This is a genomic window from Chryseobacterium pyrolae, assembly GCF_025153485.1.
In the GTDB taxonomy this organism is placed as follows: Bacteria; Bacteroidota; Bacteroidia; order Flavobacteriales; family Weeksellaceae; genus Chryseobacterium; species Chryseobacterium antibioticum.
This window is the reverse complement of the sequence record NZ_JANZQH010000004.1, coordinates 173,015-230,331: the sequence shown is the minus strand read 5'-3', so window position 1 is coordinate 230,331 and position 57,317 is coordinate 173,015. Positions and strand designations below refer to the sequence as shown.

Annotated in this window: 65 protein-coding genes (2 of these 65 running past the window's edge); 13 read left to right on the top strand and 52 right to left on the bottom strand. The window is 36.9% G+C overall.

Features of this window, described 5'->3' with window-relative positions; all coding sequences use genetic code 11:
- Positions 1–143, top strand: partial view of a DUF3817 domain-containing protein gene (locus tag NZD88_RS10780; protein ID WP_259829144.1) — the final stretch only. The gene continues 196 nt to the left of window position 1, outside the view; 143 of the gene's 339 nt are visible here — the last part of the coding sequence; its start codon lies off the left edge, out of view; its stop codon occupies positions 141–143.
- 64 nt (positions 144–207) lie between these two features.
- Here NZD88_RS10780 and NZD88_RS10775 read toward each other — a convergent pair whose 3' ends face one another.
- On the bottom strand, positions 208–1,986 hold the full coding sequence (locus tag NZD88_RS10775) for a carboxypeptidase-like regulatory domain-containing protein (RefSeq protein ID WP_259829143.1): 1,779 nt from the start codon (positions 1,984–1,986) through the stop codon (positions 208–210).
- Between the two features lie 325 nt (positions 1,987–2,311).
- Between NZD88_RS10775 and NZD88_RS10770 the strand changes: the two genes are divergently transcribed.
- From NZD88_RS10770 to NZD88_RS10760, 3 genes are all read left to right on the top strand, one after another.
- Positions 2,312–4,543 carry an outer membrane beta-barrel family protein gene (locus NZD88_RS10770; RefSeq protein ID WP_259829142.1) on the top strand — a complete coding sequence of 744 codons (2,232 nt, stop codon included), beginning with the start codon at positions 2,312–2,314 and terminating at the stop codon, positions 4,541–4,543.
- Positions 4,544–4,608: 65 nt separating this feature from the next.
- On the top strand, positions 4,609–6,864 hold the full coding sequence (locus tag NZD88_RS10765) for a TonB-dependent receptor domain-containing protein (RefSeq protein WP_259829141.1): 2,256 nt from the start codon (positions 4,609–4,611) through the stop codon (positions 6,862–6,864).
- A gap of 82 nt (positions 6,865–6,946) precedes the next feature.
- On the top strand, positions 6,947–7,807 hold the full coding sequence (locus NZD88_RS10760) for an alpha/beta hydrolase (protein ID WP_259829140.1): 861 nt from the start codon (positions 6,947–6,949) through the stop codon (positions 7,805–7,807).
- 35 nt (positions 7,808–7,842) lie between these two features.
- Here NZD88_RS10760 and NZD88_RS10755 read toward each other — a convergent pair whose 3' ends face one another.
- The 13 genes from NZD88_RS10755 to NZD88_RS10695 all read right to left on the bottom strand — a co-directional run bounded on the left by NZD88_RS10755 (position 7,843) and on the right by NZD88_RS10695 (position 22,375).
- Entirely contained in the window at positions 7,843–9,597 is a 1,755-nt protein-coding gene (locus NZD88_RS10755) for a discoidin domain-containing protein (RefSeq protein ID WP_259829139.1), read from the bottom strand.
- Between the two features lie 28 nt (positions 9,598–9,625).
- Entirely contained in the window at positions 9,626–10,651 is a 1,026-nt protein-coding gene (locus NZD88_RS10750) for a hypothetical protein (RefSeq protein WP_259829138.1), read from the bottom strand.
- Entirely contained in the window at positions 10,648–12,237 is a 1,590-nt protein-coding gene (locus tag NZD88_RS10745; protein WP_259829137.1) for an NAD(P)/FAD-dependent oxidoreductase, read from the bottom strand. Before NZD88_RS10745 ends, NZD88_RS10750 begins: the two co-directional genes overlap by 4 nt.
- Positions 12,212–13,726 carry a polyamine aminopropyltransferase gene (locus NZD88_RS10740; protein ID WP_259829136.1) on the bottom strand — a complete coding sequence of 505 codons (1,515 nt, stop codon included), beginning with the start codon at positions 13,724–13,726 and terminating at the stop codon, positions 12,212–12,214. Before NZD88_RS10740 ends, NZD88_RS10745 begins: the two co-directional genes overlap by 26 nt.
- Positions 13,719–13,934, bottom strand: a complete 216-nt coding sequence (locus tag NZD88_RS10735; protein WP_111957131.1) for a DUF350 domain-containing protein — start codon at positions 13,932–13,934, stop codon at positions 13,719–13,721. Before NZD88_RS10735 ends, NZD88_RS10740 begins: the two co-directional genes overlap by 8 nt.
- A 12-nt stretch (positions 13,935–13,946) precedes the next feature.
- Positions 13,947–14,141 (bottom strand): hypothetical protein, encoded by a 195-nt coding sequence (locus NZD88_RS10730; protein WP_259829135.1) that lies wholly within the window; start codon positions 14,139–14,141, stop codon positions 13,947–13,949.
- A 3-nt stretch (positions 14,142–14,144) separates the two neighbouring features.
- A complete protein-coding gene (locus NZD88_RS10725; protein WP_259829134.1) occupies positions 14,145–15,608 on the bottom strand; it encodes a DUF4178 domain-containing protein in 1,464 nt (487 codons plus the stop codon).
- 3 nt (positions 15,609–15,611) lie between these two features.
- A complete protein-coding gene (locus NZD88_RS10720) occupies positions 15,612–15,971 on the bottom strand; it encodes an S-adenosylmethionine decarboxylase family protein (protein ID WP_259829133.1) in 360 nt (119 codons plus the stop codon).
- 21 nt (positions 15,972–15,992) lie between these two features.
- A complete protein-coding gene (gene ctlX / locus NZD88_RS10715) occupies positions 15,993–16,916 on the bottom strand; it encodes a citrulline utilization hydrolase CtlX (RefSeq protein WP_259829132.1) in 924 nt (307 codons plus the stop codon).
- A 43-nt stretch (positions 16,917–16,959) separates the two neighbouring features.
- Positions 16,960–17,367, bottom strand: coding sequence for a four helix bundle protein (locus tag NZD88_RS10710; RefSeq protein ID WP_259829131.1), 408 nt, complete (start codon positions 17,365–17,367; stop codon positions 16,960–16,962).
- Positions 17,368–17,440: 73 nt separating this feature from the next.
- Positions 17,441–18,355: a dimethylarginine dimethylaminohydrolase family protein gene (locus NZD88_RS10705; protein WP_169236355.1), complete on the bottom strand. Its 915-nt coding sequence runs from the start codon at positions 18,353–18,355 to the stop codon at positions 17,441–17,443.
- Positions 18,356–18,873: 518 nt separating this feature from the next.
- Positions 18,874–21,234, bottom strand: a complete 2,361-nt coding sequence (locus tag NZD88_RS10700; RefSeq protein WP_259829130.1) for a TonB-dependent receptor — start codon at positions 21,232–21,234, stop codon at positions 18,874–18,876.
- 79 nt (positions 21,235–21,313) lie between these two features.
- Positions 21,314–22,375, bottom strand: a complete 1,062-nt coding sequence (locus NZD88_RS10695) for a helix-turn-helix domain-containing protein (RefSeq protein ID WP_259829129.1) — start codon at positions 22,373–22,375, stop codon at positions 21,314–21,316.
- 163 nt (positions 22,376–22,538) lie between these two features.
- Here NZD88_RS10695 and NZD88_RS10690 point away from each other — a divergent pair, with 163 nt between their 5' ends.
- On the top strand, positions 22,539–22,976 hold the full coding sequence (locus NZD88_RS10690) for a hypothetical protein (RefSeq protein ID WP_259829128.1): 438 nt from the start codon (positions 22,539–22,541) through the stop codon (positions 22,974–22,976).
- A gap of 59 nt (positions 22,977–23,035) precedes the next feature.
- Here the strand turns inward: NZD88_RS10690 and NZD88_RS10685 are convergent, their stop codons facing one another.
- The 7 genes from NZD88_RS10685 to NZD88_RS10655 all read right to left on the bottom strand — a co-directional run bounded on the left by NZD88_RS10685 (position 23,036) and on the right by NZD88_RS10655 (position 30,639).
- Entirely contained in the window at positions 23,036–24,322 is a 1,287-nt protein-coding gene (locus NZD88_RS10685) for a citrate synthase (RefSeq protein WP_169236356.1), read from the bottom strand.
- Positions 24,323–24,404: 82 nt separating this feature from the next.
- Positions 24,405–25,697 carry a phosphopyruvate hydratase gene (gene eno, locus NZD88_RS10680; protein WP_259829127.1) on the bottom strand — a complete coding sequence of 431 codons (1,293 nt, stop codon included), beginning with the start codon at positions 25,695–25,697 and terminating at the stop codon, positions 24,405–24,407.
- A 189-nt stretch (positions 25,698–25,886) separates the two neighbouring features.
- Positions 25,887–27,095, bottom strand: a complete 1,209-nt coding sequence (locus tag NZD88_RS10675; RefSeq protein WP_259829126.1) for a hypothetical protein — start codon at positions 27,093–27,095, stop codon at positions 25,887–25,889.
- Positions 27,096–27,102: 7 nt separating this feature from the next.
- Entirely contained in the window at positions 27,103–27,516 is a 414-nt protein-coding gene (locus NZD88_RS10670) for a hypothetical protein (protein WP_259829125.1), read from the bottom strand.
- A gap of 202 nt (positions 27,517–27,718) precedes the next feature.
- A complete protein-coding gene (locus NZD88_RS10665) occupies positions 27,719–28,504 on the bottom strand; it encodes a sensor histidine kinase (protein WP_259829124.1) in 786 nt (261 codons plus the stop codon).
- A gap of 596 nt (positions 28,505–29,100) precedes the next feature.
- Positions 29,101–30,000: a hypothetical protein gene (locus NZD88_RS10660; protein WP_259829123.1), complete on the bottom strand. Its 900-nt coding sequence runs from the start codon at positions 29,998–30,000 to the stop codon at positions 29,101–29,103.
- Positions 30,001–30,006: 6 nt separating this feature from the next.
- On the bottom strand, positions 30,007–30,639 hold the full coding sequence (locus NZD88_RS10655) for a response regulator (RefSeq protein WP_259829122.1): 633 nt from the start codon (positions 30,637–30,639) through the stop codon (positions 30,007–30,009).
- A gap of 176 nt (positions 30,640–30,815) precedes the next feature.
- Between NZD88_RS10655 and NZD88_RS10650 the strand changes: the two genes are divergently transcribed.
- On the top strand, positions 30,816–31,250 hold the full coding sequence (locus NZD88_RS10650) for a hypothetical protein (RefSeq protein WP_259829121.1): 435 nt from the start codon (positions 30,816–30,818) through the stop codon (positions 31,248–31,250).
- Positions 31,251–31,305: 55 nt separating this feature from the next.
- On the opposite strand, the gene NZD88_RS10645 is transcribed toward NZD88_RS10650, so the two are convergent.
- The 30 genes from NZD88_RS10645 to NZD88_RS10500 form a co-directional block, all read right to left on the bottom strand.
- A complete protein-coding gene (locus NZD88_RS10645; protein ID WP_259829120.1) occupies positions 31,306–32,028 on the bottom strand; it encodes an ankyrin repeat domain-containing protein in 723 nt (240 codons plus the stop codon).
- 322 nt (positions 32,029–32,350) lie between these two features.
- Positions 32,351–32,875, bottom strand: a complete 525-nt coding sequence (gene rplQ / locus NZD88_RS10640) for a 50S ribosomal protein L17 (RefSeq protein ID WP_169236363.1) — start codon at positions 32,873–32,875, stop codon at positions 32,351–32,353.
- 6 nt (positions 32,876–32,881) lie between these two features.
- A complete protein-coding gene (locus NZD88_RS10635) occupies positions 32,882–33,877 on the bottom strand; it encodes a DNA-directed RNA polymerase subunit alpha (RefSeq protein WP_169236364.1) in 996 nt (331 codons plus the stop codon).
- Between the two features lie 33 nt (positions 33,878–33,910).
- Positions 33,911–34,519, bottom strand: a complete 609-nt coding sequence (gene rpsD / locus NZD88_RS10630) for a 30S ribosomal protein S4 (protein ID WP_034702881.1) — start codon at positions 34,517–34,519, stop codon at positions 33,911–33,913.
- Between the two features lie 19 nt (positions 34,520–34,538).
- Positions 34,539–34,928: a 30S ribosomal protein S11 gene (rpsK, locus tag NZD88_RS10625; RefSeq protein WP_034702879.1), complete on the bottom strand. Its 390-nt coding sequence runs from the start codon at positions 34,926–34,928 to the stop codon at positions 34,539–34,541.
- Between the two features lie 12 nt (positions 34,929–34,940).
- Positions 34,941–35,318 carry a 30S ribosomal protein S13 gene (gene rpsM, locus NZD88_RS10620; protein WP_002983260.1) on the bottom strand — a complete coding sequence of 126 codons (378 nt, stop codon included), beginning with the start codon at positions 35,316–35,318 and terminating at the stop codon, positions 34,941–34,943.
- Positions 35,319–35,327: 9 nt separating this feature from the next.
- Positions 35,328–35,444: a 50S ribosomal protein L36 gene (rpmJ, locus tag NZD88_RS10615; protein ID WP_007839480.1), complete on the bottom strand. Its 117-nt coding sequence runs from the start codon at positions 35,442–35,444 to the stop codon at positions 35,328–35,330.
- A 110-nt stretch (positions 35,445–35,554) separates the two neighbouring features.
- Positions 35,555–35,770: a translation initiation factor IF-1 gene (gene infA / locus NZD88_RS10610; protein ID WP_027381317.1), complete on the bottom strand. Its 216-nt coding sequence runs from the start codon at positions 35,768–35,770 to the stop codon at positions 35,555–35,557.
- 3 nt (positions 35,771–35,773) lie between these two features.
- Positions 35,774–37,153: a preprotein translocase subunit SecY gene (gene secY / locus NZD88_RS10605; protein ID WP_034725974.1), complete on the bottom strand. Its 1,380-nt coding sequence runs from the start codon at positions 37,151–37,153 to the stop codon at positions 35,774–35,776.
- A 9-nt stretch (positions 37,154–37,162) separates the two neighbouring features.
- On the bottom strand, positions 37,163–37,612 hold the full coding sequence (rplO, locus tag NZD88_RS10600; protein WP_169236366.1) for a 50S ribosomal protein L15: 450 nt from the start codon (positions 37,610–37,612) through the stop codon (positions 37,163–37,165).
- 19 nt (positions 37,613–37,631) lie between these two features.
- Positions 37,632–37,808, bottom strand: a complete 177-nt coding sequence (gene rpmD, locus NZD88_RS10595) for a 50S ribosomal protein L30 (protein WP_007839493.1) — start codon at positions 37,806–37,808, stop codon at positions 37,632–37,634.
- 10 nt (positions 37,809–37,818) lie between these two features.
- A complete protein-coding gene (gene rpsE, locus NZD88_RS10590) occupies positions 37,819–38,340 on the bottom strand; it encodes a 30S ribosomal protein S5 (protein WP_169236367.1) in 522 nt (173 codons plus the stop codon).
- Positions 38,341–38,359: 19 nt separating this feature from the next.
- The gene (gene rplR / locus NZD88_RS10585; RefSeq protein WP_259829117.1) at positions 38,360–38,713 is read right to left on the bottom strand and encodes a 50S ribosomal protein L18; all 354 of its coding nucleotides are present in this window, start codon (positions 38,711–38,713) and stop codon (positions 38,360–38,362) included.
- 15 nt (positions 38,714–38,728) lie between these two features.
- Positions 38,729–39,274 carry a 50S ribosomal protein L6 gene (rplF, locus tag NZD88_RS10580; protein ID WP_169236369.1) on the bottom strand — a complete coding sequence of 182 codons (546 nt, stop codon included), beginning with the start codon at positions 39,272–39,274 and terminating at the stop codon, positions 38,729–38,731.
- A 17-nt stretch (positions 39,275–39,291) separates the two neighbouring features.
- Positions 39,292–39,690, bottom strand: a complete 399-nt coding sequence (rpsH, locus tag NZD88_RS10575) for a 30S ribosomal protein S8 (RefSeq protein WP_259829116.1) — start codon at positions 39,688–39,690, stop codon at positions 39,292–39,294.
- 144 nt (positions 39,691–39,834) lie between these two features.
- On the bottom strand, positions 39,835–40,104 hold the full coding sequence (gene rpsN, locus NZD88_RS10570; protein ID WP_169236371.1) for a 30S ribosomal protein S14: 270 nt from the start codon (positions 40,102–40,104) through the stop codon (positions 39,835–39,837).
- A gap of 3 nt (positions 40,105–40,107) precedes the next feature.
- Positions 40,108–40,659 (bottom strand): 50S ribosomal protein L5, encoded by a 552-nt coding sequence (rplE, locus tag NZD88_RS10565; RefSeq protein ID WP_034738769.1) that lies wholly within the window; start codon positions 40,657–40,659, stop codon positions 40,108–40,110.
- A gap of 13 nt (positions 40,660–40,672) precedes the next feature.
- Positions 40,673–40,999, bottom strand: a complete 327-nt coding sequence (rplX, locus tag NZD88_RS10560) for a 50S ribosomal protein L24 (RefSeq protein ID WP_169236372.1) — start codon at positions 40,997–40,999, stop codon at positions 40,673–40,675.
- Between the two features lie 22 nt (positions 41,000–41,021).
- Positions 41,022–41,390 (bottom strand): 50S ribosomal protein L14, encoded by a 369-nt coding sequence (gene rplN, locus NZD88_RS10555; protein ID WP_007839504.1) that lies wholly within the window; start codon positions 41,388–41,390, stop codon positions 41,022–41,024.
- A 2-nt stretch (positions 41,391–41,392) separates the two neighbouring features.
- Positions 41,393–41,650: a 30S ribosomal protein S17 gene (gene rpsQ, locus NZD88_RS10550; protein ID WP_053073319.1), complete on the bottom strand. Its 258-nt coding sequence runs from the start codon at positions 41,648–41,650 to the stop codon at positions 41,393–41,395.
- Between the two features lie 11 nt (positions 41,651–41,661).
- The gene (gene rpmC / locus NZD88_RS10545; protein ID WP_034738775.1) at positions 41,662–41,850 is read right to left on the bottom strand and encodes a 50S ribosomal protein L29; all 189 of its coding nucleotides are present in this window, start codon (positions 41,848–41,850) and stop codon (positions 41,662–41,664) included.
- 11 nt (positions 41,851–41,861) lie between these two features.
- Positions 41,862–42,287, bottom strand: coding sequence for a 50S ribosomal protein L16 (gene rplP, locus NZD88_RS10540; protein WP_034738777.1), 426 nt, complete (start codon positions 42,285–42,287; stop codon positions 41,862–41,864).
- A gap of 98 nt (positions 42,288–42,385) precedes the next feature.
- Positions 42,386–43,138 (bottom strand): 30S ribosomal protein S3, encoded by a 753-nt coding sequence (gene rpsC, locus NZD88_RS10535; RefSeq protein WP_259829112.1) that lies wholly within the window; start codon positions 43,136–43,138, stop codon positions 42,386–42,388.
- 7 nt (positions 43,139–43,145) lie between these two features.
- A complete protein-coding gene (rplV, locus tag NZD88_RS10530) occupies positions 43,146–43,544 on the bottom strand; it encodes a 50S ribosomal protein L22 (protein ID WP_034702853.1) in 399 nt (132 codons plus the stop codon).
- Positions 43,545–43,546: 2 nt separating this feature from the next.
- Complete coding sequence (rpsS, locus tag NZD88_RS10525; protein WP_034702850.1) at positions 43,547–43,825, bottom strand: 30S ribosomal protein S19; 279 nt, start codon at positions 43,823–43,825, stop codon at positions 43,547–43,549.
- A gap of 2 nt (positions 43,826–43,827) precedes the next feature.
- Complete coding sequence (rplB, locus tag NZD88_RS10520) at positions 43,828–44,649, bottom strand: 50S ribosomal protein L2 (protein WP_034702846.1); 822 nt, start codon at positions 44,647–44,649, stop codon at positions 43,828–43,830.
- Between the two features lie 22 nt (positions 44,650–44,671).
- On the bottom strand, positions 44,672–44,962 hold the full coding sequence (rplW, locus tag NZD88_RS10515; protein WP_073330053.1) for a 50S ribosomal protein L23: 291 nt from the start codon (positions 44,960–44,962) through the stop codon (positions 44,672–44,674).
- Between the two features lie 3 nt (positions 44,963–44,965).
- A complete protein-coding gene (rplD, locus tag NZD88_RS10510; protein ID WP_111957081.1) occupies positions 44,966–45,595 on the bottom strand; it encodes a 50S ribosomal protein L4 in 630 nt (209 codons plus the stop codon).
- Positions 45,586–46,212, bottom strand: a complete 627-nt coding sequence (rplC, locus tag NZD88_RS10505; protein WP_034738787.1) for a 50S ribosomal protein L3 — start codon at positions 46,210–46,212, stop codon at positions 45,586–45,588. The genes rplD and rplC overlap by 10 nt, the downstream gene beginning before the upstream one ends.
- A 248-nt stretch (positions 46,213–46,460) precedes the next feature.
- Complete coding sequence (locus NZD88_RS10500) at positions 46,461–47,225, bottom strand: DeoR/GlpR family DNA-binding transcription regulator (protein ID WP_259829109.1); 765 nt, start codon at positions 47,223–47,225, stop codon at positions 46,461–46,463.
- Between the two features lie 117 nt (positions 47,226–47,342).
- Here NZD88_RS10500 and NZD88_RS10495 point away from each other — a divergent pair, with 117 nt between their 5' ends.
- The 7 genes from NZD88_RS10495 to NZD88_RS10465 all read left to right on the top strand — a co-directional run bounded on the left by NZD88_RS10495 (position 47,343) and on the right by NZD88_RS10465 (position 56,827).
- The gene (locus tag NZD88_RS10495; protein WP_259829108.1) at positions 47,343–48,941 is read left to right on the top strand and encodes a glycerol-3-phosphate dehydrogenase/oxidase; all 1,599 of its coding nucleotides are present in this window, start codon (positions 47,343–47,345) and stop codon (positions 48,939–48,941) included.
- Between the two features lie 11 nt (positions 48,942–48,952).
- Positions 48,953–50,449, top strand: a complete 1,497-nt coding sequence (glpK, locus tag NZD88_RS10490) for a glycerol kinase GlpK (RefSeq protein ID WP_169236375.1) — start codon at positions 48,953–48,955, stop codon at positions 50,447–50,449.
- 24 nt (positions 50,450–50,473) lie between these two features.
- Positions 50,474–51,205: an MIP/aquaporin family protein gene (locus NZD88_RS10485; protein ID WP_169236376.1), complete on the top strand. Its 732-nt coding sequence runs from the start codon at positions 50,474–50,476 to the stop codon at positions 51,203–51,205.
- Positions 51,206–51,215: 10 nt separating this feature from the next.
- Positions 51,216–52,016, top strand: coding sequence for a hypothetical protein (locus NZD88_RS10480; protein ID WP_259829106.1), 801 nt, complete (start codon positions 51,216–51,218; stop codon positions 52,014–52,016).
- 606 nt (positions 52,017–52,622) lie between these two features.
- Positions 52,623–53,042 carry a hypothetical protein gene (locus NZD88_RS10475; RefSeq protein ID WP_259829105.1) on the top strand — a complete coding sequence of 140 codons (420 nt, stop codon included), beginning with the start codon at positions 52,623–52,625 and terminating at the stop codon, positions 53,040–53,042.
- Positions 53,039–54,010: a hypothetical protein gene (locus NZD88_RS10470; protein ID WP_259829104.1), complete on the top strand. Its 972-nt coding sequence runs from the start codon at positions 53,039–53,041 to the stop codon at positions 54,008–54,010. Before NZD88_RS10475 ends, NZD88_RS10470 begins: the two co-directional genes overlap by 4 nt.
- 90 nt (positions 54,011–54,100) lie before the next feature.
- A complete protein-coding gene (locus NZD88_RS10465; RefSeq protein ID WP_259829103.1) occupies positions 54,101–56,827 on the top strand; it encodes a hypothetical protein in 2,727 nt (908 codons plus the stop codon).
- Between the two features lie 37 nt (positions 56,828–56,864).
- On the opposite strand, the gene NZD88_RS10460 is transcribed toward NZD88_RS10465, so the two are convergent.
- On the bottom strand, positions 56,865–57,317 hold the 3' portion of the coding sequence (locus NZD88_RS10460; RefSeq protein ID WP_259829102.1) for a low affinity iron permease family protein. The gene runs 45 nt beyond the window's last position; the window shows 453 of its 498 coding nt (coding positions 46–498); its start codon lies off the right edge, out of view — the gene reads right to left on this strand; its stop codon occupies positions 56,865–56,867.

Genomic DNA, 57,317 nt, shown 5'->3' with positions numbered 1-57,317 from the left:
CCCTTTACCTGCTATTTCTACCTTCCATAAGAAAAATATATGCATGGGATGATGAAGACAGTGTATTCGCTTTAATGGCCGCATTTTTCCCTTTTGCCACGATTTGGATTGACAAAAAACTAGCCCGCTTCGACAGAGAATAACAAAATGACATAAAAAAAGGACCGAAATGGTCCTTTTTTGTTGAAAGTTATAATTTATAAATAATTAAAGATCTCTGATTACATGTCCGGTTGATGTGAACGTATGACTTCCGCTCGAATCAGTATACGTTCCGTTTACTGTAAAATCAATATACGCTCCTGCTGCTCCAAAATTAGTTACCTGAACCACTACGTTTCCTGTAGTGGTGGTGAAAAATCCTCCGGAAAACTCAAAAGTATAATCCGTAGTAAAGCTTCCCGCAACTCCAAGCATATTATTTTGAGTCATGAAGAAGGAGTTTCCTGCAGGTGATGCAGAAGTTATTCTTAGCTGTTTTGCCGGCATATTCGGAGTTGTACTTGTAAGACCAGACCATTGAGCATTGATACTTCCCAAAACATACTTTATATTTTGATTATCAATTTTATAGCTGATAAATTCACTGATCGAATTACAAACCGAAACATTGTTAAAATTCATAACCGGTAAATTGGCTGTAAAAGGAATTTCTCCTGAAGTCTGCAAATTAGTAAGATCATATCCTTCTAAAATAAATTGTGGATTAGCTGTACACGAATACACATTAAACGAAAAATTACCTGTACTGCTTACCGGAACTGAAGTATATTGGAAATAATTGGTACCTGTCGCGGGTCTCAAAAGTACATAACCATCCGTAACATTGGTATTAGCGCAAGTCTTCAGATTCCCCTGAATGAGATATTGATTGCCTGTAGATGTTACTGTAATATCTGGCAACGTCATGGTCGTTCCCACCGTTACAGGGGCCACATTTGAAGTATAGACTACCGTATTACAAACATCATACACCTTAAGAATAAGCGTTTCATTGGCCGGAATAATTCCTGTAACTGTTCCCAGGTTATCTGTCATTCCGTAGGTTTCGTAGGCTTGGCTGCTTCTTTTCAAACTAACCTTTGAATTCACCATTGGTAATCCGGCAGGATTTTTCACCGTTACTTTTAAGATGGCCTGCGGAAACTGAGCATCGCAATTCCACCATGAGAAATGACTCACCATGCCTACATAAGTATTCCCAACCTTCGTTGCCGAACCTTCTTCGTTCCACATTCCTGTATTTTCGTTATATGACCATAGTGGAATGGTATTGGGAGAAGATGCAGTTTGTGAAGCATCAATAGGAACTGTCATTTCAGCGGTATGACCATTGGCAATCTGTAATTTTTGTCCTGAACTTCCCGTAAGCTGAACATGCACCATACCAAAGGTTTCCATGATTCTTGCATTGCCACCGGAGTTGGTGGCCAGAAGAGAACCTGGCATTAATTCGGTCAGATATTGATTGGATGATGTTAAATTATACAACGCAACGTTCACACTTCCGCTGTACGTATTTCCGCTTGCGTCTTTGAAACTTCCGTCGAATTTCACTTTTGTTCCATTTGGTAAAGAAACTGTAGAAGTGACTCCTGAATTAATACTTGCCGTTGTTATGGCAGGTATCATCATCACATTCACACGGTTCATTCCATTCGTTGGAACCATTACTCTTGAACCGTCTACAAATCCGGATTTTGTTACTTTCACAAGGGCAAAATTTTCCTTTACTTCTGCATTTTTAAAAGTAAAAAAACCTTTGAAGTTGGTTTGAACTGTATTCGATCCGATTGTTACTGTTGCTCCGCTTACAGGATTTCCACCCGTATCAAGTACTACTCCCTGAAAGTTTCTTTGTACTGTACTTCCAAAATTAAAATTAGATCCAGGGGTCGGATTGTTGTCATCAATTTCTAAATAAGTCTCATTTTTACATGAAAATATTAGCAATAATAACAAAAATAGTGGGTAAAATTTTCTCATATGCTATTAATTTTTAGTTTATACTAAAGTAATCATAAAATAGATAGGTCTTCATTTTTATTAAATTTTCATCATATATTTTTTAAATCCAATCAATTTTCAATCTGTAATGTAACAAAGTTTCATGTTCAATTGTCTAATTATGTAGAAAGTCAAAAGAGGTTGAAATTTTAATTCAAAATTTTAATAACTGAAAATCAGCAAGTTAAATTTATTTTTAAAATATTTTAAGTACTTTGTATTGCATGATACTATTTTTATTACATATCTTTGCAATGTTAAATAATCATCCATACAAGCTATTAACAACTAAAAAATAATCATCATGAAAACTCAGATTCTAATTGCCGCCCTATTTTTCAGCGGTCTTACAGCTGCCCAGCAGACAAAAGATTCTCTGAAAATAAAAAACATCGAAGCAATCAATATCAAGAAGCAGGTTTTCAAAAAACAAAGTGACCGTTTCATCTATGACGTAGCTTCTTCCCCTATTGCTAAGGGAACGAATACGTTCAATCTTTTGAAACAGACCCCGATGATTTCCAGTATAGACGGAAAATCTCTGAAGATCATGGGAAAATCTGATGTGGTGATCTACATCAACAATAAAAAAACGAATATGGATGCTGAAGCATTGATAGAAATGCTGAAAGGAACTCCATCTGAAGATATCCAGAAAATTGAAGTGATCACGACACCAGGAAGTGAATTCCAGGTAGAATCTAATGAAGGGGTCATCAATATTGTGATGAAAAAGAAGAAAAATGACGGCTACAACGGAACGCTTAAAATGAATAATGAGCAGGCTTACTATAATAACCCTTCGGCAGGAGCTTCCTTTAATTTCAGAAAAAACAAATGGTCCGTTAACTCCAATTTTAATACGGGAAGCTGGACAGACCGAGAAAGATATACTTTGTCCAACGGTGACTCTACTTTCAGAAATGAATCTTTCGGATATAATTCTGACCCTAATAAAAATGTGGGAGGAAGCGTTAATATCGATTATGAGCTTAATAAGAATCACAGCTTAGGGTTTACCTACAACATGAGATATAACAAAAGCTTCAACTCAATTCTTGATGTGACGAACTGGGAAAACGGTGCTCTCATCAACAGAACCGTAAATATTGAGAACGCACAGACCCGAAATCATTCTTTCAATTTAAATTATGAAATAAAAACGGATTCTATCGGAAGTAAGCTTACCTCCAATGTTTCTTATTTATGGTTCAACAGGGACAAAATGAGTACCAATGAAAGTTTTCCTTTAAATACTGATCCTAAAAATGAGTATAGCGCATTACAGCAGTCGGTTCCTCAGATCATTAATAATTATGCTGCGAATATCGACTATTTGAAGAAGACTGCTAAAGGTAATACATGGCTAATGGGAGTAAGCTACAACCATACGAATACGGATAATGATACCAGACAGGATAAAATTGAAAACGGTGCGATCATCAATGATGTCAATCAGACAAATCACTTCATTTATAAAGAAAGAATCCTGGGTGCCTATATTACGTATGAAAGAAAACTGAGTGAAAAGTTTTCAGGAAAAGTAGGAACCCGTTATGAGATCACAAGAAGCAGCGGTGAGATTCTTGGAAAGACAAGTTTCGACAGAAACTATAACAACCTCCTTCCCTATCTTAATTTAAACTATGCCATCAATTCAGATCATAATCTTACCTATAGTTTCTCCAGCAGGATCAGAAGACCAAGATTCTGGGAGCTGAATCCTTCAAGAACTTATTTTACACCGAATAATTACACACAGAACAATCCGTTCGTACTGGCTTCTAAGTTTTATAACCAGGAAATCAGTTATATGTACAAAAATGCATTTTTTGCTAATCTGAGCTTCAATTATGTAGAAGATGCTTCCAACCAAATACCTCTTCAGGGAAGTGTGACGGGTCCAAAAAAAGACGCCAACGGAAATATGGTTATCACTACCACAAAATTCTTAAGATATATCAGAACTAACTATGGTAACAACAAACAGCTTGGACTGACCTTAGGAATGAACAAATCATGGTTCAAAGAAATCTGGACAACCAACTATTCTGTGAATTTAGGATACAATATCTATAGCGGAACGGTATCGGAAGATCCTACATCAGTTCCGGTTCAGGGACAAACTGAAGTTGTTGAACCTTACGTAATCAATTTCAAAAACTTCAATGTGTCCGGTAATATCAATAACAACATCCGTCTTTCTTCAAATAAGGACTGGTTCTTAGGAGTCAATTATTATTATGGCAGCAAAGTGAAAATTGAAAGCGGAACCCTGGGTGTAAGACAGAGCTTTGATGTCAGCCTAAAGAAAATCATGGGCAACTGGACCTTTGTAGCAGAAGTGTACGATCTATTCAACCAGAACTACAACAGCATTCAGGGGATACAGCCTAATGGAACTTACAATAACGTTGTCAACTTCGAATATCCAAGAATTCTGAACATCGGAGTAACCTATAATTTCGGAAACCAAAAACTTAAAAAGGCCAGAGAAATAAAATCTGCCAACGATGCTATAAAATCAAGAACCTAAGTCTACCACAAAATAAAACAACCACAACCACTTCCGTTTACAACGGCACTTAAATAAGAATAATCATGAAAAAGATAATTATACTGGCAGCAGCTATCTCAGGAAGCGTAGTTTTTGCCCAGGAAAAAAAATCCGATACGGTAAAAGCAAAGGCTATCGAAGGAATCACGCTGACGAAGCAGGTCTTTAAAAAACAAAGCGATCGTTTTGTCTATGATGTTGCGGCATCTCCCGTGGCGAAAGGAAATACCACTTTTGACCTGTTGAAGCAGACTCCGCTTCTGTCTTCAACGGATGATAAAACATTAAAGATCGCCGGAAAAAACAATGCACTGATCTACATCAACGGAAGAAAAACCAATATGGATGCGGAATCTCTGGTACAGCTTTTAAAAAGTACGCCTGCAGAAAACATCCAGAAAATTGAGGTGATCACGGTTCCGGGCAGTGAATACCAGGTGGAATCTTCAGACGGAATCATCAATATCGTGATGAAGAAAAAGATGAGTGACGGACTGAACGGAAACATGAGAATGAGTAATATGCAGAACAAGTACAACGGTTCCAGCGCCTCACTTTCTCTGAACTACAGAAAGGATAAACTGGGGATCAGTGGTAATATTTTTACAGGAGAGAATATCCAGGCCCAGTCTTATGTTTTAAAAAACGGAACAAATCTCATTTCGAATGAATCAGTTGGGGATATCAATGATCCGAATAAAAATCTTGGAGGCTATTTAAATTTTGATTATCAATTAACGGATAACAGTAATTTAGCCCTTACCTGGAATTCATGGTACAATAAAAGTAATGATTCAACGGTAGACCTGCTGAATACATTAAGAAGTTACAATGCTGATGGAAGTTTAAAATCAACTGAATACAATAAATCTGAAAATAGAGAAGATGCACACTACTATAACAACTCAGTGAATCTGAATTATGAATTAAAAACAGATTCGCTTGGAAGCAAATTAAATGTAAATGCAGCCTATCTGAACTACAGAAGATTTCAGTTTTCCGATAACAGGACTTTACTTCCGGGAACACTCAATGATTTTTCACTGTTAAGACAAAAAATTACTCAGGACATTCCGCAGGTGATCAATAACTTTTCAGGAACTGTAGATTATATCCAGAAGTTTAAAAATGATTTTACCGTTTCTGTTGGGGGCAATTTCAATAAAACCAAAACAGACAATGACACGAAGAATTACAGTTATTTATATAATAAAAACGGAGATCTTGAAGGCGTAAAACCCGACTTTAATCACTTTATTTATGATGAAAGTATTTATGGGGTTTATTTAACTTTCGAAAAGAAATTTTCTGATAAACTTTCAGGAAAAGTAGGAGCAAGATATGAAATCACCAAGAGTTTAGGAACCTCTGACAATCCTCAAAATACGGAAGCTCCTTACCAGGAAATAGAAAGGAATTACAATAACTTTTTGCCTTATTTGAGCTTCAATTATGCGATTAATGACAAGAATAACATTTCATATGCTTTTTCAAGCAGAATGAGAAGACCAAGCTTCTGGGAATTAAATCCTGTAAAAAACATTCTTACCCAGGACAACTATACTCAGAACAATCCATTTGTAAAGTCATCTTCTACGTACAATCAGGAATTGACTTATATGCTTAAAAGCTCATACTTTTTAATTTTAAATCACTCTTATTTTAAAGATATCATTACTCAGGTTCCTTTACAGAGAGAAATTATAAGAGACGGGGTAGCTTACAGACAGTTAGCCTATATCAGAACCAACTTTGGTGACAAACAGGAAATGTCTGCCATGCTTGGGATGCAAAAAACATTTTTCAAGCAGTATCTGACGATGAACTTCAACATTGGGGTTCAGCACAATATCAACAACGGAACATTGAATACAGATCCAACCACGGGACAGGTTTTTGATACGTATATCAATAAGACCAAATCGACAAGTATGGTGATTCAAACGAACAACACCATCCGTTTAGACAAAAAGAAAACATGGTTCCTGGGCGTTAATTATTTCTATGTGGACAAACAGCAGATCGAGCTGGGAATGCTGAAAAATTTAATGAGTCTGGATCTGAGCATCAAAAAAAACTGGAACGACTGGACTTTTGCGCTTAACGTAAATGATGTATTGAAAACAAATATTGTAGAGATCGAAGATTATCAGTCATCAGGAAATTACAACTACGTTAGAAACGATCAGTACAGAAGAGGCATGACGTTCAGTATAACGTATAACTTCGGAAATCAGAAAGTGAAAAAAGTAAGAGATATCGAAGGGGCATCAGATGCCATCAAGAGCAGAACAAGATAAAAGAGACTATCTTTCTTCATATTCAACTATTTTTGTGGTGAACCCATCGGTATTTCCGGTGGGTTTTTCTATCTTTAGAATTATGAATAAAAGTCTTCCGATCATCATCTTCAGTCTTTCTTTATGCTTTCTTTGGACAGGGTGCAAAGAAAAGAAAGTGACGTTGGGTAAAGACATCAGTTTTGAAAAAGAAGAAAACATCCGGTACGGAAATGATTCCGAGCAGATACTGGATCTTTATATACCTCATCAGGAAGCTTCAAAAAAGAAAGACGCTTTCATCATCATTCATGGTGGAGGCTGGCGCGGTGGAGATAAATCACAGCTTACATTCTTTACGCTTTCAATGATGCAGAAGTTTCCGGATCATATTTTTGTGAATATCAATTACAGGCTGGCTACAGCAACAAGTCCCGGTATTCCCAACCAAACAGATGACATCCAAAAAGTCATTCAATATTTAGATAAAAAATTGAAATACAAACCTAGACTTATCCTTCTCGGCAACAGTGCCGGCGCTCATTTATCGATGTTGTATGCTTATCATTTTGATGTTAAAAAAAAGGTAAAAGCCGTTGTGAATATGGTAGGGCCATCCGATTTGGCTGATCCCGGCTTTGAAAAGTATGCAGATTATTCATTTGTCAAAAACTATCTGGTGAATCCTAAGGTTGTGGTTTCCGGTAGGTCTAAAACCTCATTTGCAAGTCCCATCAGTTGGGTAGATCCCACTTCCGCTCCTACGCTTTCCTACTATGGAAACAGAGACCAGGTCATTCCTTTATCACAAAAGAGAAGACTGGATTCCGTTTTCACTCAAAATAAGGTAAGCTATGAAAGTTATGAATTCAACGGCGGGCATCTGGATTGGGATAAAGCTCCGAATGATCAGTTTTTGATAAATAAAATTGCGCTCTTCCTGAAACAACATGACAAAAAATAAACGCTTTGAAATTCTCAAAGCGTTTTATCTATATTTTATTCAGATTTAACAATTTCCGTTCTCTCCGAAACTCCGTTGGCATTGAAGGCCTCGATCTGGAAATAGTAGGCATCGGCTCTGTCGGCTCCGGTAAAGAAATATTCATTCTTTCCGTACACCATAATGCTTCCATACAATTTATCCGGAGATTTTCCCCAATAAATTACATATCCGTCTGCATCCTGATTCTGCTGCCACTTCATCCATATACTCCTTCTTTCACCGAATTTCTTAGGTTCAGCTCTTAAAGGAACAAATCCTTCCACTTTCTTTGGCTTTTCTCCCGCTCCTTTTCCGAATACTCTGAAACCACTCAATGCAAATTTTCCGGTAGGCATTTTCAGATTCTCCATTTTAAGAAATCTTGCCCGTGCAGGTTTTTCGAGTTCTATATAATCATGGGGAACATCTTTGGTATTTTTGCTTTTATCTACCACAACGTTCCATTTTTTCCCGTCATTCGATCCGTAGATCTTATACTGATGCATTTTGCCTAATGTTTTACCCATAAATTCAGCGTCCTGATCGGCATAATTAATCTGGATGGCATTGATTGTGGAAACCTCTCCAAGATCAGTTTGAAACCATTCTCCTGAATTTCCTGTTTTTGCGCTCCAGTAGGTTTTAATATCTTCATCTACCGCTAAATTCGGCTGATAACCTCCTAAAGTAGAAGAAACCTGAACAGGTTTGTTGTAATTTAACAGCATCCAGCCTGCAAAAAGGCCTTTTGAAAAATCTTTCCCCTGTGCAAACTGTGGCAGAAAGGTCGGATAATCTCCATAAGCGGTATTGGTGTACATTACATCATCTTTATCAAATCCTGCCGGCCAGATTCCCAGTCTTCGTTCAAAATTATTTTTAGTGGAAATAAAGATGGTTGAAATATGCCACCAGTTTTTGTAATTATCTTCGAAAGTTGCTCCATGTCCTGCTCCTCTAGCAAAACCGCCGGGTTTATAGGAAAACGGATTGTGCTGCTGGTATTCGAAGCCCTCCAGAGGATTTTTGCTGACATATACTCCATCAGAATATCCGCTGAATTCAGTAGCCGGAGCTCCGTACTGCATATAATATTTCCCGTTATGTTTCGTCATCCAGGCTCCTTCTACAAAAGGCTGAAGGAAAACATTGTCATTATATTCTCCAAATCTTTCCCAACCATGGTCTTCCGGCTTTAATCTGATGATTGGTTTTGTAAAACCTTCTGACTGAAGTGTTTTAACCTTTACTTCGGTTCCCAGTAACGGCCATTCGTTGCTGGATCCCCAATACAGGTATAATTTGTTTTTATCTTCGTCATAATGGAATGCCGGATCCCATGCCCCGACTTTTAAAGTATCAACAGCAATTTTCCAGTCGTCTTTGGTAGGATTGGTGCTTTTCCAGATCGGGAAATCCTGTTCCCAGGTAGACCCGTAAACATAGAGTGTATCTTTCATGGCCCAAACTGCCGGAGCATTCAGGTCATGGATGTATTTATTGTCTCTCAGGAATTTTCTTTTGACAAATTTCCAGTCCAGCATATCATCACTGTACCAGTATCCTTCCTGATTGGTGGAGAAAAGAAATAATTTATTTTTAAAATTAACAATGACAGGATCGGCTGTTGCCCGGTGTTTCCCTTGTTTTGAGAAAACTTCAAACGGTGTATACCCATAATCGATGTTAATTGGGTTACAAAACGTTTTCTGCTGGGCGCCAACGAATATTCCCAACAGAACAGCGAATGATAAAAGGTACTGCTGCATTTTCATAATTTTTGCTTAAAAAACAAATTTAGTTAACTTTTTTTGGTTTCCTCCAAATAAAACCGTCAAGGAGATAATGAGACAACTGAGGAACAACCAGCAGGGGAATCAAAAACTGAAGGATATTTTCCGAAACATGGAGATCCAACGAAAAATGTTCATTCCAGACCAGTACTTCCCATAAAAATTCTTCGAAGAATGCAAATCCCAGGATCACTCCGATAAACAGAAATATTCCGAGGGCCGATTTAAAAACAGAAAGCCTGTCCAGCTGATGGTTTTCTTTCTGCCGGATTTCCCGGATGTAGACCAATGCAATATATGGAATCCCATGCGAAATGACGTTCAGAAAAGTAAAGACCAGATCATTGTTGAAATAGACGATTCCAAAGTACCATGAAAGATAGGTTCCCGCTATCAGAACGATTTTCGGAATATTGAAATTTCCAGTTTTAAAGACTTCAAAAACCGTTTTTAAAATCCAGGTCATCAATATGACAGCGTAAATTATAGTAATGGGTCCCGTATAATCCGGTAAATTTTTAAGCCAGTCAAATTCATTTTCTACAAACCATGTAAAAGCACGTGGGGTCTTAAACCAATACAACATAGGATAAACTGTAGCAGAATAAATGGCGACCTCATCTATTCTTTTGCTCCAGTTATTAGGTTCAAAACGGGCATAAATTCTCATAAAACCGTACTGTTGACGGATAAAATGAAAAACGGCTGCCAACGCAAGACCTGACCAAAACACCAAGCTGCCGAACTGAAACAGGGCGACCCCCAAAAGCCAGCTCAGGACAGGAATTCCCCAATACAGAAGTTTCCTCTTCTTCACTTCCCCCTTTACGAAATAGGTTTTGAATAAAGTGGAATAAACATGCGCTACATCTACAAAAACAATAAGAAAAAGCCATGTGTAAAAGGAATGATTGTTTTCAAGCCCCTGAATCTGTTTCTGAAAAAGAAAAATAACGAGCAGGATCAGGAAAGGCGGAGATAAAATAAACCACCAGTCTGTTTTTGCATTATGTATCCAAGGCTGTTTCATATCATCTGCTGTGCTATTCTTAGTCCCTGATAAAAAGCTTCTTCAAAAATAGAAATTCCTGAAAGATCTGTATGGGCAAAGAAAATTTTCCCGTCAATGGGTTCTTTTGCCTTTTGGGTTTCTTCACCAAAAATCTGGCCCGGAACCGGAGCTATCATAGCATGTCCTATTTTATGAAAATCCATTTCTAAAATAAAATCTTCTATCAGCGGATGTGCCTTCTTTAAATCATCTAAAACTAAAGTTTTAAGTTCACTTTCTTTCATGGAATACAGCTTGCGTCTTGCTTTTTTACAGTCGTTGCTGGAAAAACTCCTATAATAGGTGATCACTTTCTCTCCAATGATCTGCTCAACGTTCTGATGTTGGTCAAAAATATAGCCCAGTCCGGCAGAACCGTAGATGACATTATCCCAAGCCAGTTCCTCATCACCTCCAAACTCATTCTTTAACGTAATGGTGGTCAGGAGCCAGGGAACATAATTGAATGATGCTGCTTTTTTACTGCTAAAAATTCTCTCGGCAACAAACTGAGGACCTGTAAACAGAACTTTTTCAGCAGTAATTTTCACTGTCTTTTTGGTAAGGTTATCAAAACTTAAAACCTCAACTTTATCATTTATATTAACTTCAAAAACCAAATGACCGGACTTATGTTTTCCGTCCGTAAATTTTGAGAGATGTTGGGCCAACCTTGCATTTCCCTCCGGCCATGTAAAGACCTGATCTTTATACTTTCGGCTCCAGTTATTTTTTCTTCCTGCAAAATAATGGATTCCTGCCCATGCAGAAACAAAATCAATTCCCAATCCGTAATCGTCTCTGCAGGAGTAATCCAGCAGCCAAAGCAATTCTTCCGATGAATAATGATGTTCTTTCAGCCAGTCTTTAAAAATGATCTTTTCTAGCTTTACAGCATCATTTTCTGTGCTTGAGTCATGGACGGGAATAGCAAACCAGTATTTTCCATGAGCATCTTTTTTCTGGCGGAAATCATCCATTGCTTTAAAGAAACGGTCAAATTCTTTCAGTACTTCTGCATCAGTTCCTTTCTGCGGAACGATATCATTCTGCCATACATTTTTGTAAAACAGTCTTTCCTGCTGTGGAAAAGTCATCTGATATTCATCTAGAACAGGTTCTCCGTTTTCGTCATTCCTCTGGTAGATTCCACAGTCCCGTAAAAAATCAATGAGTTCAGTATTTTCTTTATTTGGAAGGGGCAGATAATGTGCACCCAAAGGGAATTTTGAAAATTGATTCTGTCCGTTTGAAGAATTTCCGCCTAACTTATTCTCCATTTCAAGCAGAAGATAATCATTTTGATTATTCTGACTTAAAAACCTGCATGCAGAAAGCCCGGAGATTCCACCTCCGACAATGAGATACTTTGTATGGATTTCTTCTGAAAATTTTGGAAAATCTTTTGCCCACAGTTTGTGTCCCAGGACATGATTGGTTCCGGTAATTTTAAGCATCAGAGACTTTCCTTTCTTTCCGCAGTATTGCAGAAAAGGAAGCATAAGGCTGCCCAGAAAAACCGTTGTAAGAAAATCTTTCCTACTGTACTTTCCCCCACTCTTCATCGAAATAACGGACTAATATCTGGTTATCCAGACGGTTAACTTCTACATCATTCACTTTCATATCTTTGCTGAAATAAGAAAGCTGGGGAAAATTATAATCGTAATATTTTAAATTGGGAATCTTTCTGTAGATCCTATTGTTTACAGGTTCAAATGAAGCCATTGAAAACCCCCATTCTCCGAATGACGGTACATAAGTATGGTATGCTGAAGTAAAAGGAAATATCTGACTGATTGTTTTTTCTATACACCAGAAAGATTTCGGAGCAAAATAGGGAGATGTGGTCTGGACAACAATTTTAGTATCGGAACCGGCCAGTCTTTCGAGTTCTTTGTAAAACTGCAATGAATAGAGTTTTCCCAAACTGTAATTGGAAGGATCAGGAAAATCGATAATGATCACATTGAACTTCTGTTTGTTATCTTTGACCCAGACGTACGCATCTTTGTTGATGATTTTGACCTTGGAATCAGATAAAGAACTATGATTTAAGGTACGCATGGTTTCATTGGTTTTGAAGAAATTGGTCATTTCTCCGTCCAGGTCAACAAGGGTAATATTTTTTACTTCTTTATATTTCAGTACTTCACGTGCAGCAAAGCCATCCCCACCACCTAAGATCAGGATATTCTCAATATTTTTTGCCATAGACATTGCCGGATGTACCAACGCTTCATGATAACGGTATTCATCTGTAGAGGAAAACTGAAGGTTATTATTCAGATACAGCCGGAATTCGTGGTTATTTCTCGTGAGAACAATTCTCTGGTAGGGCGAGCTTTTGGTATAGACCACATTTTCACCGTAGAGTTTTTCTTCTGAATACGACAAAATCTTATCTGAAAAGATAAAAAGGGTAAGAAGAAATGTAAAAGCCCCGATTGATTTTATCTTTAAAGAAAGCGGTTTTGAAAGTTCTTTTTTAATATAAAAACATAAGAATATAGCGATAGAAACATTAATCAATCCAAAAAACAAAGGTGTTTTTACAATTCCCAGATTCGGAATAAGCACGAGAGGAAACAGTATTGAGGCCAGTAATGCTCCAATATAATCAAAGGCAAAAACGTTTGAGACTAAATCTTTAAACCCGATTCTGTCTTTAAGGATATTCATCAAGAGCGGAATTTCTACCCCGACCAGACATCCGGTAAAGAAAACAAAAAGGTAAAGTACTGCCTCAAAATGGGCCAGCGTATTAAACAGGATAAATAAAACGACTGAACTTACCCCACCGACAATTCCCACAAGGATTTCAATCTCTACAAATTTATCGATGAGATTTCCTTTGATAAATTTGGCAAAATATGATCCTACCCCCATTGAAAACAGATAAACGCCAATGATGAAGGAAAACTGTTTGACAGAATCTCCCAAAAGATAGCTTGCCAATGCCCCTGCCACCAGCTCATAGATGAGCCCGCACGTTGCAATGACAAAAACCGAGAACATTAAAAGCAGCTCAAGAGGAATCCTCTTCTTATCCATGAATCGCGGCGCTTATGATCATTGAAATTCCTATGATAAATGCTCCGAAAACAATCGCTAACGCTATATTTTTATTTTGTGAGATCTCATGCCATGTTTTTTCAGGGGTCAGTTTTTCGATAATGAAATAGCAAACCAAAAGAATGGCTATTCCTAAAATTGAATACAATACAGAGTTGAATATCGGCAGTAGATTAATATTATCCATAGTTTATATTTTTTATTTGTGGTAGTATCTGTAAAATCCTCTTCCTGTGGAGTGATTTCTGGTGGTTCCGTCCCGGTAGATTTCTGTTTTGGCGCAGTCGCAGAACTTATTTCCTGTAAAAGTAAGATAAACAAACCAGCTCAGAAAAAAGCCTCCGATAAGTAACAGCATCCAATTGGTCCTGATGTAGTGGGTTATTTTGTCCATGGCTTAATGGGTAGGATAAGGTGAATTGGAACTGTTTTTCCATTTATTGAGTTCAAAAATGCGTCTTCCCACGAAGCTGACTGCTATGAAGGTTAGTGACAAAATGATTATAATAGCGAAATTCCAAAATGATACCGGTTGCCATGCTGCCTTGATCTTTACAGAGCTGTTTCTTTCATATTTTTCCGGGTAGCCGGTTTCCAGGCTCATATTGGTAAGGACAGAGTCCAGTTTTTTAATTTCCAGCGGTTTTTCTGCCAGATTAACCATCATGCTGATTTCATTTTTAAGTTTTTCCTGCTCGTAATAAACTGCGACATTTTCATCTTTGTTATTCCGCATATAGAAATTTCCCAGGTCATTTTTAATCACTGAAAAATCTCCATTCTGCAGCTGATAGCCTAATTTGAAAGGATCTGCCGCACCTCCTTCTTTTTCTGCAGAAATCAGGAAATGATAGTTTCCGGGCGCTACACCGCAAAAATTAAATTCTTCACTTTGGCTTCCTTCGCTCCAGCTTTCTCCGTCTTCATAGCCGGAATATCTTTCTATATCTTTAGAGGTATAAGCTATTTCATTGGTCTTTTCATTGACAAGGCTTATACCTACATTTGCCCAGGAGTTGTCTACATCAGAGTAGGCATTCACTTTTAACGGAGCAGAAGCTCCCGAAAGGCTGAAACTTTTGCTTACCAGCTCTTTTTCATTTAAATCAGCAAATTTGATTTCCTGTTCAAAAAGGGTCTGATTGGTTCTTGACATCACCACATACAGCTGGATCAGGCAGATCAGTAGGGCGGAAACTCCGATAATGTTGATCCCTTGCTTTACATCAAAGAAAAAAGGCTCCACAATTCCTATCCCTGAATAATCGGGAAGTTCTTTTAAGCCGAAAGCTTTTTTGATGGTGTATTTTGAGATATGATTTCCCTTAAAAAACTGTACAGAATTTCCACTTTCTTCCCTTGAGATCATCTCGGTGCCATTTACGTACTCTTTGTATTTGGCAAGTTTAAAATCTATTTTATCTTCAAAAAAACCAGCTGCGGAATGAATACTGCAGGGTGTGGTTTCGTACCATCTATACTTCCGACCGTCAGCAGTTTCTGCATAATGCTTGAAGTCTTTAAATGCAGAGTCCAGTAGGTGGAGAAGTACCCAATGTCCGTCACTTTCGCTTAAGTATACATTATTTCCGGACGGATCTTTCAGTGTATATTCCCTCCAGAAAATATTTTCGCCATATTTTTTAACAATAATATTAATCACACAGTATTCTGTCCCATAGATCATTCCCTTCTGTCCGACTTCCAGCACTACATTTTCTACAGGCTTTTTAATGATTTTCCGGGAAGCATTTTTTTCTATTCCGATAAGGGAAGAACATGAACTGCAGATGTATTCTTCAACAGAAAAATCTATTGCCAGCTCATTATTTTTTTCGCAAACAGGACAAACGTAATACATTTTTTAACGGTGAATTTTGTGTTTTTGAATGACATCAGCATTGAAATACTGAACAATTTCATCTGCGATCTGCTCTACTTTCTGGGTATTATCCTGGGTATAGTTGCACAGAAAAACATCAAATGTAAGCTGTTTAAACTCCGGCCAGGTATGGATACAGAGATGGGATTCTTTAAGGCACACAGCAGCGGTGAAACTCTGGTTGTCAAAGACATGCTCTGTAATTCCAACAATTTCCACTTCTTTGGTTTCTAAAATGGATTCTGTATATTTCAAAAAGCGGCTGCAGTCTAATAACAAATCTTCTGACTGTGTTTCCAAAGTCAGAAGAATATGCAGACCTTTGCTTGATAATGGTTTCAATTATTTTTTTTCGTAAATATATTATTTTTTAGGAAGGAAAACCTCAGCAAGCATGCATCTTGCGCTTCCTCCTCCATTCACTTCAATCGTATTTAGATCTGAGTAAATGATCTCACAATATTTTTCAATGGCTGATACCTGATCAGAGGTCAAAGACTGGTACGCAGTCTGGCTCATCACCAGGTACTTTTGTCCGTCTTTATTCTGAACCTGAAGCATATTCCCCGCAAACTGCTGCATCTGCTCTTCTGAAATTTCGATGATCTCTTTTCCGGAGTTTTTGATGGTTTCAATAACCTTCTCTCTTTCCAGTTCATCATCAATACAGTCTAAACAAATCACGACAAATTGGTCTGCCACACACATCATAACGTTGGTGTGGTAGATAGGAAGTCTTTCTGTTCCTACGGTCTGGTAAGAATGGAAAACGATGGGCGTAAAGCCATATTTTTCGCAGAATTCTCTGAATAAATTTTCGTCAAGTCTTAAAGAAACAGAACCATAAGCAATCTTGCTATCGTGGTCAAAGATCATACTTCCGGTGCCTTCCAGGAAATGGCCCTGAGTTTCAGAAAATGACCAATCATCAATTTCTGCAACTTCATATCCCTGATTTTCGATACTCTCAATAATATCCTCTCTTCTTTCCACTCTTCTGTTCGAAGCGAACATCGGGTATAATACGACCTTTCCGTCTTTATGGAAACTTACCCAGTTATTGGGGAAAATAGAATCCGGAGTATGAGGATCCAATGTATCTTTTATGGTGATCACATTCACGCCTTTGCTTCTCAGTTTCCCAACAAAACTATTGAATTCTGCCAAAGCTTTAGCTTGAATATCAGAACCTTTCTGTTCAACCTGAAAATAATTATTTTTCGCTGTTTCAGCGTTGTAGCCGAATGCGATCGGCTCTATCATTAATACTGTGTCTGTTGTTTGCATTTTGTCTGAGTTTTTGAGTTTGAGAGTCAGAGAGTTTTAGTGTTTATGGAGCTTTGTCAGGAGTATTTTCCGGAGAAAATGTACACCACATTTCCGACTGATTTATCATATTGACCAACATTCCTATTATTTGGTCATATTGATTATTTAGATTATTAAATTCCTCTTCATTAATATAATTACAAGCAAGAGCAAACTTGAGCCATGTCTGGGTTTCTCTTGCTTCACCTTCAGAATCAGTTAATTTGGCTATAAAAGATTTTTGGTATCTTCTTTTCCCCCAAGCTTCACTGATATTAGCTGATACTGATCTGGAGGATCTTCTGATTTGGTCTGTAAGAGAATAGAGTTCTTCTTTAGGAAAAGATTTTGAGAGCTCATAAATATGCATAGCAGTTTCAAAAGATTTTTGAAAAACTTTTAATTCCTGATGAAACTTGACTGTCGGCATATTTATAAATTTATTTTAATTAAATGTAAAACAAAACACTCCCACACTCCTACCCTAATACTCTACAACGCTCTTACTCTCTCACCAAAGGCATTGTAGAGCAACGTAAAAGACCACCCATTTTAGAGATTTCCCGGTAAGGAATTTCTTCTACGGTCATTCCCCACTCGTTTCTCAAATGGTTGTTCATTCTTGTGAATGTTTTGTCTGATACCACAACGTCCGGAGAAATAGAGAAAATATTCGGGAACATTTCAAACATTTCTTCATCATTGAGATGGAAACAGTTTTCTTCTCCAAAAATATCGATGATCAGGCGGTAATCGCTTTCATCTACAAATCCATTTTTATAAATAAGGCACTTATCTTTCCCTACCGGATTGAATGTACAATCCAAATGCAGAATCCCTTCGAACGGAATTTTATCATTTTTCTTTAATTCCAGATCGATGATTCTTTTCTTCGGAAAATATTCTTTTAGAATTTCAATCGCGTACTCGTTGGTTCTCGCTGTTTTATAGTTTCTGTAATCTTCGCTGAAGCACGTTCCTATAAAAAGGAAATCATCCCATACAATCACATCTCCACCTTCGATATGTGCTGTTTCCGGAAGATTGATAATTTTTCTCCAGGCTACTTTCTCAAAAACTTTTTTATAGGCTTCCTGTTCGTCGGCTCTGTCTGCGATCACGTTTGAGATGATCATTTTATCGTCGATCACAAAAGCCACATCTCTTGAAAAAACCTGATTGTAATCTTTGATAATACTTGGGCGAAGTACCTCTACATCATATTTCTTAAGGACTGCTTCAAAAGCATTCATTTCGTTGATGATATCCTCTTCTTTAGGATACATATTGTTTTCGATGGAGTAATATGACTTGGCGTCATAGCTCTCCTCTAGTGTGGGAACAGCTCCCATTGAATTAGGCTGGCCTAAAACTACGGATTTCAGCCTGCCCGTTTCGTTTTTAATGTTTAGTCTCATAAAGATTTATGCAATACTACAAATATAAGTAAAGGTCTCTATCTGGAAAACTTTTGATTTGTTTTATGCATCAAATTTGATTTTATTACTGCTTAAGTTTTCAAGCAATACAAATATATTTTGTGTTTAAATTTCATATTCTAATCCATATTCACATTATATTTTCACTACAAAACGTCTACAACTGACTATTTTTCATCTACATAAGAAGCATAAAATAGCAAATCATATTAAATAATTTCCTATCTTAGTGATATAATTTCAATGGAATTATATTTTTAAAACTTAACTATTAACACCAAAAAATCAAAGTCATGAACAAGAAAAATCCAGTGCTGAAAAATGCACAAAAATTAGGAAGAAACGAGCAAAAATTAATCACAGGAGGAGGTATAAACAGACCTAGATACTGCTGTGAATGGGATGAGAACGGAAAATGTACGATTTGGACGTGCGGCAACTGTGTTTGTCCATAATCAAATTAACAAACCTGCTTGTAACAAGCAGGTTTTCTTTTGTTATCTGGTCCTGTTTTCTTCTTCTGTCTTCTGAAGTTCTTTAGCCTGATATTTTGAACTTCCAAAACTGTACCCTACCGAAACAACAAGACGGCTGCTGTCCCACCAATGGGTTAAACGGTTATCCATGATCTGTTTATGCCTGAATTCCAGCTGCTGGTTGTAGGAATCAAAAATATTGTTGTAACCGATTTTTGTATTCAGGGTATTATTAAACCATGATTTCTGCACAGACAGATCCACTGTATATCTTGGCTTTATAATGTACAGACTGTTTCCGGTTTTGGATTCATAATTCGCAAAGAGATTAATGGTATATCCCTTTGGCAATGAAAAAACCTGATTGATCCTTATTTCATAATTATAGACTTTTAGTGCAAAGACCTCATCGAGATAGGGTCTGAATTCGTCGTTGTAATACCCTGTAATCTGACTGTTGATGTTCCACCATCTGGTCACTTTCATCGGAAAACTAGTTTCCAAAGAGGCAAATTTCCGGTAAGGAAGATTGGTTCCCAGATATTCCAGTACATTGGTTTTGGGATTGTACAGAGGATAGCGGGTCATTACATCTTTTTCTTTACCTGCGGTAAAGCTTGTCACCCAGTTTTTATAGCGATAGGTAAGTTTGATCTGACTCGTAAAAGAAGGCTGCAAATACGGATTTCCAATCCAGTAATTCAAAGGGCTGAAATAAACACGGAACGGATTGAGCTGCGAAAATACAGGTCTTGTCATCTTCCTACTGTATGACAGTGACAATTCATTAGATTTATTAAATGTATAGACTGTGCTGAAAGACGGCAACCATTCCAGATAATTTCTTGATACCACAGAATCCCTGGTAACAGCATCAGAAATACTTGCTGTATTTTCGAATCTGAGCCCTCCATTTATCTGAAGCTTTCCCAACTTCTGCCTGTACGATACGTAGCCTGCCCAAATTTTTTCCTGGTAAGAAAACATATTGCTTCGTTCAGGATCAAAGACAAAACGGTCATTGACAGACAGTGTATCATATCTGATATTATTATGAGTGATGGAATGGCTGTATTTTATTCCGGCTTCGATATCTGCATTACCTATCTTTTGCGAAACATCAATCTGAACGGTCTGGATATCGATTTTATTCAGCAGATCAGATTTCCAGTAAGACAATAGTTCAGTTGTTGGTTTATCTCTATTGATAAAATCATCTTTCTGCTTATTTTTAACGGAGAGATAATTTCCTAAAAAGTTGAGTTTAAAGCCTTTGTTTTGAAATGAATAATCAGTGTTCAGTCCATAATTTTTCTGGGAATAGTCTGTAGGATTTTCACTTTCGGTATTAAAAATCAGCAGCGATTCATCATTATTTGTTGTATAAAGGGAACCTGAGCGAATCCGGTCACTCGTTCTGAAATTTCCTCTTACGCTAATGCCTACTCTACTTTTATCGTTCAGTCTAAAATCTGCACCTGTCTGGATACTGTACACATTTCCTTCATCTTCCTGATAGGTATTGGTCCGCATAACGTTGGTATTCGCAAGCTTTTGCAACGCATTATAACGGTAGGTGGAAATCCCGTTATTATAACCTGACTGGAGACTGTAGGCTATTTTTTCCGTATTATAAGACAGGTTTAAAGAGTTTTCCCGGTAGCTGTACTTGTTGACGTATGTATTTCCGCTGTAATTTCCTTTCCAGCCGAGGTTTCCGTTTCTTTTTAGTCTGATATCGATAATTCCTTTAAATTCTGCATCATATTTTGAAGAGGGATTGGCATTTACTTCAATAGATTCAACCATTTCCGGCGGCAGCGAACGAAGATAGGACTGTAGTTCCTGACTGCTCATAGCGACAGGTTTTCCATCAATAAATATTGCCGGTGTAATTCTTCCCCCCATAAAAATACCGCCTTCCTGGTCTATGGAAACTCCTGGTGTCTTTCTCAGAACTTCCAGAAGATTGGCAGATGTTTTAAAGTCTTTATTTCCGGAAACACTCATCACGATATTTCCGTCATTGAGTTTTATACTTCTTGCTGTTGAACGGATCACTACTTCTGAAATATTTTCGGTAGCGGGTTCCAACTCAATCAAAGAAAAATCTTCTGTCTTATCCAATTCTCTGGTTCGATACCCATCTTTACGAATCAGAATATAAGTGTTTACCGAAATATTGGTAAGCTGAAAAAGCCCTGAAGAATCACTCAAAACTTTTTGAATCAGTTGCCGGTCAGATTTATTGAGCACTGAAACTTCAGCCTGAGAAATGACATTCTTTGTTTCGGAATCCTGTACTTTTCCTTTTACAGTTTCCTGAGCTTTTCCGAAATAGCCAAGAAATAAGAGCAGTAAAACCCATAATTTGATATTCATAAATTTAAATTTTATGAGACCAAAAGTAGCTGGCTATTCGAAAAACCGGGTTTTGAAGTTTAAATTCCGCAGTACGAAATTATAATTCTGAACTCTGGAACCTCACCTCAGAAGGGGTTTGAGACTGCTTGTATAAAAGAGGTGTTGTATTTTTAATTTTTTTGAAGGTAGAAAAGAAAGTAGACTTCGAATTAAACCCAACTTCGTAACCGATCTCTTCAATTTTCAGAAAGGAACCATTTTCTATTTTTTGACAAGCTTCACCAATTCTGTATTCATTGATATAAGTTGCAAAACTTTTCTCAAGATTATCATTCAGCAATTGGGAAAGCTGATGGGCAGACATATTCATTCTAGCGGAAAGATCTCCTAATTTAAGATTTGGATTTTTGTATAATTCTTCGGAATCCATAAGTCTTTCAAGTTTTGACACAAAACTTTCGGCGAGATCCCCCGAAATCTTTTTATTGGTGTATTTGGGAATGTCTTTTACAGCAGTATGTTCATTCTTTTTACTGAACAGAATTAAAAAATTAGCATACAATACAAATGAGAACACGAGACTTCCGCCAGCGCAGTAGATCTGTACCCATCCTGTAGAAATTAACTGATAGGCCAGGAAAATGATTGCATTGCTGATAAGTACCGGAAGAATAAATTGATTGGAATTTCTTACGGTATGCTTTGAAAAAATATAATACTGATATACGGAAAGCAAGACAAATATTGACCAAACTATGTAAATAAAGGTTCCGAAATATTGGTCCCAGGTAACCGGAAAGAATAAATACAGAAGCCCAACCACCCCGAGGACCAGTGTCAGAGCTCCAAAAGATGTTCTGCATTGTTTTAAATCAAATTTTTCCTGCAGGAAGGACGATCTGATATAGTAATACAAAGCAGGTCCGGTAAAAAATAGCGCAGACATTCCCAGATGGGGAATAATCCTCGGCAAGTCCGGATAGAAATACATAAAAACCGAAATTCCGACTCTGCTACTTAAAGTCAATAAAATCAGACCTAAAAAGAAATCCGGAATGTATTTTAGTTTTTTGACACACAGGAGATAGATTCCCAGCAGCAACCCATTAAAGGCTCCCACCGCACTGAAGAAAAATAACATCTGCTGTCCGAAAGTCATGATAATTGTTTTTTATTTTTTCGATATTTAGCTGTTAGCCAAAATCTATTGAGAGTGATCAACTTATGAAGGTAAATTTAATAAAATTATCGTGTTAGATTTGATATTATACAATAAAAAGATTCACCTTTACTTTTTGGGACTTTAGACTATTCTTAAATTAATGAAAAAATCAGATCAATCTCTTTACAATATCTGTATTGCTTCGATAAAAAGAAAGGCAATGAAACCTTATGATTTCAGGTGGACTCAATTTTATGATTCAGATTCCCATCCTAAATTACTATTCCAAAACTTCCCGATAGATTTTGCGGAAGAAGAATTGATTATTTGTTCAACCTTAATTGATCCTTACCATTACAGTATTTTAACAACGAGAAAGCTATTAACAAACAATAAAGGAAATATAGAATCTGGAAGCCTGATTAATGCTAAAAACAAATGGTATGGAGAATTCAAAAGTAAAACGGATCCATATTCTTTAGGTGAAGTTGAACTTGTTACTGGTGAAAGATTAGACTATTTTGTAGAAACGGGTAAAGCAGCGATGATTATGATTTATGGGGTGAAAACTTTAATAGATATCAGTAAAGAAATTTAAGCGTAAAATAAAAAATCCCAAAGCTTGCTTTGGGATTTTGATTATGATAAAAACAGGAATTATCTGTTTGTAATATCGATGTAATCTCTTTGTTGAGCACCTTGGTAAACCTGTCTTGGTCTTCCGATAGGATCTCCTTTCATTCTCATTTCTTTCCACTGAGAAATCCATCCCGGTAGTCTTCCTAATGCAAACATTACAGTGAACATTTCTGTAGGAATTCCTAACGCTCTGTAGATGATACCTGAATAGAAATCTACGTTTGGATATAGCTTTCTTTCTACGAAGTATTCGTCTTCAAGAGCTACTTTTTCCAACTGCATTGCAATATCAAGCGCTTTATCCTGAATACCTAATGCGCTAAGGATATCATCAGCTGCTTTTTTAATGATCTTCGCTCTTGGGTCAAAGTTTTTGTATACTCTGTGTCCAAAGCCCATTAGACGGAAGTTATCATTTTTATCTTTAGCTTTTGCTACCCATTTATTAACGTCTCCACCATCTTTTTCGATCAATTCCAGCATTTCGATCACAGCCTGGTTAGCACCTCCGTGAAGAGGGCCCCAAAGTGCAGAAACACCCGCAGAAATAGAAGCGAAAAGACCTGTATGAGCAGAACCTACCATTCTTACTGTAGAAGTAGAACAGTTTTGCTCGTGGTCAGCGTGAAGGATTAATAATTTATCAAGAGCATCTACAATTACCGGGTTTACTTCGAAATCCTCGTTTGGTAATCTGAATGCCATTTTGTAGAAGTTTTCTACATAGTTCAGGTTGTTGTCTCCGTGGTTAAGTGGAAGACCCTGCGTTTTTCTGTAGGTCCATGCGCAAAGGTGAGAGAATTTAGCAATCATCAATTCTGCAGCGTGGTCCATTTCTTCTTTAGAGTTTACGTTAACGGCTTTAGGATTAAAAGCTGTCAAAGCGGAAGTTAAAGAAGATAAAACTCCCATAGGGTGTGCAGAACGAGGGAAAGCATCGATGATTTTTTTCATCTCCTCTGCTATGAAGTTATATTTTTTAATATTGTTGTTGAAAGAACTGAACTGATCCTGATTAGGTAATTCACCATTTAATAAAAGGTACATTACTTCTGTAAAGTTAGATTTCTCAGCAATCTGCTCGATTGGATACCCTCTATAGAATAATTCTCCTTTATCTCCGTCTAAGTAAGTGATGTCGCTAAGAGTAGCTCCGGTATTTTTGTAACCTAAATCCAGAGTGATCAAACCTGTCTGGTCTCTTAATTTTGAAATATCAATTCCTCTGTCTCCGATAGTACTATCCACGATTGGATATTCATATGAATTACCGTCGTAATTCAATATTACTTTGTTGTCTGACATTTATTTATTTTTTTTTAAATATACTACTTTCCATAAAATACGGCAAACAAAAAATATCGCTTGCCGTCATTTATAAATTCAATTATCTTTTAATTTTAAATGCTTCTAATCCTGGGAAAATTGCAGTATCGCCTAATGCTTCTTCAATTCTCAACAACTGGTTGTACTTCGCCATTCTGTCTGATCTTGAAGCAGATCCTGTTTTGATCTGTCCGCAGTTCATAGCTACTGCTAAGTCAGCGATGGTAGAATCTTCAGTTTCTCCTGATCTGTGAGACATTACTGAAGTGAATTTGTTATTCTGAGCCATCTGTACGGCATCCATTGTTTCAGAAAGAGAACCGATCTGGTTTACTTTTACAAGGATAGAGTTGGCAATACCTTCTTTTACTCCTCTTGATAATCTTTCTACATTCGTTACGAATAAATCGTCACCCACAAGCTGCACTCTGTCTCCGATCTTATCGGTAAGCATTTTCCATCCTTCCCAGTCATTTTCCTGCATACCGTCTTCGATAGAGATGATTGGGTATTTAGCTGCTAATTCAGCAAGGTAAGAAACCTGCTCGCTGCTGGAGAACTGAGCGGCATCCGGAGTCTGGAATTTTCTGTAATCGTAAATTCCGTCTTTGTAGAATTCTGAAGCGGCACAGTCAAGCGCCAACATGACATCGTCACCTGGCTTATAACCCGCTTTTTCAATTGCCTGAAGCAATGTATCCAAAGCGTCTTCAGTTCCTTTGAAAGTAGGTGCAAAACCTCCTTCGTCTCCTACAGCTGTAGAAAGACCTCTTGAATGAAGAATAGACTTCAGGTGATGAAAAATCTCAGTTCCTTTTCTCAATGCATCAGAGAAAGATTCTGCTTTTACAGGCATTACCATAAATTCCTGGAATGCGATAGGCGCATCAGAGTGAGATCCTCCGTTGATGACATTCATCATAGGAACAGGAAGTGTGTTGGCATTTACTCCTCCTACATATTTATATAACGGTATTCTTAGTTCAGCTGCTGCTGCTTTTGCGACAGCTAAAGAAACTCCTAAAATTGCATTGGCCCCAAGGTTTCCTTTGTTGGCAGTTCCGTCTAGATCAATCATGATCTGGTCGATAAAGTTCTGCTCAAAAACCGGCTGTCCGATTAAGTTTTCTGCAATTACTTCTTTTACGTTTTCAACAGCTTTCAGGACTCCTTTCCCCATATAAATTGAACCACCGTCACGTAATTCCACTGCTTCGTGTTCACCTGTAGATGCTCCTGAAGGTACCGCAGCACGTCCCATGGCTCCGCTTTCTGTAAATACATCTACTTCAATGGTAGGATTACCTCTGGAATCCAAAATTTGTCTCGCTTCTATGAAAGAAATTGCACTCATATTGTTTAGTTTTAAACCGTCCGCAAAGCTTCAAGTTGTTTATTATTAATAATTATACTTATTACAAATTTAATGAAAAAACTAACCTGATGAAAAAAGTAGGCTTTAATATTTGGTAATAATTCAAAAATTCTCCAAAGTTTTTTATAATTTGGAGAATCTAGAAATATAATTAATTATGGGCCTATCTTATAATTTAAATTTACCTAATCCGACCAATAAATTCAATGCAACGATAAGATTTCCTTTTTTCTCATATTCACCCTCAAAATTTCTTCCAAACGAAAAGGTAAGTCTTTGATTTTTGGCGACCTCATATTCAAAATTAAGAACGTATTTCCAGGATGATTGATAATCAGATTTATTTAAAATACTTCTGTATATACATTCTCCGCTCATAAGAAATCTTTCGTTGGCCAATTTGAGAACAAGCCTGGACCCTACATCTAAAGTACTCAGGTTTTCTTTTTTCAGCTCGGGATTTGCTAAAGGTGAATCTGGATTATATAAGTATCTGGCCATGAAAATTAATGTTGAAGGATGGTTTTTCCAATTATATCCACCGGTAAGCCAAGCTCCTACTTTTGTTATTTGTGTATTATTAAATTTATTATTTCTAAAATCTAAAACTGTTCCCATTGATATATCGAGAAAATAACCGTAGCGTTCCAATTTTATATTTTGAGCTATTTTTGTTATTTCCAGTATTTTCGCCTCTTCTTCTTTTTTATTTTTATGATAATTCTCTATCTTGACTCCAATTGCCTCGATCTCCTTCTCTAATTCCTTATATTCCTGGGTATCTTCTTTATTCTCATCTTCCAAAAGTCTTTTCTCCTTCAAAAGTAATCCGTTGGCTCTATCAAGTTTTGCCAATTCTTCGCTGCCATCACTACCGGAAATTCTTTGCTTTTCTAAAAATTGATGGACTTTATGAATCGTATCCAATGCTTTTATGGTCTCATCACTAAATTCGCCTCTTTTAATGGAAAACTTTATCCCAAAACCCAGCCTTGATCTTTCTTCAAGATTCAGTTCTTCATCTTCCGCTATCCCTTTAAAGGCAAGGGAAGTCACAAATGTCTGTTTAAAAGTGGTAGAAAAATTGGAGTTGGTTCTTAAATCCTGGTATTTCCCATTCAATTTAAATGGAACCAAGTCAATCGCGAATGAGGTTGGCAGACTGGAAAAGTTGCTCGTCCCTTCTCTTAGGGAAACCATGATGCTTTTCAGATCGGTAGGTTTTTCAATGTCAGAATTAGCAATCCCCAAAAGGTTGGCTCCTGGCGATGCCTGGGCTCTTAATACGTCCAAATCAATCCCTTTTTCTTCCTGTCCAGAATAAAAATGAGAAAATACCAGGAGTATTAATACAAAACTCAATTTTAGTGTTTTCATGGTGATTTTAGTAAAAGGTTATATGATGTGTATAAAATGAAACTCCTCCTTCATTCTTAACTTCAGAAGTGTGAGTATCGTCATAAAGAGTTTTCCCGGCTTGTCTAATCTTTACAGTCAGAATCGTTTTATTGCTCTCTGTGCTTATATCCTGTATCATAGATTCTATACTCAGGACGTTTCCGATGAGTTCATTACATGTCCCAATTAAAATATTATCTGTGGATACATTAATAGATTTGCTTGGTTGGCTGGTTCTTAACACTTTAAAAGTAGAAGTTCCTAACTGTCCTTCACCCCCAAAATAGATTGAAACTGTAACCGACGATTCATCATTTGGAAGTCTTAAATTTTTAACGGCAACATATCTGTTGTCATTATCCTTTACAGCAGATAAAACACTACCTGTCTGTAGTTCCATAATTTTCAAATTAAGTAATTGGGCCTGAGTATTACTAATTTTTGCTGATTGATCTTTTTTAGTTTTCATGGTCATTAGTTTTTTTAGTTTATAATTCAAAGTTCCATTTAAAAAGCCTAGCTGTCAATTACACAAAAGGGTGATTATAACAACAAAACAGCACCACTTTGTAAGTGGTGCTGATTATATAAAGAAACTTTATCTAAATGGTTGTTCTAAAAAGGATGTGAGTTCCCGGTCCTTCTTTTAAGATATGACATTCTCCGTTCTGTTCCTGCATTCTTCTTTTCATATTCCGGAGACCGTTTCCTTCGGAATGTCCTTCTAATATTCCCAAGCCGTCATCTGAAATTCGCATAGAAAAAATATTTTTTTCCTGAGAGAAAGAGAGCTTCAATGAATCGGCGTGGCTGTGCTTATAAGCATTATTAATGGCTTCCTTTAAGCATAAAAACAGATTCCGCCGCAGTTCGGTAGAAATGGGGGTATCTGATATGACATCTATACTTTCCGACCATAATTTGATTTTTGTCCTTTTTAGAAAGCCATCTGCATACTGAATGGCATAATCTATAAAGCTTCCGAGTGTATCGTTTCCCGAGTTCAGGCTCCAAAGCATTTCCCGCATAGAGAGGTTCATTTCTTCTGAGGTTTTAAGAAGTTCGTCTATATCACTTTGAAGATTATCGTCTTTGGCTTTCTGTTTCAAAAATTCTGCTTGCAGCTTTAGTGCTGAGATACCTGCCCCGAGATCGTCGTGCATATCGTGGGAGATTCGTTCCCGTTCTTGTTCTATGGACTTTTGCTTTTCGAGTTCTTTTTGGAGGAGCTGGTTTTGGTGTTCAATATTTAATTGTTTTTCTTTCAGATAAAGAATCTGCTTTTTATTATACATTAATACAACAAAAATTATAAATACTGCAAAGACCAATATTAGGATAAATGCAGTAACATATATAAATTTTATTTCAAATGGAAGTTCTTTCATTTTTTACACAGTAAACCTTTAACAAAAATAAAATAAGAAATAACAGTAATAATTTGGAAAGTTATTTTCAGCATATAAGAAAATTCTATATCTGTTTTAACGAAAATGTACATAGGAAACATTCTAAAAATATAGAACACGGCCCAAAGTAATAAAGAACTGCTAAACCAAAAAAAGCCAAGATGCAAAATATTATCTTCTCTATTTTTATTTGATATTTTCATATAAAACCAGAATAAAGAAATAAAAATTAAAAAAATGGAGTAAAGAAATCCCGTAATAATAGAATAGTTTGTAGTAGAAATCAAAATAAAGAATATTCCTCCTAAACAGCTAATGATAGTAATAAATTTAATGGTTTTACTATGATCAATTTCTTTGAAATAAAGGTATCCAAAATAACAAATGCAAAATAAGTCTAAATAATTATAAATCCGTGTAGTAATAAAATCAACTTTAAATGTTACCATCAACTCAACAAGAATTGTAATTCCAAAATAAAGCCAAAAAAATTGTTTCCATAGATTTCTAAAACCAATGGAAACAATAAAACATATTACTATAATTACATAGTACAGATAGTCTAAAAAGTTCATTTAGCAATTTGAATTATCCGGAGGAGGACAAAGACCATTTCTATCATAAACAGATTCTTTTTCAAATGGTGTTCTACCTTCCTCAGTATGGTGTTCTGAAGTCATCAAAAATGTCAATCTATGAATATGCTTAACTTTAATACATTGATTGTTATCATCCGGATATTGTAAATAATCATTATGAAGATAAATAACAGGATAAAAAGCAATAACAGAATTTGCAGTCCCCCCACAAGCATTAATAAAATTTTCATACATTTTTCTTCCCAAAATAAATCTTCTAGTATTTTTGGCATTAGGATCTTGAGTTTCATGGACAATATATTTATCAAGTAATGCCTTTAGGCCTAAGTCATATCTTGTCCGGTATTCTTCAAATTCTAGTCGTGATAAACATTTTTTTCTGGGAGTGTTACTTATAAGATGATATGTATCTTCATTCTCATTCATGGTTAAGAATACCAATCCCAAAGTACTATCCTCACCTAAATAGATTTTTGTCTTATTAGTAGTGCTATCATGAAAAAGATCTTGGGCGACTTCTTTCGCAATTTCAATTGATGGTAAATATTTTCGCTCCATACCATATAAACTTGTATATCTATCCCTCCAATTTAATATAACTGCAGAATCAACCTCACCAGAGTCAGACATACTGTTATCAGGACAGGTATCACTTTTAAGGATTCTCACAGTATAATCAGCACTTACGTCTTCTTGTCTGCTAATTTTAAAATCACTGAAATCAAATGCTTCTGATCTCTCAATAAAACCCAGTTCTTCAATCATTTTATCACAAAACTCTTTTATCACATTCAGCTCACTTTCATTTATCTCATGATAATGAACAAGTTGGGAGATTCTCCCTAAAATTGCGTCTAATTCAATGTTTGTTCCCATAATCTCTTAGTTTTTAAAATGGTTAAATTTATTAATGGCTTCCACCTTATTACTGACATGCAGCTTTCGGTAGATGTTTCCTACGTGTTTTTTTACGGTATCAATGCTGATGAACTTTTGATCGGCTATTTCTTTATAGAGAAGCCCTTGTGAAAGAAGTTCCAGAATTTCCTTTTCGCGCTCAGTGAGTTCGTCGAAATCTTTATTTTCCGAAAGTTTTCTTTCGAAGTGGCCCAACACTCGGCGGGCGATAGACAGGCTCATCGGCGCCCCGCCATTGTATACATCTCTGATAGAAGAAAGAATCTTATCCATACTTTCCCCTTTGATGAGATAGCCCATAGCACCGGCTTTTAAGGAATTAAAGATCTTTTCATCATCTTCGAAACTGGTACACATGATAAACTGTGTATTAGCCATTTCTTTTCTAAGTTTTTCAATAATTTCAATACCCAGCATGTCCTGCAGCTGAATATCCATCATGACTACATCCGGAGAAAAAGAAGACAGATTCTTAAGGGCATCATTCCCATCAAAGAACTGGGCAACGACTTTCATGTCATCCTGGTAATTGATGACTTTCTTCAACGCATTGTTGTAGTTCTTTTCGTCTTCTACTATGGCGATGGAAATGCTCATTGTTTTTTTGTTTAAGACAAATTTCGTAAGAAAACAAGGCAGAATCAATTACACTTTTGTGTAATTTTGGGACTTGAGTTCAGGGTTATTGGTTTGCTTTTTGTTTCTATTAAATTTAGTTAAATTTCTATTACAATAGAAAAACAATTAACCCTACCCATTAAAAAATAAATATCATGAGAAAAAGCCTTTTAATAGCAGTTTCAGCTGTGGCATTATTATTAACAAGCTGCAAAAAAAGTGAAAGCGGAAACAAAAGTGTAATCAAGGTAGACAGTTCTGAAACTGTAATCACAGACCAAAACGGGAAAGTTGATTCTGTAACTCAAAGTTCTTCAACTATTGAAGTAAACGGCCAGAAAACCGAAAAAACAGATTTTGTTTATAAAGCTACAGACGGAACATTGGTAAAAGTAGTGTTCAAAAATGACCCTAAAGAAAGTAATGTTGCTATCACCAGCAACAAAAAGACTTTCACATTACCTAAAACGGAAACAAAAAATGGCGAAATCATCTATAAGAAAGATGATATGACTGCGAGGGTAAAAGGAGACAGCCTTCATCTTGAACAGGGAAATAATGTCATTGAGCTGAAAAGAACGAAAATCTAAACATAAAAAAACCGTCCGGATTCCTGGACGGTTTTTGTTTATATCGGAGTAAATTTTATTTTACACCTTTTCCATCATATTTTAACAGCAACTGATAAACATCTTCGCGACCTGCATTTTTGGCCCAATCTAAAGCTCTCCATCCCAAATGATCTTTTGATTTAACGTCTGCTCCTTTGTCAAGTAAAAACTGAACAATAGATATAGGTGCTGATTCTGCACTAACCATTAAAGCGCTCCATCCTTTCTTATTTTGCTGATTAACATTTACGCCCATATCTATTAACTTTTGCATAATCTTAATTTCTTCTTTATCGGAAGGGTGTATTTCATTCCCATTTAAACCAGCAGCCCCAATCGCCGTTCCCCAATCAGCAAGCTTCAAGATATAAGTGCTTTCATCTTTTGATTTTACATCTACTTTGTGATCTAAAAGACTCAGGATAATCGGATAGTTTCTATCTGACAGAGCATATTCTAAAAGGCTTATTCCTTTTTTATTTTCTACATTAACATTGGCGCCTGCCTGAAGCAGTACATTAAGAATTTCATTATTCTGACTAGAAACAGCTCTTGTTAAAGCCACTTCACCTGCTTCATCCTGCGCATCAATCAGTGCTCCCTTTTTAAGCAAAAACGAAACAACTTCAGAATGATTTGATAACGATGCATTCATCAATGCCGTAGCATAACCATTTCCCCTTATATTAACATCTGCGCCTTTCTTTACGGCCTCTTCCAATTGTTTTAAATTACCCTGTGCTGCGGCATCCAGCATTTCTCTATTGAGGGGAGATACTTTAACTTGTGTAAAAGAAGCATCTTCAATCTTGGGTATTGCTTCTTCTCCTATTTTTGACTGAGTCGATTTTTTAGAGTTTGGTATTGACTGGCATGCATATAAGCTTAATACGAATGCATAAAGGACGATTTTTTTTCCATGTAATTTGTGTTTATTTTTATATGTGTTTTATAATTACCCCAAAACTATCATTATTTTTATTAATAAAAATAATATTTCACTAAGTTACTATTTAAGTAGAAAACAAAAAAAAACCATCCAGATTCTGGATGGTTTTCTATGTATATCTGAGAATATATTATTCTGCAGTTTTGTCCTCTGTAGAATCTGTTGTTTCTGCCTTAGGCTCTTCAACTTTTTCCTCTACTTTTGGAGCATCAGCAACTACAGCTTCTTTTTTAGCAGTTGTAGCTCTTCTACTTCTTCTAGTAGTCTTTTTCTCTTCAGCATTAGGATTATAAAGTTCGTTGAAATCAACTAGCTCGATAAGAGCCATGTCAGCAGCATCACCTTGTCTGAAACCAGTCTTGATGATTCTTGTATACCCGCCGTTTCTTTCCGCGATTTTAGGAGCTACTGATCTGAAAAGTTCAGTAACTGCTTCTTTATTTTGAAGATATGAAAAAACAATTCTTCTATTGTGTGTAGTATCTTCTTTTGCCTTTGTTAATAGAGGTTCAACATATACTCTTAAAGCTTTAGCTTTAGCTACAGTAGTGTTGATTCTTTTATGCTCAATTAGAGAACAAGCCATATTAGAAAGTAAAGCACTTCTATGAGAAGCTGTTCTTCCTAAGTGATTGAATTTTTTACCGTGTCTCATTATTAATTATTTATCAGCGTCTAACTTATATTTTGCAACGTCGAAACCGAAGTTAAGACCTTTTGAATGCACTAATTCTTCTAGTTCTGTCAAAGATTTTTTACCAAAATTTCTGAATTTCATCAAATCAGACTTACTGTAAGAAACAAGCTCTCCAAGAGTTTCTACTTCAGCTGCTTTTAGACAGTTAAGGGCTCTTACTGAAAGATCCATATCTGCTAATTTAGACTTAAGTAACTGTCTTGTGTGAAGTGTTTCTTCATCGTATTGGATAGATGCCTTTACAGCTTCTGTTTCAAGAGTGATTCTCTCATCAGAGAACAACATGAAGTGATAAATTAATATCTTAGAAGCTTCTGTTAAAGCATTTTGAGGACTGATAGATCCATCAGTTTCTATATCTAATACAAGTTTTTCGTAGTCTGTTTTTTGCTCTACACGATAATTTTCAATGCTGTATTGTACTTTCTTAATTGGTGTGAAAATAGAGTCAATAGCAATAGTACCTACAGGTGCATTGTTTGACTTATTTTGTTCTGAAGGAACATACCCTCTACCTTTTTCAATATTGAAAGTAATTTCGAAAGTTACATCACTGTTTAGGTTGCAAATCAAAAGATCCGGGTTTAACACCTCAAATCCGTTGACAGACTTTCCTAAATCACCAGCAGTAATAACGGTTTGACCGGAAACTTTAGCAATTACCTGCTCGTTGGCCTGGCCTTCTGCTGAAGCTTTTAATCTTACCTGCTTAAGGTTAAGAATGATTTCGGTAACGTCTTCGATTACTCCTGGAATAGTTGAAAATTCGTGCTCTACACCTTCTATTTTGATAGATGAAATAGCATATCCTTCCAGAGAAGAAAGCAACACTCTTCTCAAAGCATTACCGATAGTAAGCCCGAAACCTGGTTCTAATGGTCTGAATTCGAATTGACCTTTAAATTCATCAGAGTTAAGTAAAATTACTTTATCGGGTTTTATGAATTGTAAAATTGCCATATTATTGGGTTGAGCAAAAATTTGATTAAAAAATTATTTAGAGTAAAGTTCGACGATAAGCTGTTCCTTGATGTCCTCCGGAATCTGGATTCTTTCAGGAGCAGAAACGAAAGTACCTTCTTTCTTCTCATCGTTGAATTGTAACCACTCATAATTAGCTTTAGAAGCTAATGAATCAGTAACAACCTCAAGAGACTTAGATTTTTCTCTTACAGCGATCACATCACCTGCTTTAACTAAATAAGAAGGAATGTTAAGGATCTCCCCATTCACAGTGATGTGTCTGTGAGAAGTTAACTGTCTAGCAGCAGATCTTGTTTTAGCAAAACCTAATCTGTATACTACGTTATCCAATCTTGATTCACAAAGCTGTAATAGAACTTCACCTGTTACACCTTTACTTCTGTGTGCTTTTTCGAATAAATTTGCAAACTGTCTTTCTAAAATACCGTAAGTATATTTAGCTTTTTGCTTTTCAGCTAACTGAACTGCATATTCAGATTTCTTAGCACCTCTTCTTTTGTTAGGACCATGTTGTCCTGGCGGTTGGTTTTTTCTTCTTTCGAAGTTTTTGTCATCTCCGTAGATTGCAGCACCAAACTTTCTCGCAATCTTAGTTTTAGGACCAATATATCTTGCCATAATGGATAAATTCTAAAAATTAAACTCTTCTTCTTTTTGGTGGTCTACATCCATTATGTGGCATAGGAGTCACATCAATGATTTCGCTAACTTCAATACCTGAATTGTGAATTGTTCTGATCGCAGATTCTCTACCTGCACCAGGACCTTTCACATACACCTTTACTCTTCTTAATCCAGCTTCATGAGCTACGTTAGAGCAATTTTCAGCTGCCATTTGAGCAGCAAAAGGAGTGTTCTTTTTAGAACCTCTGAATCCCATTTTACCGGCAGAAGCCCAAGAGATAACTTCTCCGCTTTTATTTGTTAAAGAAATGATGATGTTATTGAAAGAAGCTTGAATATGCGCTTCACCAATAGCTTCAACTTTTACTTTTCTTTTTTTAACTACTTTACTTTGTTTTGCCATAATTCCTAACGATTATTTACTTGCCTTTTTCTTGTTAGCAACTGTTTTTCTCTTTCCTTTTCGGGTTCTAGAGTTGTTTTTCGTTCTCTGGCCTCTTAAAGGTAATCCTAGTCTGTGACGTATTCCTCGTTGGCATCCTATGTCCATCAATCTCTTGATGTTCAATTGCACTTCAGATCTTAATTCTCCTTCAACTTTTACGTTTTCAGAGATATATGTTCTGATTGCAGCCAATTCATCGTCATTCCATTCGTTGACTTTCTTGTCTTCGCTGATACCGGCAGCTTTAAGGATTTCAGAAGAAGTACTTCTTCCAACTCCGTAGATGTAAGTTAAACCGATAACACCTCTTTTGTTTTTTGGTAAATCAATACCTGCAATTCTCGCCATAATTTAATGTTAGCCTTGTCTTTGTTTAAATTTTGGGTTCTTCTTGTTGATTACGAACAGCACACCTTTTCTGCGTACAATCTTGCAATCAGCGCTTCTTTTTTTAATTGATGCTCTAACTTTCATTTGAAATATTTATTTTTTTTACTGACCAATGGAATCTTACGATTTCATTTTGATAGTATTTATTTTTCAACAAGAGCCAAACGGAACCTACATTCCATTTGGCGTTTGTTTTAATATCTAAATGTGATCCTCCCTTTTGATAAGTCATAGGGAGACATTTCTAGTTTCACCTTGTCTCCAGGTAAAAGTTTAATATAATGCATTCTCATTTTACCGGAAATGTGAGCAATAAGTATATGCCCATTCTCCAGCTCTACACGGAACTGGGCGTTCGAAAGTGCTTCCGTAATAACGCCGTCTTGTTCAATATGTTTTTGTTTCGCCATAAATTAGTATCCAGTCGTTCTTGATAATTTAGACTGCATTAAGCCATCATAATGATGATTCAGCAGATAAGTATTAATCTGTTGAACGGTATCTAAAATAACTCCAACCATAATCAATAGTGATGTTCCCCCGAAAAATAGGGCGAACGCATCTGTCTGAACAAAGCTTCCATGCACTATTGCTGGAAGGACTGCAAAGATAGATAAAAATATTGCACCTGGCAAGGTTATTTTTGATAAAATATCATCTAAATAATCAGCTGTTTCTTTACCGGGTCTTACTTTCGGTACTAAACCTCCATTTCTCTTCAAATCATCAGCCATTTGGTTTACCGGAATAGTAATTGCAGTATAGAAAAATGAGAATATAATAATTAATAGCGCGAACAATACGTTGTACTGCCAACTAAAAACATTCTTGAAACCTGCAAGAAAAGTATTGGACTCATCGAATTTCGTCAATAATCCTGGTACGAACATCAATGCCTGAGCAAAGATAATCGGCATTACACCAGCAGCATTCACTTTCAATGGGATCCACTGTCTTGCTCCCTGCATAAGATTTCTGTTTACACCTCCTCTTGCTTGAGCTCTGCTTACATACTGAATTGGAATTTTCCTAACAGCAACAGATAATACCACTGCTAAAAGAACTACCAACATCCAGAATATTACTTCAATAAGGATCATAATAGATCCCATTCCTCCTTTTCCGTTCTGCACGGCCATTTCCTGAACGAATGCTTCAGGTAATCTAGACAGGATCCCCACCATAATAAGGATGGAAATACCGTTTCCGATACCTTTGTCGGTGATTTTCTCACCTAACCACATTGCGAATACTGAACCAGCAACCAAGATTACAATACTTGGTAACCAGAACATGATAGAATTTGGCTCTACATAGTATGCAGAAGAGAACTGAGCATATGGTAAAAATAATTGAGTAATAGAAGTTAAATAAGAAGGGGCCTGTACTAAACAAACTCCGATCGTTAACCATCTAGTAATTTGATTCAATGTATTTCTACCTGACTCTCCATCCTTCTGAAGTTTCTGAAGATAAGGAATAGCCATTCCCATCAACTGAACAATAATAGAAGCAGAAATATAAGGCATGATTCCTAACGCCATTACGGAAGCGTGGCTGAAAGCTCCCCCCGTAAACGACGAAAGCAAGCCAAGGAGACCTGCTCCTTGCTTGTTACCGCCTTGATTTTTATAATGCTCTAAGAGATCTCCCACCTCTGCAAGGTTAATTGCAGGAAGCGAGATATAAGATGCGAATCTATACACAAGGATAATACCTAACGTAAAGAGAATTTTATCTCTTAATTCCTTTAGGCTCCAAATATTCTTAAGGGTTTGTATAAATTCTTTCATTAGTAAGTATTATAAGGTAATTGCTTTTCCACCTGCTTTAGCAATAAGCTCTTCAGCAGATTTAGTGAACTTGTCAGCAGAGATTGAAACCGCAGATTTCAATTCTCCTCTACCCATAATTTTCACTAATTCGTTTTTAGAAACTAAACCGTTTTCTACTAAAACTTCTTTCGTGATATCTCCAGTGATGGATTTGTTCTCGATTAAAATTTGAATAGTATCAAGGTTTACTCCTCTAAACTCTTTTCTGTTTACGTTTTTGAAACCGAATTTAGGTAATCTTCTTTGTAAAGGCATCTGTCCACCTTCGAAACCGATTTTCTGAGAATAACCAGCTCTAGCTTTCTGACCTTTGTGTCCTTTCGTAGAAGTACCTCCTTTTCCTGTACCTTGTCCTCTACCAATTCTTTTAGAGTTGTGAGTTGCACCTGCAGCAGGTCTTATGTTGTTTAAATTCATCTTAATTTTTGTTTTAAAATTATTTTTGAACTTCAAGTAAATGACTAACTGCAGCTATCATTCCTAAAATAGAAGGCGTAGCTTCGTGTTCTACAACTTGGTGAAGTTTCTTAAATCCTAATGCTTCAAGCGTTCTCTTTTGGGTTTTTGTTCTTCCAATAGCGCTTCTTACTTGCTTTACTTTGATTGTTGCCATTGTTCTAATATTAACCGTTAAACACTTTACTTAGAGAAACTCCTCTCATTCTAGCGATCTCTTCAGGTCTTCTGATATCCAATAACGCTTTGAAAGTAGCTTTCACCACGTTGTGAGGGTTAGAAGATCCTTTAGATTTTGAAAGGATATCATGAATACCAGCAGACTCTAATACCGCTCTTACCGCACCACCGGCGATAAGTCCTGTACCGTGAGAAGCAGGTCTCAAGAAGATATCTGCACCACCGTATCTAGCAGTAGTCTGGTGAGGGATAGTGTGGTTCATTACAGGAACTTTCACAAGGTTTTTCTTAGCATCTTCAACTGCTTTAGCAATTGCAGAAGCAACTTCCTTAGATTTTCCTAAACCGTGACCGATGATTCCATCTTCATTACCTACTACAACAATAGCAGAAAATCCGAAAGCTCTACCTCCCTTGGTTACTTTTGTTACTCTGTTAACAGCTACGAGACGATCTTTTAATTCTAATCCTCCCGGTTTTACTCTTTCTATATTATCTAGTCCTAACATATTTCCGAAATTTTAATGATTAGAATTTAAGTCCTCCTTCTCTCGCCCCATCAGCTAGAGCTTTCACTCTTCCGTGGTATACGAATCCGTTTCTGTCAAATACAATCTGTTCAATTCCTGCAGCGATAGCTTTGGCAGCGATAGCTTTACCAACAGCAGCAGAAACTTCAGTCTTAGTACCATTAGCATCTACACTTTTCTCTCTAGAAGAAGCTGCTACTAACGTTGTACCATTTTTATCATCGATTAACTGAGCGTAAATTTCCTTATTACTTTTATATACAGATAATCTTGGCAATTCAGAAGATCCAGAGATTTTTCCTCTTACTCTTCTTTTGATTCTTATTCTTTTTTCTAATTTACTTAATGCCATAATACTTATAATTTATTAAGCAGATTTACCAGCTTTACGTCTAACAATTTCTCCCAGGAATCTTACACCTTTTCCTTTGTAAGGCTCAGGCTTTCTGAAAGAACGGATCTTTGCAGCTACCATTCCTAGAAGTTGGTTGTCATGAGACGCTAAAGTAATAATTGGGTTTTTACCTTTTTCAGTCAATGTATCTACTTTTACTTCGCTAGGAAGTTCTAATACGATACCGTGAGAGAATCCTAAAGCTAACTCAAGTTTTTGACCTGTGTGTGAAGCTCTGTATCCTACTCCTACTAGTTCTAGTTTCTTTTCGAAACCTTTTTCAACACCAACAATCATATTGTTGATCAACGCTCTGTATAAACCGTGAAGCGCCTTGTGTTGTTTAGACTCAGACGGTCTGCTTACTGTAAGCACGCCATCGTTCTGTTCTAAAGTAATTCCTGCTGTAAGCTCCTGAGAAAGTTCTCCTTTAGGACCTTTTACCGTTACAACACTGTTATTTTCAGTGACTGTAATTCCAGCTGGAATTGTTATAATTGCTTTACCAATTCTTGACATTTTCCTCTGATTAAAAATTAATAAACATAGCAGATTACTTCACCGCCTACTTTTTCTTCTCTAGCCTTCTTGTCAGTCATTACTCCTTTAGAAGTAGAGATAACAGCTATACCCAAACCGTTTAGTACTCTTGGAAGTTCAGTAGAACCTTTGTACTGTCTTAAACCTGGTCTAGAAGCTCTTTGAATAGATTTGATAGCCGGTTTGTTAGTTTGCTTGTCATACTTTAAAGCGATTTTGATCGTACCTTGAATAGCGCTATCTTCAAACTTGTAGTTTAAGATATACCCTTGATCAAATAAGATCTTAGTAATCTCCTTTTTGATTTTCGATGCAGGAATCTCCACCACTTTGTGGCCTGCGCTTTGTGCGTTCCTTACTCTTGTTAGGAAATCTGAAATTGGATCTGTTACCATTTTTCTTTTTTAAATTATTGGTTAAAGACAATCAGTATTGAAGGGACTTGAAGATCAAAATATCAGACTTCAGAAAAACTTGGGTCTGATATTTTTATTCTCTAGTATCCAGACAACTTAATTGTCCCGATTAATTAGTAATTATTACCAACTAGCTTTTTTCACTCCCGGGATAAGACCGTTGTTGGCCATTTCACGGAAAGTTACTCTAGAAAGACCGAAGGTTCTCATGTACCCTCTTGGTCTACCTGTTAGTTTACATCTGTTGTGTAATCTTACAGGAGAAGCATTTTTAGGTAATTTCTGCAATCCTGCATAATCACCAGCTTCTTTTAAAGCTTTTCTTTTGTCAGCGTATTTAGCAACTAGTGCTTCTCTTTTGCGCTCACGCGCTTTCATTGATTCTTTAGCCATTTCTTAGTTCTTTTTAAATGGTAAACCGAAGTGAGTTAATAATGCTTTCGCTTCTTTATCTGTTTTCGCACTTGTTACGAAAGTGATGTCCATCCCTTGGATTTTTTTCACTTTGTCAATTACGATCTCAGGAAAGATAATCTGCTCAGTAATACCTAAGTTGTAGTTACCTCTACCATCGAACCCGTCTGCTTTGATACCAGAAAAATCTCTGATACGTGGTAAAGCAGAAGAAGTAAGTCTGTCTAAGAATTCATACATTTTATGAGCTCTCAATGTTACTTTAGCACCTACAGGCATACCTTTTCTCAATTTGAAAGCCGCTTCGTCTTTCTTAGAGATAGTACCTACTGCTTTCTGACCAGTAATCATTGTTAATTCTTCTACAGCATAATCAATGATTTTCTTGTCTGCAGTGGCATCACCTAACCCTTGAGATAGGATGATTTTTTCCAATTTAGGTACCTGCATTACAGATTTGTAGCCAAATTCTTCCATCATTGCAGGAACAATTTTCTCTCTGTATATATTTTTGGGTCTTGCTATAAATTCCATGTGTTAATTCAAATTATAAAGTTTCACCCGTTTTTTTATCGATTCTCACTTTCTTATCTCCCTCGATTTTGTAACCGATTTTAACAGCTTTTCCGTCTTTACCAACTAAAGCTATGTTTGAGATATGAATAGAAGCTTCCTTTTCAGTGATTCCACCTTGAGGGTTAGAAGCTGAAGGCTTAACGTGTTTTTTAACGATGTTAAGACCTGCAACGATAACTCTAGGATCTTTTCCTTCTTTTTTGATCACTTCAATAACTTCACCTGTTTTACCTTTGATATCTTTCTTACCAGTAGTAATGATGACGTTATCTCCTCTTTTTATTTTTAACTTTGACATTTTCTTTTAAAAATTTTTAAAATTAAAGTACTTCAGGAGCTAATGAAATGATTTTCATATATTCTTTGTCTCTCAACTCACGAGCAACAGGTCCGAAAACACGTGTTCCTCTCATTTCTCCCGCTGCGTTTAGTAATACACAAGCATTGTCTTCAAATTTGATGTATGAACCATCTTTTCTTCTAACTGCTTTTTTAGTTCTTACTACTACTGCTTTAGATACCTGACCTTTTTTAGCATTCCCTGAAGGTGTAGAATCCTTGATAGTAACAACGATTTTATCACCAACTGAAGCATATCTTCTTCTGGTTCCTCCCAGAACTCTGATAACTAGTACTTCTTTTGCACCTGTGTTATCAGCAACTTTTAATCTTGATTCTGTTTGTAACATTATTACTTAGCTTTTTCAATGATTCTTACTAATCTCCATCTCTTGCTCTTGCTCAAAGGTCTAGTTTCTTGGATAAGAACTGTATCTCCCTCTGTGCATTCGTTGTTCTCGTCGTGTGCAGTATATTTTTTCGTTTTCAAAACGAATTTACCGTACATCGGGTGTTTCACTCTCGTAGTCTCACTTACAACAATGGTCTTTTCCATTTTATTGCTGGAAACTATTCCGATTCTTTCTTTTCTTAAGTTTCTTTCCATAATGTATGAAAATCTTATTGTTGTTTAGTGGTTAACTCAGTGTTTAGTCTAGCGATCGATCTTCTCAAATCTCTGATTTGAATCGGGTTTTCAATTGGACTGATCTTGTGAGCCAATTTCAGTTTTGAATATTGAGTTGTTAATTCAGCAAGTTTTGCTTGAATATCACCCGCGCTTAAATTTTTAATATCAGCTTGTTTCATTGTATCAAAGATTATAGAGGTTTAACAAAATCGTTAGCAACTACGAATTTAGTAACTACCGGTAATTTTTGTGCAGCAAGTCTTAAAGCTTCCTTAGCAATCTCGTAAGATACACCTCCGATTTCGAACATGATCTTACCTGGTTTCACTACAGCTACCCAATATTCCACAGCACCTTTACCTTTACCCATACGTACTTCAGCTGGTTTCTTAGTAATTGGCTTATCCGGGAATATTTTGATCCATAGTTGGCCTTCTCTCTTCATATATCTTGTCGCAGCGATACGAGCAGCTTCAATTTGTCTTGCAGTGATCCAAGCACCTTCTATAGCTTTGATTCCAAATGTTCCGTATGCCAGTTGATTACCTCTTTGAGCAATCCCCTTCATCTTCATCTTGTGAACTCTACGGAATTTGGTTCTTTTTGGTTGTAACATAATTTCTAAATTTTAGATTTTAGATTTTAGATTTTAGATTTTTTATATTTTAAAAAAGTAACGGTAATTTAAAATTCAAAATTTCTAACCTAAAATTTTTAATTATTATTGTTATTATTGTTATTATTCTTTCTAGGTCTTCTGTTATCTCTGTCTCCACCTCTGTTTCCGCCTCCTGCAGGACCTCCTTTCTTCTGTTGTCCCACTAGTGGAGAAAGTTCTCTTTTACCGTAAACTTCCCCTTTCATGATCCAAACTTTCACTCCTAGTCTACCATAAGTAGTGTGAGCTTCAGCCCAGTGATAATCGATATCAGCTCTGAAAGTAGACAAAGGAATTCTTCCGTCTTTGAAAGATTCGCTTCTTGCCATTTCAGCACCGTTCAATCTACCAGAGATTTGAACTTTGATACCTTCAGCACCCATTCTCATTGTACTAGCAATTGCCATTTTAACAGCTCTTCTGTAAGAGATTCTGTTTTCAATTTGCTTAGAGATGCTGTCAGCCACCAATACTGCATCAAGCTCAGGTCTTTTGATTTCGAAAATGTTGATTTGAATATCCTTACCTGTAAGTTTCTTCAATTCTTCTTTTAATTTATCAACTTCCTGACCTCCTTTACCGATGATAAGTCCCGGTCTAGCAGTAGTAATAGTTACTGTAACTAATTTTAAAGTTCTTTCAATATAAATTTTTGAAATACCACCTTTAGATAATCTAGCTTCAAGATATCTTCTGATTTTGTAGTCTTCAGCGATTCTGTCTCCATAATCTTTACCACCAAACCAGTTAGAATCCCATCCTCTGATTATACCTAATCTGTTACCAATTGGATTTGTCTTCTGTCCCATACCTTGATTAATTTTCTTTATTACCTAAGATTAATGTAATGTGGTTTGATCTTTTTCTGATTCTATACCCTCTACCTTGTGGAGCTGGTCTTAGTCTCTTCAATTGTCTTGCACTGTCTACAAAAATTTCTTTAACGATAAGATTAGCTTCTTCGATATCAGCACCTTCGTTTTTAGCTTGCCAGTTGGCCATTGCTGAAAGTAAGACTTTTTCTAACTTGTTAGAAGCGTCTTTTTTAGAATATTTTAGGATGTATAAAGCTTTGTCTACTTCTACTCCTCTGATGATATCAGCTACTAATCTCATCTTTCTTGGAGAAGAAGGGCAATCGTTATGTAATGCTTTTACTACATCTTGATTTGTCAATTTACGTGCTAATGCACTTTCTCTTTTTCTTGATCCCATGATTATCTACTTCCTTTGTTTTTATTACCACCATGACCTCTGAAAGATCTTGTTGGAGAAAATTCGCCTAACTTGTGACCAACCATGTTTTCTGTAACATAAACAGGGATAAAAGATTTCCCGTTGTGTACAGCAATAGTTTGTCCTACGAAGTCTGGAGAGATCATAGACGCTCTAGACCAAGTTTTGATAACTGTCTTCTTACCAGACTCTATGTTTGTCTGAACCTTCTTATCTAAAGTATGATGAATGAATGGTCCTTTTTTAAGTGATCTTGCCATAATTATTTACGTTTAGATATGATATGACGGTTAGACGCTTTGTTTTTCTTTCTGGTTTTGTAACCTTTAGCAGGCATACCATTTCTAGATCTTGGGTGACCTCCAGAAGAACGACCTTCACCACCTCCCATTGGGTGATCTACAGGGTTCATTACTACTGGTCTAGTTCTAGGTCTTCTACCTAACCATCTGCTTCTACCAGCCTTACCTGAAACAGTTAACTGATGATCAGAGTTAGAAACAGATCCAATCATTGCATAACATTCAGTAAGGATCATTCTAGATTCTCCTGAAGGCAATTTGATGATGGCATATTTTCCGTCTCTTGAAGTTAATTGAGCTGAAGAACCAGCACTTCTTGCTAAAATTGCACCTTGTCCAGGCTTCATTTCAACACAAGAAATAACAGTACCCAATGGAATGTTTTTCAATTTCATTGCGTTACCGATGTTCGGTTCTACGCTTTCACCTGAAACTACCTTTTGATCTACTTTGATACCGTTTGGAGCGATGATATATCTCTTCTCTCCGTCTGCGTACTCTAATAAAGCGATAAATGCAGTTCTGTTTGGATCATATTCTACAGTTTTTACCGTTGCTTCAACATCATGCTTGTTTCTTTTGAAGTCGATAATTCTGTATTTCTTTTTGTGTCCACCTCCGGTGTAACGCATGGTCATTTTACCAGTTTGGTTACGTCCACCTGACTTACTAATACCAACGGTTAGAGACTTCTCTGGTTTGTTGGTAGTAATTTCCTCAAAATTGTTTACAATTCTGAATCTCTGTCCTGGGGTGATAGGTTTTAATTTTCTAACAGACATTACTATTATTTATAATTAATAATTAATTTACAGCAAAAATATCGATTACTTCCCCTTCAGAAAGAGTGATAACCGCTTTTTTCAATTTGTTTGTCTTTCCTACTTGAAGACCTTTCTTAGTATGCTTTGAAGAAACTTTAGGCGCATAAATCATGGTTCTAACGTCTGCTACTTTCACACCGTAAGCTTGTTCTATCGCTTTTTTAATCTGGATTTTATTCGCCCTAGGATCAACTAAGAAAGAATAAGCACCTCTTAAATCTGTAAGATAGTTTGCTTTCTCTGAAATAACTGGTTTAATAATAAGTGACATGATTTATTTCTTTAAATTTTCCTGGAATTTTTCAACTGCACCTTCTAAGAATACGATCTCACCTGCATTCATTAAGTCATATGAACTAATTTCGTTAAAGTTCATTACTTTAGTTTTAGGTAAGTTTCTTGAAGATAAATACACATTCTTGTTAGCTTCAGGAAGAACGAATAAAGATTTTTTATCGTTCAATGCCAATGCATTTAGGATAGTGATGAAATCTTTAGTTTTAGGAGCGTTTAAGCTCATATCTTCCATTACTCTGATGCTGTTATCTCTCATTTTCTGAGATAAAACAGATTTTTTAGCCAATCTCTTAAGAGCTTTGTTCAATTTGAATCTATAGTCTCTTGGTTTTGGTCCGAATACTCTACCTCCACCTCTGAAAGTTGGAGATTTGATATCACCATATCTAGCAGAACCTGATCCTTTTTGCTTCTTAAGTTTCTTGGTAGAAGCAGTAATTTCGCTTCTTTCCTTTGATTTATGAGTCCCTTGTCTTTGTGCAGCAAGGTACTGTTTAACTTCTAGGTAAACCGCGTGCTGATTTGGCTCAATTCCGAATACTGATTCGTCTAGAGTTACTTTTCTTCCGGTCTCCTTTCCTGATGTATTTAATACTACTAGTTCCATTTTCTGATAATTACATAAGAATTTTTAGCTCCCGGAACAGCACCTTTTACTACTAAAAGATTTTGTTCTTGATCCACTTTTAATACTTGAAGGTTTTGTACAGTTACCTGCTTACCTCCCATTCTACCCGCCATTCTCATTCCTTTGAATACTCTTGAAGGATCCGATCCAGCACCGATAGAACCTGGAGCTCTAAGTCTGTTGTGCTGACCATGAGTAGCTTGCATTACACCTCCAAAGCCATGTCTTTTAACAACACCTTGGAAACCTTTACCTTTAGAAGTACCTGTTACGTCAACAAATTCACCTTCAGCGAATAAATCAACTTTTACTTCTTCTCCTACTTTTACCTCGTCTACGAATTCTCTGTAGAATTCTACCAACTTAGCTTTTGGAGCAGAACCAGCCTTTTTGAAATGGCCAGCTAACGCTTTACCTACGTTCTTTTCACTCTTGTCATCGAAACCTAACTGAACTGACTTGTAGCCGTCCTTTTCTATGGTTCTGACCTGTAAAACCGAGCATGGACCAGCTTGAATAACTGTACAAGGAATGTTTTTTCCTTCTTCGTTAAACAAAGACGTCATACCGATTTTTTTACCAATAATACCTGACATTGTTTATGTTATAATAAAATTTATCTTTCTATTTCCACATTTTTAGGAGGTCTGAAGTAATTTCTACTTTTGATATAGGCATACTACGCCCCTAAAATGGAGTGTGCAAATTTATGAATATTTTTAGAACTGACAAATATTTCGAGTAAAATATTTTGATTTTTAATCATTTAGATGATTTTGAAAAAAATCCGGATGAAATTTTCAGAGATATTATTTTGTTTTAAAAAAAGAAATTAACAAGAAGCTTATTTTACAATTACCGAAACCCCAATTTCTTCCAATCCCACTTTATCTTCATCACAAATACCGTTGTCTGTAATCAGATAATCTATTTTATCCAACGGAGCGATCTTTCCGAATCCTTTTTTATTCAGTTTCGAAGAATCACCCAGAATCACCACTTTTTCGGAACATTCTATCATCAGCTGATTCAAATGAGCTTCCGCAGCATTAGAAGTACTGATCCCAAACTCCAAATCGATCCCATCTACTCCAAGAAAGAGCTTATTGCAGGAAAACTGCCTGAGGATGGTTTCCGAAATAGATCCTACAATAGATGTAGAGCTCTTCCTCACCTCTCCCCCAAGCTGAATGATATTAATATTAGGATTATTACAGAGCTCAAGAGCAACCCTTAAAGAAGAGGTAAGAACCGTAAGCGGTCCAAAATTCACCAGCATTCTCGCAAGATAGTGCATCGTTGTACCGGAAGCCAAAATAATACAGTCATTCTCCTGGATAAGCTGCAAAGCAGCTTTCGCAATACTCTGTTTGGCTTCTACATTGATGTTTTCTTTTTCATCCACATTCCTTTCATATGCATACCTTACATGCTTACTGGCTCCTCCATGATTTCGAAAAAGCAATCCTAAGCTTTCGAGATAGTTCAGATCCTTTCGAACCGTAACCGACGAAACATTCAGCTTCTCGCACAGATCCTGTACAAGAACATGTCCCTTTTCATCAAGTTCCTTTAATATATCATCGTGCCTTGGTATCAACTTTTCCATTCTGATTCTTTCATCAAAAATACCATTTTTTTCCGAGACCGATAAAATTTCATTTATTTTCTTTTTAGTTTCATTTTTAATTTATACATTTGAAAACGAAACATAAACGAAACATTTATGAAACGAAACGAAGAAATTAGTAAATTGACCAATGTAGAGGAATGGGACTTTATTGTCATCGGAGGTGGAGCCAGTGGTCTGGGCTCAGCATTAGATGCAGCCAGCAGAGGATTTAAAACCCTGCTCCTTGAGTCCCACGATTTTGCCAAAGCAACATCCAGCCGAAGCACCAAACTAGTACACGGTGGCGTAAGATATCTGGCGCAGGGAGATGTGGGACTTGTAAAAGAAGCCCTGAAAGAAAGAGGACTTTTAGCCCAAAATGCAGCGCACGTAGTCAAAAACCAGTCATTTATTATTCCCAATTATACATGGTGGGGAGGAATCTATTATAAAATAGGATTATCTATCTACGATTTTCTTGCTGGAAAGTTAAGTCTTGGAAAAACAAAATACATCAGCAAGTCTAAAACTATTGAAAAGCTCCCGACTATTGAGCAGCACAATCTCGCAAGCGGTGTGGTGTATCAGGACGGACAATTTGATGATGCAAGATTAGCGATCAACTTATCCCAGACTCTTATCGAAAAAGGAGGAAGTGCCGTTAATTATATGAAAGTAACCGGACTTCTGAAAAATGATTCCGGAAAAATAAATGGAGTAAAAGCAGAAGATCAGTTTTCAAATCAGCAATACGAACTCCGTGCAAAAGCAGTGATCAACGCAACAGGGGTATTCACGAATGATATTCTGAATATGAATAATCCTAAGCATGGTAAATTTGTTGTCCCGAGCCAGGGTATCCATTTGGTACTAGACAAATCTTTCCTGAAAAGTGATGATGCCATCATGATTCCTAAAACATCAGACGGAAGAGTTCTCTTTGTTGTTCCTTGGCACGACAGAGCATTGGTAGGAACTACAGACACCCTTCTGGAAAACCCCAGCTTTGAACCCCACGCTCTGGAATCTGAAATTAATTTTGTTTTAAATACGGCAAGACAATATTTAGCCAAGAAACCAACGAGAGAAGATGTAAAGTCGATGTTCGCAGGATTACGACCGCTAGCCGCACCAAAAGAAGGAGGCAAAAGCACCAAAGAAGTTTCCCGAAGTCATAAAGTCATTACTTCCGATACCGGACTCGTTTCCATCATCGGAGGAAAATGGACTACCTACCGTAAAATGGCAGAAGATACCATTGACAAAGCTGTAGAGATCCTTCATTTACAGGGAGGACCTTCTCAAACAGAAAACCTGTCTATTCATGGGAATATGAAAGCAGAACTCGTTGACCGCAGCAGCCATCTTTATGTATACGGATCAGATATCCCTGCCATAAAATCCTTACAAAAAAGCAACCCCCAATATGCTCAGAAAATCCATCCGGATCACGGTTTCACGATTGCAGAAGCAGTTTGGGCTTTGAGACATGAAATGGCAGAAACCATAGAAGACATTCTCGCCCGAAGAGTCCGACTCTTATTTTTAGATGCAAGAGCTGCGATCGACAGCGCTCATACCATTGCACAGCTTATTGCCACAGAAAAAGGATATTCTCAGGAATGGGCCAACAAACAGGAAAAAGAATTTATTGAATTAGCACAAGGGTATTTATTAACCCCTTACTCTCCCAAAACTATTACTCATAATTAAAACTTTGCAGTATGAAGGAAAAATTGATTCTCGCTTTAGATCAGGGTACAACTTCCTCTAGAGCTATTTTATTCAATCACAGCGGAGCTATCGAATATATCTCCCAGAAAAATTTTGAACAGATCTACCCTACTCCAGGCTGGGTAGAACATGATCCCAATGAAATATGGTCATCCCAAATATCGGTTGCCGCAGAAATTATTGCCAAAGCCGGAATTTCCGGACTGGAAGTAGCAGCCATCGGGATCACCAACCAACGTGAAACAACGGTCGTCTGGGATAAAGAAACAGGTGAGCCCATTTATAATGCTATTGTATGGCAGGACAGAAGGACTTCAAAATACTGTGACGAATTAAAAGAACAGGGCCACGCTGAAACGATCAAAGAAAAAACAGGGCTTGTTCTGGATGCTTACTTCTCCGCTACCAAATTAAAATGGATTCTGGACAACGTAAAAGGGGCCAGGGAAAAAGCAGCAGAAGGCAAGCTTTGTTTCGGAACGGTAGACACATGGCTTGTATGGAAACTTACCCGTGGAAAAATGTTCATCACCGATGTTTCCAATGCCAGCAGAACAATGCTTCTGAACATTCATACTTTAGAATGGGATCAGGATCTTCTGGATTTATTTGATATTCCAAGGTCTGTCCTTCCTGAAGTAAAGCAGAGCAGCGAAATCTACGGCGAAACAGCAACGACTTTATTTTCTACCAAAATTCCAATTGCAGGAATTGCAGGAGATCAGCAGGCTGCTTTATTCGGACAGATGTGCATCACTCCCGGAATGGTAAAGAACACCTACGGAACAGGATGTTTCTTATTGATGAATACAGGAACGGAAGCCGTTTCCTCTAAAAACAACCTGTTAACAACTGTTGCATGGAAGATCAATGGAGAAGTAAACTATGCCCTTGAAGGAAGTGTATTTGTAGGTGGCGCAGCCATACAGTGGCTGAGAGACGGACTGAAACTTATTCATACATCAGAAGAAGTAAATGATCTGGCAGCAAGCGTTGAAGATAACGGAGGTGTTTATTTTGTACCAGCCCTTACAGGATTGGGAGCACCGTATTGGGATCAGTATGCAAGAGGAACTATTGTAGGGGTAACCCGCGGAACAACCAATGGACATATCGCAAGAGCTACTTTGGAAGGAATAGCATTTCAGGTGTATGATATCGTAAAATCCATGGAAGCAGATTCAGGAAGACCAAGTCTGGAACTCAGAGTAGATGGAGGAGCTTCTGCAAGCGATCTTCTGATGCAAATCCAGTCTGACCTTTTCGGATTCAAGATCACAAGACCAAAAACACTTGAGACCACTGCTTTAGGAGCAGCCTATCTTGCCGGTTTGGCAGTAGGATATTGGAAGGACATCAATGAAATACAATCTCAATGGGTTGTAGACGAGGATTTCCATCCAAAAGTGGATAAAGAAAAAGCCGATAATATGATCCATTTCTGGAACAAAGCTGTGAAGCGTTCTCAAAGCTGGATCGAAGATTAAATCCTTAAATAAAAAAAACTACTCATGACCCCATTTACCGCAGAACTCGTAGGAACAATGCTTCTTATATTATTAGGCAACGGCGTTGTAGCAAATGTTGTCTTAAAGGATACTAAAGGAAATAATTCAGGATGGATTGTCATTACGACCGCCTGGGCACTGGCTGTTTTCGTAGGCGTCACGGTTGCCGGGCCAGCAAGTGGCGCCCATCTGAATCCAGCTGTAACGATAGGGCTGGCTGTTGCCGGAAAATTTTCATGGGACCTGGTTCCATCTTATATTGCCGCACAGCTGCTTGGTGGAATGCTTGGAGCCTTCCTTGTCTGGCTCTTTAACAAAGACCATTTCGCAATTACAGAAGATGAAGGGGCAAAACTGGCATGTTTCAGTACCGGACCCGCGATCAGGAATACTTTTTCAAATCTGATCAGTGAGATCATCGGGACTTTTGTCCTGGTATTTGTCATCTTTCATTTTTCAGATCCCAGTATTTCGCTGAATGCAGATCCAACCGCTAAAGTAGGTCTTGGTTCCGTTGGAGCACTTCCTGTAACCTTACTGGTTTGGGCCATTGGTTTATCTTTAGGCGGAACCACCGGATATGCCATCAATCCGGCCAGAGATCTAGCCCCTAGAATCATGCATGCTATACTTCCTGTAAAAGGCAGCAGCGACTGGGGATATGCCTGGATTCCAGTTGTAGGACCTATCCTGGGCTGTATTATTGCAGCTATTCTCTATGGAATAATACATTAAAAAATACGCGATGAAAATTTTAAAAATTGCATGCCTGATCATTTTAGGCACAGGAAAACTATTCTCTCAGGAGAACGAGGGAACTCCAAAGAGCAACAGATTGGATTTTACTGCAAATATTCAAAATAACCACTTGTGGAGAGGATTGATTATTACAGACAAACCCGTAGTGATGGGAAATCTATCTTACGCTTTAGATTCTGAAAAAAAATGGAAGGTTGGGGTCTGGGGCGCTTCGGCATTAGCTGATGACAAAGATGGTACTCATTATAAGGAGATCAATTATTACATTCAATACGCTCATAACCGTTTTTATATTGGACTATGGGATCTATATAACTCAAGAAATATTAATACTGCCGTTGCTGCAGACGATATTTTCAGTTATTCACAGAGAAGAACAGCTCATATTATTGATCTGAGGACCAATTATACTTTCGGACCTTCTTTCCCAATTAATATTGAAGCAGATATTATGTTGTATGGTGGGGCGAATGCAGGAGAAGTCGTTTTAGAGAATGACGGAAGCTATAAAAAGAACAAATATTCTACCTATATTCAGGCCAGTTATCCGGTGATTGCCGGAGAGAAGGTTAACCTGGATGCTTTTGTGGGTGCCGGATTTGCTCTGAACGACCGATATTTTCTTTATGGAAATGGTAAAAACAGCTTTGATATTGTCAACGTTGGTGTAAAAGCTGGTAAAACTGTCAAAATTACGGAGCATTACAGCCTTCCGGTTTCTATGATGGCGATGTGGAATCCTTCCAATAAATATGCAAGAATTCAGCTGGCTGCAACTGTTTTCTAATCTGAATTATAACCCAATTACATACAGACCACTCCACTTCGGAGTGGTTTTTCTGATTTTGTACTGATTGAAAGATTAACCACAAAAGTTTTTATGTTAATCTTGAGTATTCCTAATTTCAAATAAATTTCCAATAACATAAGCTGATATCTGAATATTTTTTAAAACATTAAGATTAATAAGGAGATAAGGGAAATTAAGAAAAAATCAAATGATTTTTTTTCAGCTACAATTCCTAAAGCGAAGCTCACCTTAATATTCTTAAAAACTTAATGAAGCTTAATGGTTTAAGTATTCACAAATATCATCAGGTCCTCATTAACCATAAAAGTTTAATGTATTTATACACTTAAGGACACTTTAGTCGTAAAAGTTTTTAACCTGCTGAAATAGTGAGCTCAAATAAACAGAAAATCAAAGATTTTCATAAAACTTAAGTGTACTTTATATGTACAATGTATGTAACTTTAAAATAACTAAAGTGTTAAAAAACTTTTGTGACTTTTGTGGTTGATAAAGTCTAACAGTAATTACCTGAAACAAGCAATCACCGGGTTTTTACGGTTTAGTTTCTGGTTAAATATCTTTACTTTTGAAAAAAAATATATGAAAAAGATTTTCAGCTTAGTGATCTTATGCATCAGTGTTTTATCTTTTGCGCAGACGAAAGCACCTTTTGTTGGCCACAGAAGTTTCGACATTATTGAAGGATTCAGTGGATCCGGAACACCCCATTACTATCTGGATGTAAAGAAAAATGGCGATGTCTACTTTGGGTTTGTTCAGGTTAATCAGGCGGACAGAACTGAAACTACCGAAGAAGTGAATGCAGGAAAATACAATCCAAAAGTAATGAAAGTAGATTTTAAAAAATATGGTGAAAACTTTTTTGTAAAATTTGATAAGGATAACATTTACCTTACAGACAAAGAAGGAAACATCCAGAAATCTGAGGACTGCTGTTCATCAATGGAAAGCGCTACCAATGACACCTGTACCTGCGAAAGCAAACTGTATAAGGAATGAAAATATTAAAGTTTCTTTTCATCCTGCTTCTTGTAGTTTCATGTGATGGGAAAGAGAGTCACCCCTATACTTTTTACTACTGGAAAACTCAGCTTAAACTTGATCAGGATGAGAAAAAAGCATTGGATCAGGCTACAGTTCCATATGTATACACAAGATTTTTCGATATAGACAAATCCGCCGGAAAATTTCAGCCGGTTGCTGTTATTACCAAGGACAACAGTTTCCAGACAGACAAACAAATTGTACCCACTGTATTTATCACAAATCAGTCCATGTACCGTATCTCAGCAGAAGAGATCAGGTTTCTAGCGAAAAACATTCATGATCTGGTTCAAAAGAAAGCTCAGGAATATCATTTAAAAATAAATAATGAAATTCAGATCGACTGTGACTGGACGGCCGGAACAAGAAATGATTATTTTAAATTTTTAAAGGAACTGAAAAGAGTTTCCGGAAAAGAGATCACCTGTACGCTTCGCCTTCATCAGGTCAAAAATAAAAGCCAAACCGGAATTCCACCTGTAGAAAAGGTTTACCTCATGTGCTACTCTACTTCTTCACCTCTGGAAAACTCCGGTAAGAATTCTATTCTGGATGTAACGATTTTAAAAAGCTACCTTTCCAAACTGGACGATTATCCCGTTAAAAAAATTGAGGTAGCATTACCGATCTACTCCTGGGGAATTGTTACCAATCACCTTGAAAAGCATAAACTGATTAATGCCTTGTCCCGAAAAGATCTGGAAAATCCTTCATTTAAAAAGATCTCTGACCATGAGGTTGAAATTATGAAAGACGGTTTCTATTTCGGAAGTTTCCTAAGTAAAGGCTTCAGGATAAAGGTGGAAGAAATATCAGAAGAACAGCTGGAAGAGGTCGTTCATTTCCTGGAGAAAAAAATACCTGATTTTAATGTAATTTATTATCAATTAGATAGTAAATTTGTAAGTAACCGAAAATTTTAAAGTTTTTATCACCTGCTGATTCAGCGGATTATGAAGATTGAATATCATGCCGAAATTGAATTGTAAAAATAAAAAACACCCATCAACTATATGAAAAAGTATATTCTTTCACTGGCGGTCCTATCGCTTTTTTATACAAAATCTGACGCCTGCGCGTGGTCAGACCCCGATTATGAATATTTCAACCTGTTTACGCAGAGTATCATCAAGGATAAGTCTTACCTTCCTTTCCTGCTCACGTATTCAAACAGGTTCTATGGTGATTATAAAAACATGACGATTCCTGATGACAATATTGAGACGTGGAAGAAATTCTTCAACAACCAGCTCAACTATGCAGAAACAGAGAATCTGGTGTACAAAATAAGCATGAATGACCTTAATGCTTTAAAAAATGGAACACCTACCAACCCACTGTTACAGAAACTGGGTACGGGATTCTACCAAAAGTATAAAGAAGGTATTGATTATTTAATTGAAGCCAAATATCTGGAACCGTACATGAGCATTAACTATGTTGAAAGTCCGGACTCGTTTTACAGCAATGGCCCTTCTAAAAACCAAAATGCGACTTCTATTGATTACGCAAAAACGGTTAATGCCCTTACCTCTTTATATAATGCAACCAGAAATCCTGAAATCAAACAGCGTTACGGGTATCAACTGGTCCGTTTCAATCATTATACGAGAAATTATGATGCCGCACTGGAAGCTTTCAAAACGTATATAGAACCGATCAAGCAGAAAGGGACAGTCTATTTTATGGCCCTTGATCAGCTTGCGGGTGCACAGCGAGGAAAAGAAATGAACAGCGATGCGAACTGGAACTTCTTCCAGGTTTTCATGAACAGCAAAGACCGTAAGGAATCTGCTTTTGTGTCGATGAAACTTTCGGATACGGCTTCTTTCAGTAATATTATGAAAAGAGCAGGGACCAATGATGAAAAGAATATGGCATATTTCCTTTTAGGTTATGAGGGTTTTACAGATCCTATTCCCCTTATGGAAAAAATGTACGACATCAATCCGGATTCTGAGATTCTGAAAGTAATGGCAGTAAGAAGCATCAATGAACTGGAAAGAAGCTATCTGCCAATCTATTATTATACATCGGATGCAACAGACAGTCCCAATGTAATAAGAGGGAATGCAGATGACCATAATAAAGCTTCTGCAGATAAAAAATCTGAACCTGTGGAAGTAAAGAAAGAAGAAAAGCTTTCGTTCTGGCAGAAGATCGTAAGATTTTTCAAAAACCTTTTCGGAGGTTCAAAATCTGGCAGTGCGGATGGCGCTAAAAATGATCAGAGCGATGATGATCTGTTGAACAATCCTGACAGAATTCCTTTCTACACCAAATCCGGTTACGGCTATGATGAGAAAACAAAAGATTATCTGGACAGTCTGGAAAAATTCACACAGAAAACCAAAAAAGTATCTAAGGATGAATACTGGCAAATCGCAGACGCCTATCTAAAGTTTTTGAAAAAAGATTACAAGGGTAGTTCGGAGATTCTTGAAGATATCAAAACAACGAATCCGGAATACCTTGAAGAGATAAAAAGAATGAAAGTTCTGAATGATATCGTTTCTCATCCTAAGATCGATGCTGAATTCGAAGATCATCTAATGAAAGACTATGCTGATTATTTTGTAAAAAAAGAAGTAAAAAAGGACAGTACTGCTGTTTCTGATTATGATTATTATGGTGAGACTCCATCTACGGCAGACTTCCTTAAAGATGTTCTTGCCAATCGTTACTTCTTACAAGGTGAAGATGGAAAATCATTCCTGATGAGTAATAAGCTTTCTGACCTTCAGTACAATCCGAATTCAAGTTTGGTGAAAAGTGTAGAAGATTTTTATAAAAAGCCTAATAAGACTCAGTTTGAACAGCAGATCATCGCTAAGAATATGGATAATGTAGGAAACATCGATGCTTTCTTCAGTACCATCTACGGAGACAGAGCGATGAAGCAGGCAGACTTTGAAAAGGCTAAATCTTATTATGAAAAAGCTCAGGGCTTTGCAGGAATTCCAAGAATGAATTATGACTGGACGGATAAGGGTGAAAAAATCACTCCAAGACAATATGCAGCGGATGAATATAACGGATTTAAAGCTATTTCCAATCTTGTTTTCGGACATAATGTATGGGAAAGTTTCGGAAGTTCGGCCACTGAAAGTATGGCGGCTGAAGACTACTCAGGATTTCCTTTCATTAAAAGCAGCATGAATAAACTGGAACTGGCGGATGCCTTGATCCAGCTAAAAAAAATTAGCAACGGAACGGATGAAAAGGCGGCTAAAGCCAGTCAGCTTATCGGAAACTTACTGTACAATACTTCCAGCTTAGGATATTACCGTCAGTTGTTCGTGATGGATATCGACAACAGCAACGGAGGAAAGTATGATTTCTGGAATACAGACCGAAAGAATCCTTACAAGTATTATTATAAGAATTTCCTTTATACCACTTATATTGAACCGGATAATTTTGACCTTGCAATCAACTATTATCAAAAGACGCTTAAACTTTCGAAAGACAAGGAGCAGAGAGCAAGGGTTCTATTCCAGATGGCCAGTGCAGAGCAAGGAAAGTATTATCAGTATGAGGCGAAAAATGTAAAGACGATTGACTATTCAGATCCTAAATATTCTGAAAAAGAACAGGCGCATCAAACGGAACTCGACCATATCAAAAACGAGAAATACAGAACTTATTTTGCCCAATTGAAATCCCAGTATGCCGATACGGAAACAATGAAAGGGCTGTCAGGAAGCTGCAGTTATTTCGGATATTTCCTGAAAAGATAGTTTTTAACACTTATATAAAAAATAAAAAAAGGGGTCATTACGATCCCTTTTTTGGTTGCTGGTTCTGAAGCCATTCTTCATGCTTTCTTTTAAAAACATCATGCTTGTAATTCTGATTTCTCTGAGCCGAGTCGATAGAGTGCGAGGTATGGATATCATTATCTTCTTCTGCAAAATCAGCCAGCTTTTCATAATAGCAGTGAAGCTGATCAAGTTCTTTTTCGGTAAGATCTTCGATGTCAACAATTCTGTTGCTGGCTTTTTCATTGGCAGCGATCAGCTCATTCAGTTTAATCTGTATCGCTTTTGAATCCTTATTCTGTGCTTTCTGAATCAGGAAAACCATCAGGAAAGTAATGATGGTGGTTCCGGTGTTGATCACGAGCTGCCAGGTTTCGGAATAGTTAAAAAAAGGTCCTGAAGCTGCCCATAGCACCACTACAAGTACAGCCCCGATAAATGCGTAGGAACTTCCCGTAAATTTAGTGGC

Coding starts and splice junctions, on each gene's coding strand:
- rplE (WP_034738769.1), bottom strand. CDS start 40,659: ATGGAATTTATAGCAAGACCCAAAAATATATACAGAGAGAAAATTGTT.
- rplP (WP_034738777.1), bottom strand. CDS start 42,287: ATGTTACAACCAAAAAGAACCAAATTCCGTAGAGTTCACAAGATGAAG.
- NZD88_RS10635 (WP_169236364.1), bottom strand. CDS start 33,877: ATGGCAATTTTACAATTCATAAAACCCGATAAAGTAATTTTACTTAAC.
- rpsC (WP_259829112.1), bottom strand. CDS start 43,138: ATGGGACAGAAGACAAATCCAATTGGTAACAGATTAGGTATAATCAGA.
- rplB (WP_034702846.1), bottom strand. CDS start 44,649: ATGTCTGTTAGAAAATTAAAACCTATCACCCCAGGACAGAGATTCAGA.
- NZD88_RS10685 (WP_169236356.1), bottom strand. CDS start 24,322: ATGTCAGACAACAAAGTAATATTGAATTACGACGGTAATTCATATGAA.
- infA (WP_027381317.1), bottom strand. CDS start 35,770: ATGGCGAAACAAAAACATATTGAACAAGACGGCGTTATTACGGAAGCA.
- NZD88_RS10730 (WP_259829135.1), bottom strand. CDS start 14,141: ATGGACAAAATAACCCACTACATCAGGACCAATTGGATGCTGTTACTT.
- rplW (WP_073330053.1), bottom strand. CDS start 44,962: ATGTCACTTATTATTAAACCAGTTATTTCAGAGAAAGCAAACTATCTT.
- NZD88_RS10710 (WP_259829131.1), bottom strand. CDS start 17,367: ATGCCGACAGTCAAGTTTCATCAGGAATTAAAAGTTTTTCAAAAATCT.
- glpK (WP_169236375.1), top strand. CDS start 48,953: ATGAAGGAAAAATTGATTCTCGCTTTAGATCAGGGTACAACTTCCTCT.
- NZD88_RS10655 (WP_259829122.1), bottom strand. CDS start 30,639: ATGAGCATTTCCATCGCCATAGTAGAAGACGAAAAGAACTACAACAAT.
- NZD88_RS10670 (WP_259829125.1), bottom strand. CDS start 27,516: ATGGAACTACAGACAGGTAGTGTTTTATCTGCTGTAAAGGATAATGAC.
- NZD88_RS10740 (WP_259829136.1), bottom strand. CDS start 13,726: ATGGATAAGAAGAGGATTCCTCTTGAGCTGCTTTTAATGTTCTCGGTT.
- ctlX (WP_259829132.1), bottom strand. CDS start 16,916: ATGCAAACAACAGACACAGTATTAATGATAGAGCCGATCGCATTCGGC.
- eno (WP_259829127.1), bottom strand. CDS start 25,697: ATGAGTGCAATTTCTTTCATAGAAGCGAGACAAATTTTGGATTCCAGA.
- NZD88_RS10480 (WP_259829106.1), top strand. CDS start 51,216: ATGAAAATTTTAAAAATTGCATGCCTGATCATTTTAGGCACAGGAAAA.
- NZD88_RS10690 (WP_259829128.1), top strand. CDS start 22,539: ATGAAAAAATCAGATCAATCTCTTTACAATATCTGTATTGCTTCGATA.
- rpsM (WP_002983260.1), bottom strand. CDS start 35,318: ATGGCGAGAATTGCAGGTATTGATTTACCAAAAAACAAAAGAGGTGTT.
- NZD88_RS10470 (WP_259829104.1), top strand. CDS start 53,039: ATGAAAATATTAAAGTTTCTTTTCATCCTGCTTCTTGTAGTTTCATGT.
- NZD88_RS10725 (WP_259829134.1), bottom strand. CDS start 15,608: ATGTATTACGTTTGTCCTGTTTGCGAAAAAAATAATGAGCTGGCAATA.
- rpmC (WP_034738775.1), bottom strand. CDS start 41,850: ATGAAACAAGCTGATATTAAAAATTTAAGCGCGGGTGATATTCAAGCA.
- NZD88_RS10495 (WP_259829108.1), top strand. CDS start 47,343: ATGAAACGAAACGAAGAAATTAGTAAATTGACCAATGTAGAGGAATGG.
- NZD88_RS10475 (WP_259829105.1), top strand. CDS start 52,623: ATGAAAAAGATTTTCAGCTTAGTGATCTTATGCATCAGTGTTTTATCT.
- NZD88_RS10760 (WP_259829140.1), top strand. CDS start 6,947: ATGAATAAAAGTCTTCCGATCATCATCTTCAGTCTTTCTTTATGCTTT.
- NZD88_RS10755 (WP_259829139.1), bottom strand. CDS start 9,597: ATGCAGCAGTACCTTTTATCATTCGCTGTTCTGTTGGGAATATTCGTT.
- rpmJ (WP_007839480.1), bottom strand. CDS start 35,444: ATGAAAGTTAGAGCATCAATTAAAAAAAGAAGCGCTGATTGCAAGATT.
- NZD88_RS10745 (WP_259829137.1), bottom strand. CDS start 12,237: ATGAAGAGTGGGGGAAAGTACAGTAGGAAAGATTTTCTTACAACGGTT.
- rplF (WP_169236369.1), bottom strand. CDS start 39,274: ATGTCAAGAATTGGTAAAGCAATTATAACAATTCCAGCTGGAATTACA.
- NZD88_RS10735 (WP_111957131.1), bottom strand. CDS start 13,934: ATGGATAATATTAATCTACTGCCGATATTCAACTCTGTATTGTATTCA.
- NZD88_RS10645 (WP_259829120.1), bottom strand. CDS start 32,028: ATGCTGGATGCCGCAGCACAGGGTAATTTAAAACAATTGGAAGAGGCC.
- NZD88_RS10650 (WP_259829121.1), top strand. CDS start 30,816: ATGAGAAAAAGCCTTTTAATAGCAGTTTCAGCTGTGGCATTATTATTA.
- NZD88_RS10765 (WP_259829141.1), top strand. CDS start 4,609: ATGAAAAAGATAATTATACTGGCAGCAGCTATCTCAGGAAGCGTAGTT.
- NZD88_RS10465 (WP_259829103.1), top strand. CDS start 54,101: ATGAAAAAGTATATTCTTTCACTGGCGGTCCTATCGCTTTTTTATACA.
- rpsD (WP_034702881.1), bottom strand. CDS start 34,519: ATGGCAAGATATATTGGTCCTAAAACTAAGATTGCGAGAAAGTTTGGT.
- NZD88_RS10660 (WP_259829123.1), bottom strand. CDS start 30,000: ATGGGAACAAACATTGAATTAGACGCAATTTTAGGGAGAATCTCCCAA.
- NZD88_RS10675 (WP_259829126.1), bottom strand. CDS start 27,095: ATGAAAACACTAAAATTGAGTTTTGTATTAATACTCCTGGTATTTTCT.
- rpsK (WP_034702879.1), bottom strand. CDS start 34,928: ATGGCAAAACAAAGTAAAGTAGTTAAAAAAAGAAAAGTAAAAGTTGAA.
- rplQ (WP_169236363.1), bottom strand. CDS start 32,875: ATGAGACACGGTAAAAAATTCAATCACTTAGGAAGAACAGCTTCTCAT.
- rpsS (WP_034702850.1), bottom strand. CDS start 43,825: ATGGCAAGATCACTTAAAAAAGGACCATTCATTCATCATACTTTAGAT.
- rplV (WP_034702853.1), bottom strand. CDS start 43,544: ATGGGATCAAGAAAAAGAGAAAGTGCATTAGCACGTAAATTGACAAAT.
- rplD (WP_111957081.1), bottom strand. CDS start 45,595: ATGGAACTAGTAGTATTAAATACATCAGGAAAGGAGACCGGAAGAAAA.
- rplO (WP_169236366.1), bottom strand. CDS start 37,612: ATGAATTTAAACAACATAAGACCTGCTGCAGGTGCAACTCACAACTCT.
- rpmD (WP_007839493.1), bottom strand. CDS start 37,808: ATGGCAACAATCAAAGTAAAGCAAGTAAGAAGCGCTATTGGAAGAACA.
- rpsE (WP_169236367.1), bottom strand. CDS start 38,340: ATGTTAGGACTAGATAATATAGAAAGAGTAAAACCGGGAGGATTAGAA.
- secY (WP_034725974.1), bottom strand. CDS start 37,153: ATGAAAGAATTTATACAAACCCTTAAGAATATTTGGAGCCTAAAGGAA.
- NZD88_RS10485 (WP_169236376.1), top strand. CDS start 50,474: ATGACCCCATTTACCGCAGAACTCGTAGGAACAATGCTTCTTATATTA.
- NZD88_RS10695 (WP_259829129.1), bottom strand. CDS start 22,375: ATGACTTTCGGACAGCAGATGTTATTTTTCTTCAGTGCGGTGGGAGCC.
- rplR (WP_259829117.1), bottom strand. CDS start 38,713: ATGGCATTAAGTAAATTAGAAAAAAGAATAAGAATCAAAAGAAGAGTA.
- rplN (WP_007839504.1), bottom strand. CDS start 41,390: ATGTTACAAACAGAATCAAGATTAAAAGTTGCTGATAACACAGGTGCA.
- rpsN (WP_169236371.1), bottom strand. CDS start 40,104: ATGGCTAAAGAATCAATGAAAGCGCGTGAGCGCAAAAGAGAAGCACTA.
- NZD88_RS10705 (WP_169236355.1), bottom strand. CDS start 18,355: ATGAGACTAAACATTAAAAACGAAACGGGCAGGCTGAAATCCGTAGTT.
- NZD88_RS10770 (WP_259829142.1), top strand. CDS start 2,312: ATGAAAACTCAGATTCTAATTGCCGCCCTATTTTTCAGCGGTCTTACA.
- NZD88_RS10500 (WP_259829109.1), bottom strand. CDS start 47,225: ATGGAAAAGTTGATACCAAGGCACGATGATATATTAAAGGAACTTGAT.
- NZD88_RS10775 (WP_259829143.1), bottom strand. CDS start 1,986: ATGAGAAAATTTTACCCACTATTTTTGTTATTATTGCTAATATTTTCA.
- NZD88_RS10700 (WP_259829130.1), bottom strand. CDS start 21,234: ATGAATATCAAATTATGGGTTTTACTGCTCTTATTTCTTGGCTATTTC.
- rplX (WP_169236372.1), bottom strand. CDS start 40,999: ATGTCAAAGTTAAAAATAAAAAGAGGAGATAACGTCATCATTACTACT.
- rpsH (WP_259829116.1), bottom strand. CDS start 39,690: ATGGTAACAGATCCAATTTCAGATTTCCTAACAAGAGTAAGGAACGCA.
- rplC (WP_034738787.1), bottom strand. CDS start 46,212: ATGTCAGGTATTATTGGTAAAAAAATCGGTATGACGTCTTTGTTTAAC.
- NZD88_RS10665 (WP_259829124.1), bottom strand. CDS start 28,504: ATGAAAGAACTTCCATTTGAAATAAAATTTATATATGTTACTGCATTT.
- NZD88_RS10750 (WP_259829138.1), bottom strand. CDS start 10,651: ATGAAACAGCCTTGGATACATAATGCAAAAACAGACTGGTGGTTTATT.